Source organism: Pedobacter zeae (assembly GCF_014196715.1).
Lineage (GTDB): Bacteria > Bacteroidota > Bacteroidia > Sphingobacteriales > Sphingobacteriaceae > Pedobacter > Pedobacter zeae.
On sequence record NZ_JACIEF010000001.1, the window covers coordinates 1206956 to 1264626 of the forward strand.

48 protein-coding genes (1 of these 48 cut by a window edge) are annotated in these 57671 nt (G+C 39.1%); 18 read left to right on the forward strand and 30 right to left on the reverse strand.

The window, feature by feature from the left end; all coding sequences use genetic code 11:
* The first annotated feature begins 11 nt into the window (after window positions 1-11).
* Together GGQ60_RS05075 and GGQ60_RS05080 are read left to right on the forward strand one after the other, a co-directional pair.
* A complete protein-coding gene (locus tag GGQ60_RS05075) occupies window positions 12-635 on the forward strand; it encodes a 7-carboxy-7-deazaguanine synthase QueE (RefSeq protein ID WP_183760491.1) in 624 nt (207 codons plus the stop codon).
* Between the two features lie 37 nt (window positions 636-672).
* Window positions 673-2559: an OmpA family protein gene (locus tag GGQ60_RS05080; RefSeq protein WP_183760493.1), complete on the forward strand. Its 1887-nt coding sequence runs from the start codon at window positions 673-675 to the stop codon at window positions 2557-2559.
* 131 nt (window positions 2560-2690) lie between these two features.
* Here GGQ60_RS05080 and kdsA read toward each other — a convergent pair whose 3' ends face one another.
* Window positions 2691-3503 carry a 3-deoxy-8-phosphooctulonate synthase gene (kdsA, locus tag GGQ60_RS05085; protein WP_183760495.1) on the reverse strand — a complete coding sequence of 271 codons (813 nt, stop codon included), beginning with the start codon at window positions 3501-3503 and terminating at the stop codon, window positions 2691-2693.
* A 75-nt stretch (window positions 3504-3578) separates the two neighbouring features.
* Window positions 3579-5768 (reverse strand): DNA helicase RecQ, encoded by a 2190-nt coding sequence (gene recQ / locus GGQ60_RS05090; RefSeq protein ID WP_183761295.1) that lies wholly within the window; start codon window positions 5766-5768, stop codon window positions 3579-3581.
* Between the two features lie 91 nt (window positions 5769-5859).
* On the opposite strand from recQ, the gene GGQ60_RS05095 reads away from it, so the two are divergent.
* Together GGQ60_RS05095 and GGQ60_RS05100 are read left to right on the forward strand one after the other, a co-directional pair.
* Window positions 5860-6828, forward strand: coding sequence for a KpsF/GutQ family sugar-phosphate isomerase (locus tag GGQ60_RS05095; protein WP_183760497.1), 969 nt, complete (start codon window positions 5860-5862; stop codon window positions 6826-6828).
* A 15-nt stretch (window positions 6829-6843) separates the two neighbouring features.
* Complete coding sequence (locus GGQ60_RS05100; protein WP_183760499.1) at window positions 6844-7935, forward strand: mannose-1-phosphate guanylyltransferase; 1092 nt, start codon at window positions 6844-6846, stop codon at window positions 7933-7935.
* A gap of 85 nt (window positions 7936-8020) precedes the next feature.
* Here GGQ60_RS05100 and rlmB read toward each other — a convergent pair whose 3' ends face one another.
* Window positions 8021-8785, reverse strand: a complete 765-nt coding sequence (gene rlmB, locus GGQ60_RS05105) for a 23S rRNA (guanosine(2251)-2'-O)-methyltransferase RlmB (protein WP_183760501.1) — start codon at window positions 8783-8785, stop codon at window positions 8021-8023.
* 201 nt (window positions 8786-8986) lie between these two features.
* Here rlmB and dnaB point away from each other — a divergent pair, with 201 nt between their 5' ends.
* Window positions 8987-10549, forward strand: coding sequence for a replicative DNA helicase (gene dnaB / locus GGQ60_RS05110; RefSeq protein ID WP_183760503.1), 1563 nt, complete (start codon window positions 8987-8989; stop codon window positions 10547-10549).
* A gap of 54 nt (window positions 10550-10603) precedes the next feature.
* Here the strand turns inward: dnaB and GGQ60_RS05115 are convergent, their stop codons facing one another.
* The 3 genes from GGQ60_RS05115 to GGQ60_RS05125 all read right to left on the reverse strand — a co-directional run bounded on the left by GGQ60_RS05115 (window position 10604) and on the right by GGQ60_RS05125 (window position 12899).
* A complete protein-coding gene (locus tag GGQ60_RS05115) occupies window positions 10604-11221 on the reverse strand; it encodes a porin family protein (protein ID WP_183760505.1) in 618 nt (205 codons plus the stop codon).
* Window positions 11222-11294: 73 nt separating this feature from the next.
* On the reverse strand, window positions 11295-12512 hold the full coding sequence (chrA, locus tag GGQ60_RS05120) for a chromate efflux transporter (protein WP_183760507.1): 1218 nt from the start codon (window positions 12510-12512) through the stop codon (window positions 11295-11297).
* 51 nt (window positions 12513-12563) lie between these two features.
* The gene (locus GGQ60_RS05125; protein WP_183760509.1) at window positions 12564-12899 is read right to left on the reverse strand and encodes a tetratricopeptide repeat protein; all 336 of its coding nucleotides are present in this window, start codon (window positions 12897-12899) and stop codon (window positions 12564-12566) included.
* Between the two features lie 129 nt (window positions 12900-13028).
* Between GGQ60_RS05125 and GGQ60_RS05130 the strand changes: the two genes are divergently transcribed.
* The 5 genes from GGQ60_RS05130 to GGQ60_RS05150 all read left to right on the forward strand — a co-directional run bounded on the left by GGQ60_RS05130 (window position 13029) and on the right by GGQ60_RS05150 (window position 18244).
* On the forward strand, window positions 13029-13766 hold the full coding sequence (locus GGQ60_RS05130; protein ID WP_183760511.1) for an electron transfer flavoprotein subunit beta/FixA family protein: 738 nt from the start codon (window positions 13029-13031) through the stop codon (window positions 13764-13766).
* Between the two features lie 105 nt (window positions 13767-13871).
* Entirely contained in the window at window positions 13872-14840 is a 969-nt protein-coding gene (locus tag GGQ60_RS05135) for an electron transfer flavoprotein subunit alpha/FixB family protein (protein ID WP_183760513.1), read from the forward strand.
* A gap of 76 nt (window positions 14841-14916) precedes the next feature.
* Window positions 14917-15531 carry a bifunctional nuclease family protein gene (locus GGQ60_RS05140; protein ID WP_183760516.1) on the forward strand — a complete coding sequence of 205 codons (615 nt, stop codon included), beginning with the start codon at window positions 14917-14919 and terminating at the stop codon, window positions 15529-15531.
* 185 nt (window positions 15532-15716) lie between these two features.
* Window positions 15717-17096 (forward strand): nucleoside permease, encoded by a 1380-nt coding sequence (locus GGQ60_RS05145; protein ID WP_183760518.1) that lies wholly within the window; start codon window positions 15717-15719, stop codon window positions 17094-17096.
* Window positions 17097-17113: 17 nt separating this feature from the next.
* Entirely contained in the window at window positions 17114-18244 is a 1131-nt protein-coding gene (locus GGQ60_RS05150) for a DUF3667 domain-containing protein (protein ID WP_183760520.1), read from the forward strand.
* Between the two features lie 178 nt (window positions 18245-18422).
* Here the strand turns inward: GGQ60_RS05150 and GGQ60_RS05155 are convergent, their stop codons facing one another.
* The 12 genes from GGQ60_RS05155 to GGQ60_RS05210 all read right to left on the reverse strand — a co-directional run bounded on the left by GGQ60_RS05155 (window position 18423) and on the right by GGQ60_RS05210 (window position 32258).
* Window positions 18423-19712, reverse strand: coding sequence for a citrate synthase (locus GGQ60_RS05155; RefSeq protein WP_183760522.1), 1290 nt, complete (start codon window positions 19710-19712; stop codon window positions 18423-18425).
* A 133-nt stretch (window positions 19713-19845) separates the two neighbouring features.
* Window positions 19846-20376, reverse strand: a complete 531-nt coding sequence (locus GGQ60_RS05160) for a DUF3347 domain-containing protein (RefSeq protein ID WP_183760524.1) — start codon at window positions 20374-20376, stop codon at window positions 19846-19848.
* A gap of 96 nt (window positions 20377-20472) precedes the next feature.
* Window positions 20473-21024, reverse strand: a complete 552-nt coding sequence (locus GGQ60_RS05165; protein WP_183760526.1) for a hypothetical protein — start codon at window positions 21022-21024, stop codon at window positions 20473-20475.
* A 152-nt stretch (window positions 21025-21176) separates the two neighbouring features.
* Window positions 21177-21695: an outer membrane beta-barrel protein gene (locus GGQ60_RS05170; RefSeq protein WP_183760528.1), complete on the reverse strand. Its 519-nt coding sequence runs from the start codon at window positions 21693-21695 to the stop codon at window positions 21177-21179.
* Between the two features lie 123 nt (window positions 21696-21818).
* A complete protein-coding gene (gene miaA / locus GGQ60_RS05175; RefSeq protein WP_183760530.1) occupies window positions 21819-22742 on the reverse strand; it encodes a tRNA (adenosine(37)-N6)-dimethylallyltransferase MiaA in 924 nt (307 codons plus the stop codon).
* Window positions 22742-23380 carry a hypothetical protein gene (locus GGQ60_RS05180; RefSeq protein WP_183760532.1) on the reverse strand — a complete coding sequence of 213 codons (639 nt, stop codon included), beginning with the start codon at window positions 23378-23380 and terminating at the stop codon, window positions 22742-22744. The genes miaA and GGQ60_RS05180 overlap by 1 nt, the downstream gene beginning before the upstream one ends.
* A gap of 198 nt (window positions 23381-23578) precedes the next feature.
* Window positions 23579-23941, reverse strand: a complete 363-nt coding sequence (locus tag GGQ60_RS05185) for a hypothetical protein (protein WP_183760534.1) — start codon at window positions 23939-23941, stop codon at window positions 23579-23581.
* Between the two features lie 51 nt (window positions 23942-23992).
* Window positions 23993-25087, reverse strand: a complete 1095-nt coding sequence (locus GGQ60_RS05190) for an MBL fold metallo-hydrolase (protein WP_183760536.1) — start codon at window positions 25085-25087, stop codon at window positions 23993-23995.
* A gap of 139 nt (window positions 25088-25226) precedes the next feature.
* Window positions 25227-26783, reverse strand: coding sequence for a SusD/RagB family nutrient-binding outer membrane lipoprotein (locus tag GGQ60_RS05195; RefSeq protein ID WP_183760538.1), 1557 nt, complete (start codon window positions 26781-26783; stop codon window positions 25227-25229).
* 27 nt (window positions 26784-26810) lie between these two features.
* On the reverse strand, window positions 26811-30179 hold the full coding sequence (locus tag GGQ60_RS05200; protein ID WP_183760540.1) for a SusC/RagA family TonB-linked outer membrane protein: 3369 nt from the start codon (window positions 30177-30179) through the stop codon (window positions 26811-26813).
* Between the two features lie 201 nt (window positions 30180-30380).
* Window positions 30381-31529, reverse strand: coding sequence for a FecR family protein (locus GGQ60_RS05205; RefSeq protein WP_183760542.1), 1149 nt, complete (start codon window positions 31527-31529; stop codon window positions 30381-30383).
* A gap of 141 nt (window positions 31530-31670) precedes the next feature.
* Entirely contained in the window at window positions 31671-32258 is a 588-nt protein-coding gene (locus GGQ60_RS05210; protein WP_183760544.1) for an RNA polymerase sigma factor, read from the reverse strand.
* Window positions 32259-32919: 661 nt separating this feature from the next.
* Here GGQ60_RS05210 and GGQ60_RS05215 point away from each other — a divergent pair.
* A complete protein-coding gene (locus GGQ60_RS05215) occupies window positions 32920-33936 on the forward strand; it encodes a LacI family DNA-binding transcriptional regulator (protein ID WP_183760546.1) in 1017 nt (338 codons plus the stop codon).
* A gap of 20 nt (window positions 33937-33956) precedes the next feature.
* Here GGQ60_RS05215 and GGQ60_RS05220 read toward each other — a convergent pair whose 3' ends face one another.
* Window positions 33957-34874, reverse strand: a complete 918-nt coding sequence (locus GGQ60_RS05220; protein ID WP_183760548.1) for a helix-turn-helix transcriptional regulator — start codon at window positions 34872-34874, stop codon at window positions 33957-33959.
* A 101-nt stretch (window positions 34875-34975) separates the two neighbouring features.
* Between GGQ60_RS05220 and GGQ60_RS05225 the strand changes: the two genes are divergently transcribed.
* Together GGQ60_RS05225 and GGQ60_RS05230 are read left to right on the forward strand one after the other, a co-directional pair.
* Window positions 34976-37042, forward strand: a complete 2067-nt coding sequence (locus GGQ60_RS05225; RefSeq protein ID WP_183760550.1) for a TonB-dependent receptor plug domain-containing protein — start codon at window positions 34976-34978, stop codon at window positions 37040-37042.
* 27 nt (window positions 37043-37069) lie between these two features.
* The gene (locus tag GGQ60_RS05230; RefSeq protein WP_183760552.1) at window positions 37070-38164 is read left to right on the forward strand and encodes an HmuY family protein; all 1095 of its coding nucleotides are present in this window, start codon (window positions 37070-37072) and stop codon (window positions 38162-38164) included.
* A gap of 208 nt (window positions 38165-38372) precedes the next feature.
* Here GGQ60_RS05230 and GGQ60_RS05235 read toward each other — a convergent pair whose 3' ends face one another.
* From GGQ60_RS05235 to GGQ60_RS05250, 4 genes are all read right to left on the reverse strand, one after another.
* Window positions 38373-38552 (reverse strand): BF3379 family histone-like protein, encoded by a 180-nt coding sequence (locus GGQ60_RS05235; protein ID WP_056096518.1) that lies wholly within the window; start codon window positions 38550-38552, stop codon window positions 38373-38375.
* Between the two features lie 181 nt (window positions 38553-38733).
* Window positions 38734-39318, reverse strand: coding sequence for a biliverdin-producing heme oxygenase (locus GGQ60_RS05240; protein WP_183760554.1), 585 nt, complete (start codon window positions 39316-39318; stop codon window positions 38734-38736).
* Between the two features lie 85 nt (window positions 39319-39403).
* Window positions 39404-39823, reverse strand: a complete 420-nt coding sequence (locus tag GGQ60_RS05245; protein ID WP_183760556.1) for a response regulator — start codon at window positions 39821-39823, stop codon at window positions 39404-39406.
* Window position 39824: 1 nt separating this feature from the next.
* The gene (locus tag GGQ60_RS05250) at window positions 39825-42038 is read right to left on the reverse strand and encodes an ATP-binding protein (RefSeq protein WP_183760558.1); all 2214 of its coding nucleotides are present in this window, start codon (window positions 42036-42038) and stop codon (window positions 39825-39827) included.
* 142 nt (window positions 42039-42180) lie between these two features.
* Here GGQ60_RS05250 and GGQ60_RS05255 point away from each other — a divergent pair, with 142 nt between their 5' ends.
* Complete coding sequence (locus GGQ60_RS05255) at window positions 42181-42549, forward strand: response regulator transcription factor (protein WP_183760560.1); 369 nt, start codon at window positions 42181-42183, stop codon at window positions 42547-42549.
* A 295-nt stretch (window positions 42550-42844) separates the two neighbouring features.
* Here GGQ60_RS05255 and GGQ60_RS05260 read toward each other — a convergent pair whose 3' ends face one another.
* Together GGQ60_RS05260 and GGQ60_RS05265 are read right to left on the reverse strand one after the other, a co-directional pair.
* A complete protein-coding gene (locus GGQ60_RS05260; RefSeq protein WP_183760562.1) occupies window positions 42845-42997 on the reverse strand; it encodes a hypothetical protein in 153 nt (50 codons plus the stop codon).
* An 11-nt stretch (window positions 42998-43008) separates the two neighbouring features.
* On the reverse strand, window positions 43009-43377 hold the full coding sequence (locus GGQ60_RS05265) for a SpoIIAA family protein (RefSeq protein ID WP_183760564.1): 369 nt from the start codon (window positions 43375-43377) through the stop codon (window positions 43009-43011).
* Window positions 43378-43515: 138 nt separating this feature from the next.
* Here GGQ60_RS05265 and GGQ60_RS05270 point away from each other — a divergent pair, with 138 nt between their 5' ends.
* Window positions 43516-44628 carry an alpha/beta hydrolase gene (locus GGQ60_RS05270; protein ID WP_183760566.1) on the forward strand — a complete coding sequence of 371 codons (1113 nt, stop codon included), beginning with the start codon at window positions 43516-43518 and terminating at the stop codon, window positions 44626-44628.
* Window positions 44629-44726: 98 nt separating this feature from the next.
* On the opposite strand, the gene ku is transcribed toward GGQ60_RS05270, so the two are convergent.
* Window positions 44727-45497: a non-homologous end joining protein Ku gene (ku, locus tag GGQ60_RS05275; RefSeq protein ID WP_183760568.1), complete on the reverse strand. Its 771-nt coding sequence runs from the start codon at window positions 45495-45497 to the stop codon at window positions 44727-44729.
* A 209-nt stretch (window positions 45498-45706) separates the two neighbouring features.
* Here ku and GGQ60_RS05280 point away from each other — a divergent pair, with 209 nt between their 5' ends.
* Window positions 45707-47977 (forward strand): glycosyltransferase family 4 protein, encoded by a 2271-nt coding sequence (locus GGQ60_RS05280; RefSeq protein WP_183760570.1) that lies wholly within the window; start codon window positions 45707-45709, stop codon window positions 47975-47977.
* Between the two features lie 258 nt (window positions 47978-48235).
* On the opposite strand, the gene GGQ60_RS05285 is transcribed toward GGQ60_RS05280, so the two are convergent.
* Window positions 48236-49702, reverse strand: a complete 1467-nt coding sequence (locus GGQ60_RS05285) for a glycoside hydrolase family 130 protein (RefSeq protein WP_183760572.1) — start codon at window positions 49700-49702, stop codon at window positions 48236-48238.
* 146 nt (window positions 49703-49848) lie between these two features.
* Between GGQ60_RS05285 and GGQ60_RS05290 the strand changes: the two genes are divergently transcribed.
* A complete protein-coding gene (locus GGQ60_RS05290) occupies window positions 49849-50949 on the forward strand; it encodes a sensor histidine kinase (RefSeq protein WP_183760574.1) in 1101 nt (366 codons plus the stop codon).
* On the opposite strand, the gene GGQ60_RS05295 is transcribed toward GGQ60_RS05290, so the two are convergent.
* Window positions 50935-52038 (reverse strand): metallophosphoesterase, encoded by a 1104-nt coding sequence (locus tag GGQ60_RS05295; protein WP_183760576.1) that lies wholly within the window; start codon window positions 52036-52038, stop codon window positions 50935-50937. The genes GGQ60_RS05290 and GGQ60_RS05295 overlap by 15 nt on opposite strands.
* A 140-nt stretch (window positions 52039-52178) precedes the next feature.
* On the opposite strand from GGQ60_RS05295, the gene GGQ60_RS05300 reads away from it, so the two are divergent.
* Window positions 52179-53381 (forward strand): DUF763 domain-containing protein, encoded by a 1203-nt coding sequence (locus GGQ60_RS05300; protein WP_183760577.1) that lies wholly within the window; start codon window positions 52179-52181, stop codon window positions 53379-53381.
* A 200-nt stretch (window positions 53382-53581) separates the two neighbouring features.
* On the opposite strand, the gene GGQ60_RS05305 is transcribed toward GGQ60_RS05300, so the two are convergent.
* Both GGQ60_RS05305 and gltB read right to left on the reverse strand, forming a co-directional pair.
* Window positions 53582-55048: a glutamate synthase subunit beta gene (locus GGQ60_RS05305; RefSeq protein ID WP_183760579.1), complete on the reverse strand. Its 1467-nt coding sequence runs from the start codon at window positions 55046-55048 to the stop codon at window positions 53582-53584.
* A gap of 3 nt (window positions 55049-55051) precedes the next feature.
* Window positions 55052-57671 carry the 3' portion of a glutamate synthase large subunit gene (gltB, locus tag GGQ60_RS05310; protein ID WP_183760581.1) on the reverse strand. Its footprint extends 1880 nt past the window's final position, so the window shows 2620 of its 4500 coding nt (coding positions 1881-4500); its start codon lies beyond the right edge, outside the window; it ends in the stop codon at window positions 55052-55054.

A 57671-nucleotide genomic window follows, 5' to 3' on the forward strand; every position in this document is an offset into this window, starting at 1 on the left:
CATCCTCAAAAATGAAACAGGACATTCCAGAAGACGGCACATTACTTCCTTTAATGGAAGAATTTTACACTATACAGGGCGAAGGATTTAATACCGGTAAAGCGGCTTATTTTATCCGTTTGGGTGGTTGTGATGTAGGCTGTCACTGGTGCGATGTGAAAGAAAGCTGGGATGCCGAAATGCATCCGCTTACAGCTTCGGATGTAATTGTAGAGAATGCGGATAGATTTCCGGGCAAAGCCGTTGTAATTACAGGAGGCGAGCCTTTAATTTATAACCTCGATTACCTGACCAATAAACTTAAAGAAAGAGGAATCCTCACCTTTATCGAAACATCTGGTGCTTACCCGCTTTCGGGTAACTGGGACTGGATTTGTTTATCACCTAAAAAGTTTAAAGCACCAAGACCAGATATTGCACCCTTTGCCAACGAACTCAAAGTAATTGTATTCAATAAAAGTGATTTTAAGTGGGCAGAAGAATATGCGGCAATGGTATCGCCCGGTTGTAAATTGTATCTTCAGCCTGAGTGGTCTAAATCAAAAGAAATTACACCCCTGATTATTGATTATGTAATGGCAAATCCTAAGTGGGAAATTTCTTTACAAACACACAAATTTTTAAATATTCCTTAAAAACAATACATTAGCTTTATAACCAAATGTTAATGTAATGAAATTTTGCCTGTTCCTCTTCTTTAGCATACTGAGTATTTATTGTTTAGGGCAAAATTCCCCGAATAAAAAAGCACAGGTTTACTTCGAAAAAGCAGGTCCGTTTATTGATAAATTGGACTATGCCGCTGCCGAACAGGTATTAAAAAGTGCGGTTGAGGCAGATCCGTTATTTCAGCATGCCTATATCGTACTTGCAGGCGTTTATAAAGCGCAAAAAAAATATTCCGAATCCAGGGCGGCTTACGAAAAAGCCATATTAATTAATAAAACAGTGGTTCCTGCAGCAATTTATGGTTTGGCTGAAAGCGAATTTGCTATACAGGACTATATCAAGGCAAAACAGCATTTTAATGAATTTCTGGCACTCGAAACCTCTTCAGACCGGGCTAAAAAGGCAAAAAAATACCTTTTGGATTGCGATTTTGCTTCAGCGGCCATAAAAAAACCGGTAAAATATGTGCCCACCAATTTGGGACCTGGTGTTAACACAACAGATGCCGAATATTTTCCTGCTTTAACTGCCGATGGTGAAACCCTGGTTTTTACCCGTCAAATGAATGGAAATGAAGATTTTTGGACTTCACAGCTTAAGAATAACAAATGGAGCACGGCTTCCCCTTTATCGAGCAGAATAAACACTACCCAGTACAATGAGGGGGCGCAAACAATCTCTCCGGATGGTAAATATTTATTTTTTACCGGTTGCAACCGTCCGGATGGGTTAGGACGATGCGATATTTATGTTTCACACCGTGAAGGTAAAGACTGGGGCGAACCTTATAATGTGGGTAAACCTGTTAATTCAGAATATTGGGAATCGCAGCCTGCCATCAGCCCCGATGGAAGGACTTTATATTTTATCAGTAACCGGCCTGGAGGATCGGGTGGCTACGACATTTGGAAGAGTACCATTACTGAGGATGCCAAATGGGGGCCGGCGGTAAACCTCGGGCCTGATATCAATACCATTTACGATGAGAATACTCCTTTCTTGCATGCCGATGGGCGAACATTGTATTTTGCTTCGGATGGATGGCCGGGTTTTGGAAATAAGGATATTTTTTACAGCCGTATGGATAATGATGGTAAATGGCAAAAACCGGTTAATATCGGTTATCCAATTAATTCTTTCGAAGATGAAAGCGGTTTAGTGGTAAGTGCCGATGGAAATTTTGGGTTGTTTTCTTCAAATTTAAAGGATGGGTTTGGCTTGCAGGATATCTATAGCTTTGGCATTCCCGAAACAGCCAGGCCCCTAAAGGTTTCGTATGTAAAGGGGATTGTTAGGGATAAGGATACCAAAAAAACAATTGAAAGCAATGTACAGGTAGTAGACTTAAAAACCAATAAAACTGTTTTTGACGATTATACCGATCCTGAAACGGGCCAGTTTTTAGCCGTAATGCCCGTAGGGAGCGATTACCTGTTTAACGTAAATGCAGAAGGTTATCTATTTTATTCCGAAAATTTTGAGCTTAAAACCGGCGACATCAATAAACCTTATCAAATTGAAGTGTATATTGAAAAAATAAAGCCGGGCGGGAATGTTACGCTTAGAAATATATTTTTCGATACCAATAAATTTAATCTTTTGCCTGCCTCTATCCGCGAGCTCGATCTGCTGATCGATTTTTTACATCAAAATGAAGGTATTCAGATTGAAATTCAGGGGCACACTGATAATATTGGAGATGATAAGTTAAATGAAAAACTTTCATTTAACCGTGCAAATGCCGTTTATGAATACCTGATTAAAAAAAATATCGATGCGAAAAGACTCACTTTTAAAGGTTTTGGGGCAAATAAGCCGATTGCTGATAATAAAACTGAACTTGGCCGTAAAAACAACCGGCGTACTTCATTTGTGATTACGAAGGTTTAATTTTTATAGCTGTCATTCTGAACGCAGTGAAGAATCTTCAGGATGATCATTGTCATTTCAACTGAAGTTAAAGCGAAACGGAGAAATCTATATACAGATCTCTCCGCTACGGTCGAGATGACGATATTCAGTTAGAGTATGGCTTGTCTGATACGGATCAGTTTGGTCAAGGTTTCTTCCAGGAGGTCTAAGTGTAACATGTTGGCTCCATCTGATTTCGCATTTGCAGGATCAGGGTGAGTTTCAATAAATAAACCATCGGCACCTACTGCAATGGCTGCTTTTGCAATCGTTGAGATCAGTTCGGGTTTGCCACCGGTAACTCCGCTGCTTTGGTTAGGTTGCTGTAATGAATGTGTACAATCCATCACCACAGGCACACCAAAACTTTGCATCTCTGGTAAGCCTCGGTAATCAACAATTAAATCCTGGTAACCAAAGGTATTCCCCCTATCGGTTAAGATTACTTTGCTGTTACCTGCTTCTTTAACTTTTTCAACCGCAAATTTCATAGAACCAGCGGAAAGAAATTGCCCTTTTTTAACGTTTACCACTTTTCCCGTTTGTGCAGCAGCAATCAGTAAATCGGTTTGGCGGCATAAAAATGCAGGAATCTGCAGTACATCTACATAAGCAGCAGCCATCGCAGCCTCGTCACTTTCGTGAATATCGGTTACCGTTGGCACGCCAAATTCTCTGCCGATCCTTTCTAAGATCCTTAACGCCTTCTCATCACCAATACCCGTAAAGGAGCTGCCTTTACTTCGGTTCGCTTTCCGGTACGAACCTTTAAAAATGTATGGGATCTGTAATTTATCGGTAATGGTAATAACCTTCTCCGCAATTCTCATGGCAATATCCTCGCCTTCAATAGCGCATGGACCTGCCATTAAAAAGAAATTTCCTGAATCTGTATTTTTAAGTTTATCTAAGTAGTTAAGCATAGTTGAAATATGAGACATGAGACATGAGATTTGAGAACAACTCTCCTAAAATCTCATGTCTCAAATCCAGTTTTTTTAGTTTCCTAGTTCTGACATGAATTTAATCCGCATCAATTGAATTTCTTCCCGGGTATAGTCAGTTTCTCCCAATTCGTTGAGTGCCTCATCAATAGAATCGCTCTCTGCGGCCCTGAAATAATCAAAAACCTCGTCCTGCCTGTCATCATCAATGATCTCATCAATGAAATAGTTTAGGTTTAGCTTGGTACCGGAATTTACGATTGATTCTACTTCTTTCAGAATTTCTTCGTACGTAATGCCTTTTGAATCAGCAATATCTTCTAAACCGATCTGCCTGTCGATATTTTGGATAATCGATACTTTCATCTGCGATTTATTGGCCTGGGTTTTAATAATCAGGTCGATAGGGCGTTCGATATCGTTATCTTCTACGTATTTTTTGATCAATTCGATAAATGGGCTTCCGAATTTCATGGCTTTACCAGAACCCACACCCGAAATCTGGCGAAGTTCTTCCATGGTGATCGGATAATGTGTACACATTTCTTCTAAAGACGGATCCTGGAAAACCACAAAAGGCGGAACGTTTTTCTGCTTGGCAATTTTTTTGCGTAAATCTTTAAGCAGAGATAAAAGATGGGTATCTAATGCCCCGGGGCCTTGTTTTACATCGTCATCATCCTCATCGGCACCGCTTTCTATCGGTTCGTTTAAGATGAACTTAAGGTGGTAAGGGTTTACGATAAAATCTTTTCCCTGCTTGGTCAGTTTTAACAACCCGTAATTGTCGATATCTTTATAGAGGTAGTTGTTGAGTACAGCCTGGCGGATAATTGATTTCCACATCAGCTCGCCTTCTTCCTTTCCAATACCGAACTCTGGCACTTTACTATGCTCATAAGCAATGGTTTGTGCGGTTTCTAAACCTAAGAAAACGTTTAACAAATGAGCGTCATCAAATTTTTCTCCTGATTTTTCTATAAACTTTAGTAAAGTCGATAATTGGTTTTCAGCATCAAACTGTTTTTTAGGTTTCTTGCAATTATCGCACATGCAGTTACAGCCTGTTTCATTAAAGTTTTCGCCAAAGTAATGAAGAATCTGCTTACGGCGGCAAACGCCGGATTCAGCATAATCAATCACTTCTTTTAATATCTGTGTACCAATTTCACGTTCAGAAACCGGTTTGTCTTTCATAAACTTAGCCAGTTTATCTACATCTTTTTGAGAGTAAAAAGCGATACACACTCCTTCTCCGCCATCGCGACCGGCCCTGCCCGTCTCCTGGTAATAGCCTTCCATGCTTTTAGGCACGTCATGGTGGATTACAAAGCGAACATCCGGTTTATCGATCCCCATACCGAAGGCAATGGTGGCTACGATAACCTCTGCATCTTCCATCAAAAATTTATCCTGGGTTTCTGCCCGCACTTTGGGCTCCAAACCTGCATGATAAGGCAAAGCACTGATTCCGTTCAGGTTCAAGGCTTCGGCAACTTCTTCTACCTTTTTACGGCTGAGGCAATAAATAATGCCTGATTTACCCGGATTCGATTTAATATACTTAATGATTTCTTTGGTGATATCGCGTTTAGGACGGATTTCATAAAACAAATTCGGTCTGTTAAAAGACGATTTGAATAATGTTGCCTCGGTCATACCCAGGTTTTTCATAATGTCCTGTTGCACTTTTGGCGTAGCAGTAGCTGTTAAGGCAATAATTGGAATATTGTTTCCTAAACCAGCAATCACCTGCTTAATTTTGCGGTATTCCGGCCTGAAATCATGCCCCCATTCAGAGATGCAATGGGCTTCATCAACCGCTACAAAGGAAATTTTAATCAGATTTAAAAACTCAATATTGTCCTGTTTTGCCAGGGATTCGGGAGCAACATACAATAACTTGGTCTGACCACTTAAAAGATCAGATTTAACCTGGGTGATTTCGGATTTATTTAAGGATGAATTAAGAAAATGTGCAATACTGTCATTTCCACCAAAAGCCCTTAATTGGTCTACCTGGTTTTTCATCAATGCGATTAATGGAGAAATAACAATTGCTGTTCCCTCGCTCATTAAAGCTGGTAACTGATAGCAAATAGACTTCCCTCCACCTGTAGGCATAATAACAAAAGTGTTGTTGCCTTCTAAAATATTTGTAATGATCGACTCCTGATCACCCTTGAAATTATCAAACCCAAAGAAATTTTGCAGGTTATCAAATAACGACTTTTTCACGTCCATTTTGTGTAATAAAATATGCGATGCTATTTTTGTATCCAAAATAACATAATTTTACAAGAATTTCAAGTATTAACCGACAATTATTTTCTCTTTGAAAAGTAAAAAATCAATAATTCAATCGGCTGTAAGCACCTTAGAGCTCGAAGCAGCAGCAATACTAAATGTTGCCAGGAATATCAATAACGATTTTGAAAAAGTCGTATTAAGTATTTTGCAGGCCAAAGGGCGGGTAATTGTAACAGGGATCGGAAAAAGTGCGATCATAGCACAAAAAATTGTGGCAACTTTTAATTCTACTGGTACACCTGCTATTTTTATGCATGCTGCAGATGCCATCCATGGCGACCTGGGCATGATACAGACTGATGATATTGTAATCTGCCTATCCAAAAGTGGCAATACCCCCGAAATTAAGGTGCTGGTGCCTTTGCTAAAAACATCCAACAATCTTTTAATCGGGATGGTAGGCGAATTAAATTCATTTTTGGCCGAGCAGGCTGACCTGATTTTAAATACTTCATTCGAAAAAGAAGCCTGTCCGCATAATTTAGCTCCTACCACCAGCACCACCGCACAGTTGGCAATGGGCGACGCCTTGGCCATTTGCCTGTTGGAATGCAGGGAATTTAACGAAGCAGATTTTGCAAAATATCATCCAGGCGGATCGTTGGGCAAAAAACTTTATTTGAAAGCACGGGATTTGGCTTTATCGAATGAGAAACCATCAATAAGCCCCTCTGCTCCGGTAAAAGATGTACTGATTGAAATTAGTAAAAACCGTTTGGGGGCTGTTGCTGTTGTTGATTCAGCTAACCAGGTATTGGGTGTAATTACTGATGGAGACATCAGAAGAATGCTGGAGAACAATGATTCTGTAGCCGGTTTAAAAGCACAAGACATTATGGGCAGAAGCCCAAAAAGCATACAATTTAATGCATTAGCGGTTGAAGCTTTAGAGATAATTAAACAAAATAACATTACCCAGTTGTTAGTTCTAGAACAAAATACTTACTTTGGAATCATCCATTTGCACGACCTCCTTAACGAAGGCATTGTGTAATTTTTAAAATAAAAAATGAATAAAAATTATTATGCATTAATTATGGCAGGGGGCATCGGAAGTCGCTTTTGGCCAGTAAGCAGAACAGAGTATCCAAAACAATTTATCGATTTTTTCGGTGTAGGCAAAACCCTTATCCAGAGTACATATGACAGGTTTTTAAATATCTGTCCTCCGGAAAATATTTTTATCGTTACGAACGAAATATACTCAGACCTCATTAAAGAACAGTTACCTCAGTTATCGGATAACCAGATTTTGGCAGAGCCCTTAATGAGAAACACGGCACCATGTATCGTTTACGGCAGTTTAAAAATTGCTGAACTAAATCCAAATGCCACGATAGTGGTAGCTCCTTCAGATCATACTATCGCTGACCTAGATGGCTTTGTACAATCTATCGGGCAATCATTGGATGCAGCATCTAAAAACGACTGTTTAATTACTTTGGGTATTAAACCCAACCGCCCTGATACGGGTTATGGTTATATACAGCATACTGATTATGTGCTCAATACCGATACTGATCTGCATAAGGTTAAAACCTTTACTGAAAAGCCAAATCTGGAGTTGGCGAAATCATTTTTACAGAGCGGCGATTTTTTATGGAATGCGGGGATTTTTATCTGGTCGGCAAAAACAATTTTGAGTGCTTTTGAGAAGCACCTGCCTGATATGTATGAAATATTCAATGTAGGCCGATCGGAACTTAATACCGAAAATGAAAAAACATTCATCAATAATGCCTACCTGCAATGCACCAATATTTCGATCGATTTTGGCATTATGGAAAAGGCAGAAAATGTTTATGTGCTCCCATCTGATTTTGGTTGGTCTGACCTGGGTACCTGGGCCTCTATTTACGAAATGGCCGAAAAAGATTACGTTGGCAATGCTGTTATTCCTTCAGAACAGGTAATTATGTTCGATTCATCAAATTGTATGGTAAATGTACCGAAAGATAAATTGGTGATCCTGCAGGGACTACACGATTATATTGTGGTAGAAAACAACAATATGTTGATGATCTGCCCAAGAAACGAAGAACAACGCGTGAAAGAATTTGTTGCGGAGGTTAAATCGCGTTTCGGAAACAAGTTTATTTAGAGATGGATAATATGACATGTAAAATGGACGGTGTCGCTTAGTTGCCCATTATCTATTTTACATGTCCCTTTTCCATCTTACATTTTTACATTCTCTGCCTTACAGCTTCGTATAAGATTACGCCTGCAGCAACAGAGACATTTAATGATTCGATTTTGCCCGTCATTGGTATTTTAGCCAGGTGATCGGCCACACGTAAAAGGTCATTAGAAATACCTTCATCTTCCGATCCCATTACAATTGCAGTAGGTATGGTATAATCCGGTGCATAAATAAAATCGTTGGTTTTTTCAGTACAGGCTACAATTTGCAAACCGCTTTCCTGTAAAAACAGGCAGGTTTTATGCAGATTGCTGTGACGGCAGATCGGAATACTGAACAATGCACCTGCCGAAGTTTTAATGGCATCAGCGTTAATCTGTGCAGCATTTTTTAGGGGCACTACAATGGCATGTACCCCTACACAGGCAGCTGTACGGGCAATTGCACCCATATTACGTACATCAGTTACGCTATCCAAAACCAATATCAGCGGCACCTCTCCTTTTTCAAAAACCGCCGGAACAATGTCTTCAATATTCTGATAAGTGATTGGCGAGATAACCGCAATTATACCCTGATGGTTTTTCTGCGACATCCGGTTCAGTTTTTCTACCGGAACCTGGTTTAACGGGATCAGTGTATCTTTTAAAAGTGCTTTTAGTTCTAAGAATAATTCGCCGCCCAAACCACGCTGCTGGTAAATGGTCTCAATGTCTCTTCCGGCTTTAATGGCTTCTATTACAGCCCTGATACCAAATATAAACTCATTATTCTCTTTTGCGCGTTGCGGTCTTCTAAAATTATCCATGTTTTGAAATTGTTAGGCAAAAGTATTCAAATAAATGTTTTAGCCCTAATCTATTGTCTTCCTTATTAACATTTAATTGTTCAAAAATTTCTGGAGCTTCATAAAACCTTCGAAAATTTAATCTGATTATACTTCAACTTGTTAACAAACAACTAGTAACTAATTCAAACAACCCCGTCAAAATTTGATTACTTTTGTTGAATGAGTATCGATAATGAACAAGGCGGAAAGAATAGCATTACGGCTAGAAAAAGCAGGTTAAGTAATACCATTAGTTCACAAGGGAAAATCCCTCCACAGGCACTGGATCTGGAAGAAGCCGTTTTAGGTGCATTGATGCTCGAAAAAGATGCTTTATCAGCGGTAATCGACGTTTTAAAGCCGGAAGTTTTTTATAATATCGCCCATCAGAAAATTTTCGAAGCCATCCATATTTTATTCCAGAAATCGAAACCTGTTGATATTTTAACGGTCACTTCGGAGCTGCGTACTTTGGGTGCTTTAGAAATGGTTGGTGGTGCGTATTATATTACCCATTTAACCAATCGTGTTGCTTCGGCGGCCAATATTGAATTTCACGCGAGGATTATATCCCAAAAGTATATTCAGCGCGAACTGATCAGGATCTCGACCGAAATCATTACGAATGCTTACGAAGATACGACTGATATTTTCGATTTATTGGATCATGCTGAAAAAGGCCTTTTCGAAATCGCCCAAAATAACCTGCGTAGGGATACCCAGAAAATGGACGATATCATTAAGCAATCGTTAGCTACACTTGAAGAACTCCGTACCAAAACCGATGGTTTAACCGGTGTACCAACGGGTTTTACCGGCTTAGACCGGATTACCGGGGGATGGCAAAAGCAGGATCTGGTAATTATTGCTGCCCGTCCGGCGATGGGAAAAACCGCATTCGTATTAACATGTGCCCGTAATGCTACCGTTGATTTTCAGAGGCCCTGTGTGGTATTCTCACTCGAGATGTCGTCGGTTCAGCTGGTTAACCGTTTAATTTCTGGAGAGGCAGAAATTGAGCAGGAAAAAATCAGAAAAGGAAATTTACAGGAATGGGAATGGCAACAGCTACACAGCAAAATTGGCCGTTTAACCGAAGCCCCACTCTTAATTGATGATACCCCGGCACTCAATATATTTGAGTTCAGGGCAAAATGCCGAAGATTAAAATCCCAGTACGATATACAGCTGGTCATAGTCGATTACCTGCAGTTAATGCATGGTAAAGGCGAAGGAAAAGGTGGTGGTAACCGTGAGCAGGAAATCGGTAGTATTTCGAGGGCATTAAAATCGGTTGCTAAAGAGCTCGATGTTCCTGTACTGGCCCTTTCCCAGTTAAGTCGTGCGGTAGAAAGCCGGCCTGGTTTACAGGGAAAAAGGCCAATGTTATCCGATTTGCGTGAATCGGGCTCAATTGAGCAGGATGCGGATATGGTATTATTCCTGTACCGTCCTGAATATTATGGCATTACCGAGGATGAGCAAGGCAGATCGCAGGCAGGTATTGGTGAGGTAATTATCGCCAAACACCGTAACGGTGAAACCGGAATTGTTCCACTTAAATTCGTAGGTAAGTTTGTTAAGTTCCAGGATCTGGAAGATGACTTTAATGCACCGCCAAGCTCATTCGCTGCTGATCCATCGGCGGGAATGTACCCTTCACAGGACTTTGAAAAGCAGAGCAATGTAATTATACGTCCTTCGAAAATGGATGATTATAACGATGATGATCCACCTTTTTAATAAATACACAAGAAAAATGTCCCAAATTTTTTGGGACATTTTTTTTAAATTATTTTACAGGCTGAAAAGCAACCCTGCATTGAAACTTGATCGCACGGTTCTGATGCGGTAACCCTGGTTCTGTTTAAACAGATCGGTAATACCCGATTGTCCGTCGGCTTCCAGCAGTACTTTTACCTTATTTGCAACCGGTAATTTCACGCCAATACCCAAATCGATACCAATATCGCGGTTGTGCACAAAATCTGTTAAATCGGTATTGAATTTTGACTCTTTCGCGTCTAACAGGATACCAAAATAAGGGCCAAAGTTTAAGTACCAGTTTCTCTTCTTTCCAAAATGCCAATTGGCCATCACGGGGATAGTTAAGTAATTGATCTCGTAGTTGGTTATAAAACTCTGTCCATTATCCAGGTTGGTTAAATAACCATTGTCCCACCCTTTTTGATCATAGCCAATTTTAGCTTTAATGCTCCAGCGGTCTGAAAAAAAATAATCCCCTACAGCAGTAATATTGAAGCCATTTCTGAAATCGCTATTGGTTTGGGTACTTGTAGATACGGTAGCAGCATTGAAGCCAACGTGCAGCCCTAATTCAAAACTGTTTTTTTCCTGAGCCCGGGTAGTCGAGCCTAGCCCAATTAATAATAAAAGCGTTAATAGTTTCCTCATAATTGATCTGATTTTAAAATTTGCCGAAGATAGAATTAAATCTTTTGGATTAAAAAATCAAGATCAGGAAAGCTTAAAAAAGGTATCCCACCAGGATTCCGGCGAGTACAATTAATGGAGGGCTGATCTTTGTAAAATTGAGCAGCAGAAAAGTGGCGAGCATAATTCCTAAAAACAACCAGTTTAATCCCATCGGGATTAACAATAATACAAATGCGGCAATAATGAAGCCTACACTCACTGCGTTAATTCCAGATAAACTATGCCGGATCCTCGAAATCTTTTTCAGGTCGTCCCAAAACGGTACAATAAACAAAACCAAGATCAGTCCGGGTAAGTTGATGCCGATTACACCAATTAATCCACCTAAAATCTGCCCCCACATGCCGTAACCAAAATTTTTCATGCTCAGGGCGCCAAGATAGCTCGTAAACGAAAAAGTAGGACCAGGTAAGGCTTGCTGTAGTGCAAAGCCCGATAGAAATCCGGATGAAGGCAGGTAATGTTTCATCTCCACAAACTCAGTAAACATTAAAGGCACAAGCACCTGTCCGCCTCCGAATACCAGTATTCCGTTGCGGTAAAAATTTTCGAGTAAGCGGATGGGTAAACTAAAAGGCGATGTTCTATTGATAATGGCACCAACCAAGGCGAATAATAATAACGCACCTAAAAAATAGATCAGTTTTTTAGGATTGATGTTCGAAAAAAGTTTCACCCGTAATTCTGTCTCTTCCTTTGGTGTTTCAATCGCTGAAGAAATCATTCCGCCGATTAAGATAGAAAGTGGAAATACGTAAGCATTCCTCAAAACCAGTGTGGCAATTACCGAAGCAATGGCTAAAAAGATAGAAACCTGCGAAGACAGTACTTTTTTCCCGAGTTTCCAGGCCCCGTAGGCTACAATCCCCAAAGCAATTGGCTGTATGTATTCCAAAATGGCATTAAATTTCTGTTTCTGGTCCAGCAGGGCATAACTAATGGCTGCAAAAGTCATGATTGCCGCCGTTGGCAAAATCCAGATTAAGAAGGTAAGAATAGCCAGTTTTAGCCTACCAACCTTCCAGGCAATCCCAACCAGCGTTTGAGTGGATGCCGGGCCGGGTAAAACCTGTGCCAGTGCATTCAGTTCTAAAAGTTCTTCTTCAGAAATAAACTTTGCACTTTGAACAAAATACTTTAATAACAATGCCAGGTGTGCCTGTGCACCGCCAAAAGAAGTGAATGTAAAAAAGATTACGTTTCTAATAAACAGCCACTGCCTTTTAGCAGCGATGGGTTTGTTTTGCATTAGTTCAAAGCTAATAACGGTACATTAAAAATTGACAACTGATAAAATGACTTAATCATCTTCATAGTCTAATCCTGCGGCAGAATTGTAAGCACCCTGCAATTCTGAAAAAGCATGCATATCGCGTTTATTCCGCGCTACCTGCATTCCTTTCTGATAGGTTTCGATTGCTTTCTCTTTTTCTCCGTCTTTTTCCAGCAATTTTCCCAAATGGTAGTAAGTACCAACATAATCGGGATGTTTATCGGTTAACTGAAGGTAAAAAGAATAAGCTTTTTCCTTATCATTTAGGTTGTTATACTCTGTGGCTAAGGCATATAGTATAAACGGATCGTTGGGATCGCTTTCCAAAAACTCCAATAACTTGCTTAAACGGGTAGATGACATTTTATTTCCTTGCTTTTTTAATTAAATTTGCAGAAAGACCTTATATAATAATGATATCATAGATGAATGGATTAACGGAGAACAATTGTCGTTGTTAATCGTTCATTAAACAAAAACCACTATTAACATATGAAAATATTAGTTTGTATCAGTAACGTGCCAGACACGACGACAAAAATAACTTTTACTAACGATAATACCGAATTCAATACATCAGGAGTACAATATATTGTTAATCCTTATGACGAAATTGCTTTATCGAGAGCGATCGAGCTAACTGAGGGCGGTAAGGGCACGGTAACAGTAATTAATGTAGGTGAAGTAGCCAACGATCCAACCATCAGAAAAGCGCTGGCAATTGGTGCAGATGATGCAGTTAGGGTAAACGCTGCACCCAGAGATGCTTATTTTGTGGCTAAACAGATTGCTGAATATGCCAAAGACAAAGATTTTAATGTGATTTTAACGGGTCGCGAATCGATCGATTATAATGGTAACCAGGTTGCTGCTATGGTTGGCGAGTTTTTAGATATCCCATCAGTATCCATTATCAAAAAATTAACTTTCGAAGGCGATACTGCAACTATCGAAAGAGAAATTGAAGGTGGTAAAGAAGTATTAACGGTTTCCGGTAAATTTGTAGCCAGCTGTGCTGAAGGCGTTGCAGAGCCAAAAATACCGAATATGCGTGGTATTATGAGCGCCAGAACTAAACCTTTAACTGTTGTAGATGCAGTGGCTATAGAAGAAGTTAGCAAAATAACAAAATACGAAACCCCTGCCCCACGCGGTACGGTAAAGTTAATTCCTGCCGATCAAACAGAACAGTTGATCAGCTTGTTACACAGCGAAGCTAAGGTGATCTAGTTGGCAGTCGGGAATTTTTAGTTGCCAAATAAATAAAGAGATAATTAATCGAATTAATTTAATATAAAATTTAATTTCCATATAAGGGAATTCAGGGATAAATATATGTCAGTATTAGTATATGTAGAACAGGCTGAAGGTAAATTCAAGAAATCTGTTTTTGAAGCAGTTTCTTATGCCAAAGCTATTGCCGATCAGCAATCAACCAACTTAACCGCTATTTCTATTGGGGATGTTGCAGAGAGTGAGTTAAAAGAATTAGGTAAGTATGGTGCATCTAAAATATTAAATGTAAGTGTCGATCAGCTAAAAACCTTTGTAAACCAGGCTTATGCAAGTGTTATTGCAGCAGCAGCTGAAAAAGAAGGTGCTGATATCGTTGTTTTATCTAACTCCTTCTCCGGAAAAGGATTAGCGCCGCGTATTGCAGTAAAGCTTAAAGCAGGCCTGGCCGACGGTGCGGTTGAATTACCGGGTACCGATGGAAAATTTGCCGTAAAGAAAACTGCTTTTTCAGGTAAAGCATTTGCCATTACTGAATTAACTTCTGCAAATAAAGTAATTGCTTTAAATCCAAATGCTTTTGGTGTTAAAGAAAATGCAACGGATGCTGTTATAGAAAACTTTGCTGCTGATATCAAACCATCAGATTTGGGCACTGTTATTAAAGATATTGTAAGGGCTACTGATAAAGTTTCGTTACCTGATGCCGAATTGGTGGTATCGGCAGGCAGAGGATTAAAAGGACCGGAAAACTGGGGAATGATCGAGGAACTTGCTGATTTATTGGGTGCTGCTACCGCATGTTCTAAACCTGTTTCGGATGCAGACTGGAGACCGCACTCAGAGCACGTTGGCCAAACTGGTATTGCCATCAGTCCAAACCTCTACATTGCCATTGGTATTTCGGGAGCCATCCAGCATTTAGCCGGCGTAAGCTCATCAAAAGTTATTGTGGTAATCAATAAAGATCCTGAAGCACCTTTCTTTAAAGTGGCTGATTACGGGATTGTTGGTGATGCTTTTGAAGTGGTACCAAAATTAATTGAAGCATTAAAAGCACATAAGGGATAATTCATTCTTGTCATCCTGAGCCTGCCGAAGGATCTAATTAAGGTGTTTCGGCAAGCTCAACATGACATCCACAAATATGAAAAAAGTTAAATTAGATATTGTAGGTTTATCTTACAGCCAGACTCAATCTGGTGCTTATGCCCTTGTTTTAGGAGAAGTAAATGGTCGCCGTCGTTTGCCGATAATTATTGGTGCTTTTGAGGCTCAGGCCATTGCAATAGAAATTGAGAAGATGACTCCTAGTAGGCCATTAACACACGATCTGTTTAAATCGATGGCTGATACTTTTCATATCAATATTCAGGAAGTAATTATTTATAACCTGGTTGATGGTGTTTTTTACGCAAAGCTAATGTGCAGTGATGGTAAAAATACCCACGAGGTTGATGCGCGTACCTCAGATGCAATTGCTTTGGCTGTTAGGTTTAATGCCATGATTTATACCTACGAATTTATACTCGCCTCTGCAGGAATTGTTATTGAAGGAAATGATTTTCTTTTCCTCGAGAATATGGATTCCCTAACAAAAGAATCTGAAGCAGATAGCCTGCCAAGTGCCAGTAAACAACAGGGCTTTGGGGACCTTAGCTTAGAAGAACTTCAGCAAAAATTGAAAGAAGCCATAGCAGAAGAAGCCTATGAAAAGGCGGCAAGGCTGCGTGATGAACTTAATAAACGCGGAATATCCTGATTTTCCGGAAAATCATCCGTAAGATTAAAAAAAAAACTGTAGATTTCCCAAAAAATCAATAAATAAAAGCTAAATACCAAAATGAGCTCCCGATTTTTCAAAATAATTTTAGCTCATTTTGGATTATGACTTAAAATAATTCTATATTCAGCTTTTACTTTCAATAATCAAACTAAACAACTATTATGAACGTTAAGTTTCGCTTAACTATAATGAGTTTCATGCAATTTTTTGTATGGGCTGCCTGGTTAATTACGATTGCAAATTACTGGTTTGGAACCAAACAATGGGACGGTGCTGATTTTGGTGTCATTTTTTCTACAATGGGTATTTCATCCCTCTTTATGCCTACCATAACCGGCATCATAGCCGATAAATGGATCAATGCAGAAAAACTTTATGCCATTTTGCATATTCTTTATGCAGCCACCATGTTTTATCTGCCACAGGTAGATAATCCACACACCTTTTTTTGGGTAATATTGGTGGCCATGTGTTTTTATATGCCAACCATTGCCTTAAGTAATTCGATCAGTTATACTACATTAAAAAACGGTAATTTTGATGTGGTAAAGAACTTTCCACCTATCCGGGTTTGGGGTACGGTAGGTTTTATAGCAGCCATGTGGATTACCAATTTAACAGGAAGCAAAGCAAGTGCAAATCAATTTTACATTGCAGGGGTTAGCGCTTTGTTCCTGGGCATATATTCATTTACACTTCCGGCCTGTAAACCTCAAAATTTAATCAGCGAGAAGAAAACATTTGCCCAAAAATTGGGACTGGAATCGTTTAAGTTGTTTGCCGATTATAAGATGGCGCTATTTTTTATATTCTCCATGTTTTTAGGAGCGGCCTTGCAATTAACCAATGCCTATGGTGATGTTTTTTTAGATGAATTTAAACTGTTTCCTGTTTTTGCAGAATCTTTTGTAATCAAATATTCTACCATTATTTTATCAATTTCGCAGATATCTGAAACGCTTTTTATTCTTGCCATTCCATTCTTTTTGAAGCGGTTTGGTATCAAATGGGTAATTGCTATTGCCATGTTTGCCTGGGTACTCCGTTTTGGTTTATTCGCTTTTGGCGATCCCTCAGCAAATTTATGGATGATTATTACCTCGTGCATTGTTTATGGAATGGCTTTCGATTTCTTCAATATATCCGGTTCGCTATTTGTCGAAACTTCAACCACGCCAAAAATACGTTCCTCTGCCCAGGGCCTGTTTATGATGATGACCAATGGTTTCGGTGCAGTATTCGGAAGCCTGATATCGGGATGGATGATTAGTAAATATTTCACTACCTATTATACCAATATCGGCTCGTTATCAAAATATGTTAATAGCGAGGCTGATAACGCACATTTGTTGAATTTTTTAAAAAATAAAGGAATTACTGTTCTGCAAAATGGTGATTTAAGCCGCGCTCTGGATGTAAAAGACTGGCACAATATCTGGCTGGCCTTTACCATTTATGTTTTAGTAATCGCTATTGTTTTTGTGGTTATTTTTAAACACAAACATACCCGTGCAGAAGTAGAAGCCATTAACCATTTATAATTTCTGATTAACCTCTTATGTCAGCTGGTAAGTATAGAAAAGAACATAACTGTTTAAACTGCGGTTTTCACGTTGAGAAACATTATTGCAGCAATTGCGGTCAGCCCAACTTAGAATTGAAAGAAAGTTTCTGGACTTTTATCAGTCACAGTATTGCGCACTATTTTCATTTCGACAATAAATTTTTTCAAACCCTCACTCCCCTTTTAACAAAACCTGGTCAGGTTACACTTGATTATTTAGCAGGTAAAAGGGCCCGTTATATCAACCCGGTGAGCATGTACATCTTTGTTTCCATTGTTTACTTTTTGGTGGTGTATTCTCCAAAAAAGCACACCAAACAAAAGGAAGATCATGATGTGGTTACCATAGAGAATTATAAAAAAGAAGAAAAGGTAAGCGATACTGTAAAAAATGCACTGAAGGAGGCTGGCGTACCTCACAATGCCATTATAGATAAAGCTGTTAAATCTATTGATAAAGACCTTGACCTTAAGAATTTTAAAAAACTGAGTTTTACCGATCAGGAACAAGAACTGAACAGGTTAAAAACAGAAAATGCTACACTCAAATCAGATTCGTTAAGCGATGTTATAGAAGATTTTGAAGACATTCATATCCAAAGAAATGACAGTACTTATTCGGCATACCTGGCCCGGCAGAAAAAGCTACCACCAGCCGAACAAGATAGTTGGTACCAGAAACTGATTAAAAAGAGAGCAATTACTATCGGTGAGAAATCTGAAGTGATCCAGGAAACCCTTGAACATAACCGCCCTAAGCAGTATTTTCTGTTAATGCCTTTGCTGGCCTGGTTCATTATGCTCAATTTCAGGAAAAACCATATCTATTATTTGGATCATCTAATTTTTACGATCCATGGCATGATGGCTTATTTTATTGTAGAGATTTTCACTGAGCCCATTATGAAATATGTTTTTGGCGAACATTCATGGGTAAGCAATATTTTGGAGTTTGTTGTGACCATTTATCTGGCCTGGTATATGTTCATGGCACTTACTGTTTTTTACAAACGCAAAACTTGGAGCACCATTTTTAAAATGTTATGGATTGTGATTTTGTATTCGGTTGCATTTAAGATTTCTGAATTGGTCATGATCAACCTGATTTATTATGTAGCTACGTAATATTCACATCATCTCAACTGGAACGCCCTGTAATGCCTGGGGCTGTACAAAAGTGGAGAGATCTATCTTTACATATCTCCCAATTACGTTATACTTTGTTCTAGATGGCAGTTGATGGATAAAATAAATCCCATAAAAAAACACCCGAAATTTTCGGGTGTTTTTTTTATTTATTATCTTATTTTCTGTCTTTCAGCTCAACAAATTCCCTATCTGTCTCGCCAACATAAATTTGGCGCGGACGACCAATTGGCTCTTTGTTTTCGTGCATTTCTTTCCACTGAGCAATCCATCCCGGTAAACGACCTAAGGCAAAAAGAACCGTAAACATTTCTGAAGGGAAACCTAAAGCACGGTAAATAATACCTGAATAGAAATCTACATTTGGGTATAGTTTACGCTCAATAAAGTATTGATCGGTTAATGCTGCCTCTTCCAGTTTTTTAGCAATATCCAGGATAGGATCATCGATACCTAAATTTTCTAAAATATCATCACATGCTTTTTTAATGATCTTAGCCCTTGGATCGAAGTTTTTGTACACCCTGTGCCCGAAGCCCATCATACGGAAAGGATCATTTTTGTCTTTGGCTTTGTTAATCCATTTCTCCGTATCACCGCCATCTGCTTTAATAAGTTCCAGCATATCGATAACAGCCTGGTTGGCACCACCATGTAACGGTCCCCAAAGCGCTGCAATACCTGCGGCAACAGAAGCATACAGGTTACAGTCAGACGAACCAACAATACGTACTGTAGATGCCGAACAATTTTGCTCATGATCTGCATGCAGAATCAACAATTTGTTCATCGCATTTACCACGATCGGGTTTACATCATAATCTTCGGTACGTTGCCCGAATGTCATCCAAAGGAAATTGGTTACATAGTCATATTTGTTTTTTGGATAGATAAGCGGATGACCCAATGATTTTTTATATACAAAAGAAACAATGGTTGGGAATTTGGCCAATAATTTAATGATGGTTAAATTCTGTTCTTCTGCTGTTTGATTTGGCTTTAAACATTCTGGATAAAATGTAGAAAGCGAGAAAATCAATGAACCCAGTTGCCCCATCGGATGCGATCTTGAAGGATAACCATCGAAGAATTTCTTCATGTCTTCATGAATCAGCGTGTGTTTGCTGATTTCAGCCTGCAGGTCTTCCAATTGTTTCTGCGTTGGAAGGTCGCCGTAAATAATCAGATAAATAACTTCTAAAAAACTTGATTTTGCTGCAAGTTCTTCAATAGAATAACCCCTGTATTTTAAAATGCCTTTTTCACCATCTAAAAAAGTGATTTTACTTTTTGTAGAACCAGTATTTTTAAAACCAGTATCTAAAGTTACGAAGCCGGTAAGATCTCTTAATTTCGAAATATCAATGGCCTTCTCCTCTTCTGTTCCTGTTATTACTGGCAATTCTATTGTCTTACCATCAACTTTAATCTCTGCAATATCTGACATATTATTGTATTGTGTTTATAGCTTTCTAAATTATATAAAATTAATATACATGCATAACAAATCTGTTAAATTAATATGAATAATTGGTCAAAATGACGTAACAATCATGCTTAATTAAACATCTTTTGCAATCTTATTTGGCCTTAATTTCCTCAGTTACTCTTCCACACTCCAGCATCTCTTTTCCATAATAAGGGTTTTTGATTTCCTTTTCGGTTGATAACCAGTCTCCTCCATCCCCTTTGTTGGCCATTGGGCAATGTTGAACATAAATTACACCCTTTTCAATTTCGGCACCTTTTAACAAAGCAATCAAATCTGCACTTAAAACGGTAAAATCTTTTCTTTGCGAAACAAGATCTTTGCTTGCTGAAATCTTACCCGCTACAGCTGCAGTAGGTTCGCAGCCTTTATAAGTTGCTAAACTGGTTTGTAATTGTGCAGCCGATTTTTGTGCAGTTGCCGAATCTGATTTTACCAAAGCATCTTTTAAAACCACGTATTGGTTAAAAATTTCCGATTTCTGTTTGTCTTTTATCGCAACCTCAGACTTAACAGTACTGGAATCGACCTTTGTTGAATCTTTGCTTTCCGTTGAATTTTTATTTGCCTGGTTGCAGGCCATTAGAGCAGTAAGTATGGCTATTCCGAATATTCTTTTCATTGTATTTGGTTTTCGGCTCAAAATAGCAATTAAAATATTAAATCAATAAAAAAGTCCCGATTTTCATCGGGACTTTGGAAATATATGATGTTTTGATTATAATTTGAAATTATATCCCAATCGAAGGTTAAACTGACCGGTTTTCATGAAATAAAGATCCGAAGCGCTGTTGTTTACATAGCCTTCATATTTAATGCCGAGGTCGAGGCCATTTTTCCATTCATACCCTAAACCGCCGGTATAAATGAAGTTCATATTTGCTCCTTCTTTAATGGCTAAACCAGAACCAAGCTCGGTGGCCAGGTACATTCTTTCGATCGGAAACACCCTAACCCCGCCCATTACCGGGATGAATTCGAATTTTAACGGGCTGCCTTTCCATTTTAAACGGGTATAGCCGCCTGAAGCTGTAAGGGCAACATAAGGGCTTAAATCATACTGAAGCCTTAGATCTGCACCATAACCATAATCCATTTCCGAACGGTCGGGGAACAATCCGCCGTTTACGCCAACACCAATTTTGAAAGCCATACCACTTCCGGCCGTCATCGGTTCTGTTGAACCCGTTGTTTGTGCTTTTAAGTTTGAAGTGGTTAAAATTGCCAGTGCAGTTAAGCCTGTTGCCAAAAGTTTAGTAATTGTTTTCATTGTTAGATATTTTAAGTTATCAATTAAGGGTTTGATGTATATACGTTAAAATATCTAAGGTGGATTTTTACATTTTCATTTTTTTCAGAATGTTATGAAATAAAAAAAGCTTCCTTTTATTGGAAGCTTTTCTATGATGTTGGAAGGGCTGCTTATAAGCTGAAACCGTAGGCTAAACGCAGACCGAAAAACCCGGTGCTTGTTCCGTTTTGTGCTAAACCTTCATATTTAACACCTAAATCTAAACCGTTACTCCATGCATAGCCAACAGCTGGTGAATATACAAATGAAGTACCGCTACCCGATTTAGTACCAAAGCCGGCGCCTAATTCAGCTAAGCCATAAATACCAGAACCAGAATCGTTAAAGAAATACTTAACACCAGCTTTTACAGGGATATAACCATAACTTGGATAATCTACACCGGTATTACCGATTTCTTTACCGCTCAGGTGGGTATAACCTGCTGTAATTGGAATAGATAATTGTTTATCGATATCAAATTGATAGCGTAAATCAGCACCTAACGCCACACCATAAGCGTCGCTGGTTGGGATACCTGCGGTTACACCTATTCCTAATTTTTGAGTAGATTGGGCGTTGGCATTTGTGGTAAAGAATAAAGCCACAACAGCTGCTGATGTAGCAATAAATTTTGTAATTGTTTTCATGTTTAAGATATTATTTTTGAGTTAAACTGTATGCCCTAAGTGAAACAAAGGTTGTGCCAAAAGGGCGTTTTTGATGTCGTTTTGGCCTTAATTAAACGTTTTGATGACGAATAAAAGCTAATTTTAGCCCAGTAAAACTTTTTCAGTTATTAATTGTTTTAAGCCACTTGCAGGCGCAGATGCATCAAGCCAAATGATCTCAACATTGTCTTTTTCCATTTTCCTGAAAAACGTATTTTGCCTTTTTGCATACTGGCAAATGGCAGTGCCGAGTCTTAGCTTTAATTCTTCAAAAGTTAATAACCCATCCAGGTAATGAACAATGAATTTATATTCCAATCCGTAAAAGACTAACATTTCTTTACGAATTCCTTCCTTAATTAACTGCGCCACCTCTTCAATCAAGCCGGCTTGAAATCTTTCTTCCAGTCTGGCAAGGATTTTAGCCCGGGTTATTGACACTTCATTCTTTAATCCAAAAATGATGGGTTTAATTTCAGGCCTTTCAACTGTTTCCAATTCATGGTCTTTTAAATAATCGGCTATTTCTAACGCCCTGATCAACCTTTTTTTTGAAGATAGATCAATAGCATCCCTATTCTGATTTTTTTCAAGCTGTATTTTCAATATCAACTCTTCTTTGGATAATACATCTAACCGGTTTCTTAATTCCTGGTTAACCGGTATTGCTGTAAAGGTTTGGTTTTGAAGTAGGCTATGGATGTACATTCCCGTACCGCCACAAAGGATTGGCAGTTTTTGTTTTGCGGTAATACTTTCAAAAGCCTTGTAAAAATCATTTTTAAAAGCATCAACGTGATAACGTTCGCCCGGTTCCAAAATATCGATCAAATGGTGGGGAATGATTTTTCCATTTATTTCATATTCGTGCAGATCTTTACCTGTACCAATATCCATGCGTTTAAAAACCTGGCGGCTATCAGCACTGATAATCTCTCCATTTAAAGCATCTGCTACGCTAACCGCCAGTTTAGTTTTGCCAGAGGCCGTTGCCCCTAAAATAATGATGAGGTTGTGCTGAGCCATTAAAATTGGAGAATAAATTTTAAACTTCCTGTATTGAACACTTCTGTAGCTGAAAGCTGATTATCTTTTTTAAGACTACGGTTTAAATTTTTATCAAGTAAATAGATTTGGGGTTCCAAAATGCCAGTGAGCATAAATCCTAATGCACTGTAGGCCTCTCCTGCCGACCAATCGCGGTCTGCATAGGTCATCACATCATTTGGCCTGTGGTTTTCTGCAAAATAAGCTATTAATTTACTCAATCCACCGGTAACGGAATATCCTGCTTTAACAGAAAACCTGATCAGTTCTGCAGATTTATAATTTTCGCTATGGTTCATTTTACGTAATGCCGAAAAAGTAGCAACGGCAACCAGCTCATCTTTTTCGAACAGCCCTATTTTATAACGGCTGCTTACCGTTCCTTGCAGGTGATTTTCGTTCAGGAAGGTATCGGCAACAGGTTTTGCTATTTTAATTACTTTTGTTTTACGGCCATGTATCCGGGTATTCTGTCCCAGCAATGATTTTATCCTGGCCAATACCTGCCCTGGCTTCGAGCGCCAAATATCTTCCCAAAGGTGAACAAGCTTGATGTTTCTTTGACCATAATTTTCCTGAAGTTTGATTAAATCACCTGGGGTAAACTGATTCTTCAAGCTTACCAGGTTTATAATTAGGTTTTGACCAAGGCTTAAAAGTTCAAATTCATCTTCCAAAAAAAAATGGCATTCAATTTTGTGGCTAGCTAAGGCTAAACTTAATTGATGATGCCAGTTATAATCGGGGTTTAAAATGTTCAATCAGCAGTTGGTTATTCAGAAAAATTATCTGCTGCAAATTTAGCTATCAAATTTTTAAATCCATTCTTTTTCTTTAAAGTGGGTATGGATAATTTCGATCAGGGTTTCCACTTCCTTTAGTTTAGCATCATCCAGCTGCACAACTCTTAATCCGGCTGTGTTTTCTCCAAAAGCAATAAGTTGTTGGTTTTTTGTGGAAAATTCGTCTGTATTTACCTTAACTTCTACCTCATTGCCGTTAATATAAACACCGGTAAAAAAACGTTCAGTAACCTTTTCTCCATTTTGTTTTATGTTTTTCTCGCTGTATAAATCGTAACCTGTTTCAGAATTTTCGTGTACAGTATAACCCATGGTTGCGTAAGGTTGTATTCCCGCTCTAATGGTCTGAAAGATTTCTACAAGATCAGTTTTCATAATTGTATTTGATTTTAGGATTAAACACCACAGTACAATTATTGTTTAAATTTATTCTTTAAGCCACCAATTTTCTGTTGGCAAATATTCATTTATAATTATGGTTTCACCCAATTTCGGGGTAACTAAAGGAAGCTGCTTTGCCGCTGCAGCTAAAACCACTCTTTTAACGGGCTCGTTCCAGGGGTGCATGGCCAGACTAAACTTGCCCCAATGAACGGGCATTAAAACTTTGGCTTTTAAATCGATAGCAGCCTGCACTGTATCTTCAGGAAACATATGTATATAGGGCCAATAGGCATTATACTGTCCGCATTCGAGCAAAGCAAGATCAAATGGCCCGTATGTTTCGCCAATTTGGGAAAAGTGCTTATCATAGCCGGAGTCGCCCCCTAAAAACAGTTTACAGTTAACGGTTTTTAATACGAAGGCCGACCAAAGTGTTTGATTGCGTTTAAATTTTCTTCCGGTAAAATGCCTGGCCGGAACAGCTGTTAATTCGAGTTTATTGAATAAAGCTGTTGCTTCACCCCAGGCCAATTCGGTAATTTTATCTACGCTAATTCCCCATTTTTCTAAATGTTCGCCTACGCCAAGTGAGGTAACAATTTTTTTCACCCCGGGTGCAATGGTTAATATACTCTGATAATCGAGGTGATCGTAATGGTCGTGCGTAATCACCAACACATCAATGTTTTTAAAATCAGCTGCTTTAACTACATCTGTACCAGGAAAAGCTTTGCTGCCAATAAAAGAGAAAGGCGATGGCGCTTTGCTGAAAACCGGATCAACCAAAACCCGCAATCCATCAACCTTAATTAAATAAGATGAATGTCCAAACCAGATAATTTCTGGCGCATTGCTTTTGGGTTCGCTATCCAGGTCAGGCTGGTTAAAGGGAAGCGGTTTTTCTGGTATTTTACCCGGATGTTTCTCGAAAAAGAAGGCCTTTAATATGGTGAAAAAACTTACGCCTTCGGGTTGCATTGGTGTAACCGAAAGATTTTGCAGGGCACCCTGGCTATAATTGGGTAACTGCCGTGTTTTGGCCAGCCGTAATCCCCTTGGTAAACGGCCAAAAACGGGTAAATTGGTAATGACCACAAATGCAACAACGATAAAAAGTATTATATACAGGACTATCATCTTATTAATTAATGGAAGCAAAATATGAATATGCTTTTATAAAAATAACATGCTTTGCAGATATGACGAATGGATTACTTAAAGCAAAAAAGTTCTCCGGTATTAACGCGGAGAACTTTTGAAATTGGTTAAGAGCGAATTATTTTAAAAGCCACATGGCCTGGTTTACATCATCGCTACCACCATACTGGCTGGCAACCGCAATCGAAAGATTGGCCGAATTGTAACTCAGCTCGTTTGATGGATACAACCACCTTAATGGAAAATTAGTAGATGGCGAATTTAAATTCGTGGTCGAATTCAATTTAAATACCGGATAACCGGTTCTTCTGTTTTCGAACCAAGCCTGGTATTTGTTGCCTTGCAAAAAGCTGGCTAGATATTTTTGCGTAATGACCTGTGCTATTTGCTGCTCAGTTGAACCGGTTAGGGCTACGGTAGCCGGAAAAGCATCGATATAAGCAGCATCCATTTTCATGTTGTGATTATAATCAGCCAGATCTGGTGTGTATTGTGCGATGAATTTCATCGAGTTGGTAATGCCATTGGCATAATAGGTTTGTGCAGGTGTACCGGTTATCCACCCGCGAATGGTAGCTTCGGCCAGAATAAACTGCAAATCCCAATAGTTAAAAACACCAACAGGCTCGGCATTTACCAGATTTACGTAACGGGTATTGATATCGGCATAATCTTTATTTACCCTTCTGGTTTGTAGACTCGAAAAAGAATCGGAAGGCTCTACACCCGGATAAGCTGCAATATCGCTTTGCGAAACACCTGCAGCAATTTTAACCGGCGACGGTTTTGCATAGTAAAAAAGCCTTCTATCGCTGGTTGCCTTTAAGGGATCGAGCAAGACGTTGGTTAACATGGTATAATTCGATTTAACAAATGAGTTGCCTGATCCGGCAGGCACATCGCTCCAGGGATAATTCTGGCCGGCAGTTGCATTATAGGCTAATGCAAAATTATCATTGTAATCGCGCATTAACGGGCGATTGGCTACAATATCCTTAAAACGTTCGATCACTTTTAAATCTGCATCACCTGTTTTTTTATAGAGATTAATTAATACATGCAGCTCAAAACTATTGGTTAATCTTCTCCATTTATCGGTACTACCGGCAAAAATGGGATCACCTTCGAAGGTTGCTCCCGAAGCGAATAAGGTATTGGCTTGATCCAGTTCGCTTAAAATACCCAGAAAAACCGTTTTTTGACTATCGTATTTAGGTTGTAATATCGCATCCGACTCGCCCTTAACTGCGTCGGTGTAAGGAATATCGCCCACCTGCATAGTCGTCATAAAAAACTGCCAGGCTCTGATAAAATGCCCCAGGGCCTGATACGATTTCTTTAATGCGTCGCTGGTGGCATAATTTTCCATTGGCGTAATATTGCGCAGCAGGGTTATCCGGTTAAAATCTGTCCGGCTAATTTTATTGTATTGAAAGTTTTCCTGCCCTTCGCCCCAGGTAAGGTACTTACCTAATAAGAAAGGCTGCATGAAAGATTTGGTGCTGCTGATGTCCCCACGGGTAATGTTTAATATCATACCGGTGGCCAGCATAGCCGAGTTTACCTGCGTTGTTGCATTTGGGTTGGTATTAATATCATCGAACTTGCTGCAACCATTACTTAATAGTGCTAATGCAGGTAGCAATAAGCTATATTTAAAAAATTTACTTTTCATAAAATCTTCTTTAAAAACAATAAATAACTAGAATCCTACCTTCAGGTTAAAACCTACCATTCGCATTGATGGCGAGTTTAAATTCTCGGTATCAACATCGGGATCTGAGTATTTGAAATTGGTCCACATAAACAGGTTCTGCCCGGTTAAAGAAAAAGATGCGCTCTTTAAACCCAGTTTTCCCGCTGTTTTTGATGATAAACGGTAACCCAGTGAAACTTCGCGCAACTTAACAAACGATTCGTTTTGTACCCTTGCATCGCCACCACGGTACCATTGTGCATAATCCTGATAACCAATAGGCACATCATTTACGGCGTACTTACGGGTATCGCTGGTAATCTGGCCATACTTATCGTAAGTAACGCTGCCGGATATTACTTTAACACCCTGGCCCACATAATTATTCTGTCCAAGCACTACCTGGTTGTAACGGTATTGGTTATCTGTTTCCGGAGCAGTACCCGAATCGAACATTTTGTCGTACACGTAATTGTACATTAAGCCACCGATACGGCCATCAATATTAACAGCCAACGACCAGTTTTTATAAGTAAAATTATTGATGAAACCAAAGCTGAAATCAGGGTCGCCATAGCCCAGTTTTTTCACATAATCGCTCCAAACGGGGTAACCACTTTCGTGAATTACATTACCTTCAGGGTCTTTAACCCAGTAATTATCGGTATAGGTATCTAACCGTTCGCCCTTTTTCACCCATAAATTATCGGCAGAGTATACCGGATCGAGATTTACATAATATCGGTGCTGGTTAGACCAGTTGATGGTAGAATACCATTCGAAATCTTTATTTCTGATTACAGAACCGTCTACCGTAATTTCAAGACCTCTTCTTTCGTAGGTTTCCTGGGTATTAACCAAAGTAGTTGAGAAACCCGAAGATGCCGGGATTGAAGTACTTACCTGCTGGTTATAGTAATATTTATTAAAATAAGCGACATCAAAATGCAGGCGTTTCTTAAATAAATAACCTGCAGCTCCAATTTCATAGGTTCTTTGTGCACTTGGCAGCAAACTGTTACCCAATAACGACGATGGATAGCTCGCAGCATTTAAAGTATTCCATGCAGCAGTTGTTGTACCGAATGTTCTGTTAGTGGCGTATACCCCTAAAGCTGTTTTAAATACGGCCCACGAACCGCGGATTTTGAACATATCAATTACCTTAGGCAATTTTACCAGTTCTGAAACTACGATACTTGACCCAATGGATGGGTAAAAATAAGAACGTGATGCTTTAGGTTGGGCCGAGTTCCAGTCGTTTCTTCCCGTAAAGTCGAGGAAGATGGCATCATTATAGCCAACAGAAGCCCTGCTGTACAAACTGTTAATCTGCCTGGTGCTGTATCCCTGCGATACCGTTGGTGGCTCTACAGAACCGGCTAAAGAATAAAAAGTGGGTGAAATTAAACCATTTTTAGTTGTTCCACTTAACGATTCGTCAATGAAATAATAAACGGTTCCACCGGCCAAAGCATCGATGGTAAACTTATTCAGTTTCTTTTTATAGCTCAAGATTACGTCATCATTGGTACTGAAACCTTTGGCATCCTGAATAGAATACATCCCTTTTGCATTCCATCCGCTACCATTGACCGCGCCACCACGGGTAGAATAGATATTAGCTGTTGGATTGCGGAAAGTAGTTTTATTATTATAGTTATCGTAGCCTAATCGCACCAACAAATTAAAATCCTGGTTAATCTGATAATTTGCGGTAACATTAGCATTTACCGTGTTGGTTTGGATACCATTTAACTTCTCATAGGCAATTAAATATGGATTGTCGTACCAGTTGGTATACATCCAGTTTTGTGTTTTATAAGGTACTTTCCAGTAATCTTTGTAATCACGGATATCGTATTCGGTACCTGTCCACATAATTAACTGGTACAAATAACCCTGGTTGTTATAACCACCACCCCAAACCTGATCGGCCCAGCGGCGGCTAACGCCCATATGGCCTTCCAGCTTAAATTTATCGCTTAGCTTCATCTCTCCTGCCATGGTTAAATTTACCATATTGAGATTTTGATTTGGGAACTGTCCTTTGTTATAGATATCATTTAAGCCGATCCTGAAGCTGCCTTTATCGCCGGTTTGAGCAATGCTAATGTTGTTGTTTAAGATAATACCGGTAGACATAAAGTTCTTCAGGTTATCTTTCCCTTTCGATACCAGTGGCATGTTGTCTTCAAATTGCTTGGTTACCGGGTTCCAATCTCTTGCAGTTTTACCGATATCCAGCTTAGGTCCCCAAACATAATCGTTATCAATTACACCATTTTGTCCGCGGCCATAAGAGCTTTGCACCTCGGGTATAGCCAGAAAACCTAACGAAGCCATGGTATTGCTATTCACATCGATTGAAAAACCTTTATCGGATGCACCTTTTTTGGTGGTAATTAACATTACACCACCAGCTGCGCGCGAACCATACAATGCTGAAGCAGTAGGGCCTTTAAGTATATCTACGCTTTCAATATCATCAGTCGGTACATCCCTTAATGACATGTTACCGTAAGGCACACCATCAATAACCAGCAAGGCACTTTCGCCCCGGAGCTCGATGGTAGGTCTGGCATTAAATTCGGTTGAGTTTTTGATCACCAAACCAGAAACCCTTCCGGTTAGTGAAGTAGCTACATCAACCCCTTTAACCGTTTGCAGTTCTTTACCGGCTACTTTTTGTACGGCATAACCCAACGATTTTTCTGAGCGTTTAATCCCCAGGGCGGTAACAACCACATCTGTTAATTCAGTTGTGGTAGCCTGTAAAGAAATACTGTAATCGCGCTTACTGTCTATTGTAATTTCCCTCGTGGTGTAGCCGATAAAAGAGACGATGAGCGTTGTACCAACATTGGCGTTAATAGAAAAATAACCATTGGCATCTGTTCTGGTTACGGATTTTGTTTCCTTAACCATTATACTTGCCCCAACAATCGGCAGGCCGTTTTCATCCAGTACTTTGCCGGTAATGATTTCGAAAAAGGGATTGGATATGAGCTCGCTTTTTTTTCTGAGTACAATTGTTTTATCGAATATTTTATAGCTCAGGAGTTGATTTTTAAAACATAAATTCAGCACCTGCTCCAGGGGTGCGTTTTTAACATCAATACTTACATTGTGGGCATTTTGCAATTCGAGGTTGTCGTAAAGAAAAACATATTCGGTTTGTTTCTCTATCGACTTAAATATCACTTCTATCGAAACATTTTTCTGTTTCAAAGTGATGTTCTGACTATAAACACTTGCACTTACCTGGCACAGACATGCGAATAAAAATAGTGCGGTTAGCTTCATCACCAATATTAATTGTGTGGGCTTACGCCGGATTAATGATCCTGGCGCAAAAAAAATACTGAAATTCATGATTGAATTTGGGTTTAAACATAATTGCTTAGATAACTTATTGTATTCCTGCCGCAGATTGCTGGCCTACAGGAATTAATCCGCCCAAGGCAAATTAAGTGGTACGAACACTTTGCATTGCTTCTTTAGCAGACTGAAATCGAATGTCAGGAGTATTATATCTTCATATGCTGCGTTTTATAGTTTGATTTGGTTTGGTTATTATTTAGGATTTACTGTAATCTGGTTGTTTTCTATTTTGCAATGAATGCCGCTGTAAGCCAGCATTTCGACTAATTTTACGACACTTACATTTCTCGGTATTTTTCCGGAGTATTGCTTCGCCGGGATTTTTCCGTTGTAGATTACTTCAGCATCATACCAGCGAGAAACCTGGCGCATTACTGAGGGAAGATCTGATCTGTCGAATTGGAAATAACCATTTTTCCAGGCAACTACCGCCTCCAGGTCTGCAATCTCATTTACTTTAATACCAGCAGTTTTAAGATTTAAACTGGCCTGCTGACCGGGTTTTAAAAGCGCTTTTTTATTTCCCTGCTTAATTTCTATGCTCCCCTCAAGCAAGGTGGTGCGCTGATATTCTTCATCTGCATAGGCGTTTACATTGAAATGTGTTCCAAGCACCTGGATATCAGATTGATTGGTGTGTACAATAAAAGGTTTGGTTTTATTTTTAGCCACCTCGAAATATGCCTCTCCGGTAACTTCTACTTTACGTTCTTTCCCCACAAAGGCAGTAGGGAATCTAACCGAGGAGCTTGCATTTAGCCAAACTTCAGTGCCATCAACCAAAATTAAATGGTATTGACCTCCCCTTGGTGTACTTACTGTGTTTATAGCTGCTGCCTCTGCTGTTGAATTACCTGTGAACCGGTAAAGCAACTCGCCACTTTTTGTTTTAATTACCTCGACACCAGATTGGTTGGCCACCTGCCCGTCTGAAGTTTTGTTAAGAATGATTTGTGAACCATCTGCCAGTAACAATACCGCATTATTTCCACCCGGAACAATTGGCTTTTTATTAATTTTTGCAATTGTGGATGAAACTTGCGGGCGGCTGTTTTGCTTAAAATAAATATAAGTACCTGCCATGAAGGCCACCAAAATAACTGCAGCTTTAAATGGCCATACATCATTTAACCTAACCCGTTTAGGTTTAGCACTTTTTTGTATACGGGAAGTTACCCGGCTTAAAATTTGTTCTTTAACCTCTATATCCTCTGACTGATTTAGGGTCAATTCAGCACCATCTATACGCTCGTACCATTCCTCTACCAGCTTTTTTTCTTCGGTAGTAGCAGTTTGGCTATTGTACTTTTCGATTAAATCTTTGATTTCGGTCGTATTCAAAATAGTGGCTTTTAAAGGTATATACGGTTACCCGGCATAAAGTACCATGGCATTTTTATTTTTTTTAGAAAAATGGTTAAACCTGCACTAAAGGCAAACAAAACCTTTATTTATAACATCTTGTGGTGATCAGAGAAAAAATTATAAGTGTTTGGCTATAAAGATTGCCAATAGTGCAAGTGACGAATCGTAATCTTTTACCCGTGCACGTAAGCGCTGATAGGCCATTTGAAGCTGATTTTTTACCGTTTGTTCAGATAACGAAAGATCCTGTGCAATTTGTTTGATAGAAAGGTCGTCTTCGCGTTTAAGCAGATAAATTTCTTTCATGCGCATTGGCATACGCTCAACTTCGGCATCAATGATGGTTTTCAGTTCCTTTTCTAAGATTGTATTTTGCGAATACACATCTGCAGGAGCTACATTAGTCGTTACACTTACGGCATACTTTAAACGTACGCTATCTTTTTCGTAAAGTTTTAAGATTTTATTACGGAGTATCGCAAACAAATAAGCCAGTACACTACTTTCAGCATCTAATAATTCGATCTTATCCCACAAACTTACAAATACATCCTGAACCAGATCCTGGGCTAAATCGGTGCAGTGTACCTTTTTATAAGCCTGTTTGTAGAGCGCACTCCAATAAGCATCGAACACCAGGTTAAATGCTTTATTCTTGTCTAATTTGACCAGAAGAAAAAAGTTACTTTCTAATTCTTTGTACATAAACAATTGGAGATGACGATTGAGGTTTTTAAGGTGCGCCAAAGAAATAACATCATTATTAACCTAATGTTAAATTTATTAAATTATTTAATACAGTGCAGTTAAATTAAAAAAATGCAATTACAAAAAAGGATAATTTGCTGATAACGGGTTGCGGCTTTTCTGTGCAAAGAGGGCTTCTATTTATCCTTCTGGTTTATGGGTGATCTGTTTGGTTAAATATTTTGCGATGCAAGGTAGTATTCTTACATCAAATTATCCTGTAAAAAAATGCTTAAAATTTATACCTTTGAAAAGGGTTAAACATATAGCTTAGATAACTTTTGTACCTGCATGCAGGAATAACCCAATTTGGCGGGGAGTGGTACGAACACTTCTCGTCTTTTTGTTTAAATACCCCTCTAAATTGAGGGGTACTTTTGTTAATCATTGGGTTATGTTTTAAGATTATTTATCAATTTTGGTTTTTTTAAGGACTAAAATTGCTTTCCATTTATAATTTTTATATAATTATTTTTTAGAACGTGGTACCTTTAGTTTTTCCGAAAATATTGATATTTATATAACCGGGAAAAGAAATGAGGAAAAAAAACAACGCAAACGTTTGATTAATTTTGTAATATTAAATATTGGAGAAATTTAATGTAGTTTAGCACTTACAATGCAATCGAAACCAACCACCATCAAAGAAATAGCCAGGATTTTAAATATTTCACCTTCTAGTGTTTCAAGAGGATTACATGATCATCCCAGCATTGGAGCCGTAACGAGGGAGAAAATCAAACAACTGGCCAAGTCTCTAAATTATGAGCCCAACAATGCTGCAATACTTTTTCAAAAAGGTAAAACCTATACCATTGGTGTAATTTTGCCTGAACTCTCCGAGCATTTTTTTTCTATTGCCATATCGGCAATTGAAGATGAAGCAATCAAAAAAAACTACACGGTTATTTTTGCTCAATCGCACGATAATTATGAACAAGAGGTAAAGCTCGTTGAAAAAATGAAAAACCAGCGGGTTGATGGTTTATTAGTATCCATCAGTAAAGACACTTCAAAATTTGATCATTTCGAAAAACTGAATTCTTTTAATATCCCGGTTGTATTTTTCGACCGCATCCCTCCTTTTAAAAACGTACATTATGTTGCCTGCAGTTTGGAAAGTGCTACCATAAAGGCAGTTAACTACCTTCTTAAGAAAGGCCACAGGAGCATTGGCATGATCAATGGTCCAAATACATTGTATGCCAGTGAGGAACGTAAAGAGGGTTATATGCAAGCCATTAACTTTAACCGTTTAAAATTCGACCCTACGCTGGTTTTGAATTGTGATTTAACCGAACAAGGCACTATTGAGGCTGCTGAGCAGTTTTTAAACCATAAAAGAAAACCGACAGCCATTGTAGCTTTTAATGATTATGTGGCTCTTTTTCTGATCAAATACTTCAAGAAGCTGAATGTAATCCATGATTTTGATATTGTAAGTTATGCCAACCTGCCCATTATCAGTTACCTCGATAACTCGCCTGTAGCCTCGGTAGAACAATATCCATATTTACAGGGACAAAAAGCAGCGAACATCTTGCTTGATCTGATCCATAGCCCAAATTCGGAGAAACAGGCCTATTACAATACCATAGTAGAATCAGATCTGATCGTAAACGAAGTAAAGGAATAGGCAAACGTTTGCGCTGTGTTTTAGTTTTTATTTAAACTGCCAGGTAAAATGTGGTACTTCCTTTTAAAGGCGGCAATAAAGTGCTGTGCATTTTTATACCCTACTAAAAAGGAAACTTCGTTTACACTCTTTTTTTCTTTCGAGAGAAAATAGTGTGCCTTTTCCATCCTCATCTTATAGAGGTAACCAAATACTGTATAGCCTGTTAATTCTTTAAAGCCTTTTTTGAGTTTATAATCGTTAATACCAACTTTACGCGAAAGTTCGATCAGGGAATTTGGCTTTTGCAGGTTGTGTTCTACCAATTGTTTCGCCAGTATAATCTTATTGATATCATCCTGCTTAAAAGTAACGTTCTGCTTTTCCCTGTGCTGGTTGAGGTATACAATAATGAGCTCAAATATTTTAGCCTCCAAAAACAGGCACTTTGCCCTACCCTCGTGTTTATCGTTAATGATTTGCTGCAATACCTGAAGGGTTTCCGGTTTGATCGATTGTATTGTATAAGGTAGCCTGACGATTCCGGTACCCGCAATCTGGTTAAAATAAGTTTCGCTAAGTTGTACATACAATAACCGAGAAGATTCACTTACCCTGAGTTCCAGTGACTGAACGCTGCCCAAATTAAGATCCTGCTCACTCCTCTGCAGTACGGAATAATCCTGATTTTCATAGCGATATTCGATGGACCCGCTTAAGCAGAATAGAAATCCGGTGTTTGGTTGCGAATACTCCAGTAAAAAGGTTTCCGGGCATACAGGATTAACCTCGATTAACACCATATGAACTCCCTTAAACCATTTTTCTTCCAGCTGTAACCGAACGGTTTCACTTTTCCATTGCATAACTGTTTCATCAACAGCATGATTGCTCTCGATATGATGGGGAAAGGTATTCCGTGAAATCAGCTTTCCACCGGCAGCGCATTTAAATTCCATATTGATTAATCCGTTTCACGGTATTAATTATCCGTTGAACGTTATCTGTTTTTAATGTTTATGCACAAATTTGCATAATTATTTATAATTAGTCTAAATAAATGAAAATATATTTATCAATTGCTTTATCGGTTTGTGGATTGGTTGCTGTGGCTCAGGAAATTAAAATTGACACCATTAAGGCAAATGATTTAAAAGATGTGGTGGTTACGGGTCAGTACGGACCGCAAACGCTAAGAAACTCCGTTTACAACATCAGAACGATTAGTGCTGAACGCATAAAATTAAGGGCGGCCACCAATGTGCAGCAGGTTTTGAATACGGAACTGGGCTTCCGCTTCAGCAACGATTTAACTTTGGGTACCACAGACGTATCCTTAATGGGAATGACGGGCAGAAACATCAAAATTTTGCTTGATGGTGTGCCAATGGTAGACCGTTCGGATGCGAGAGAAAGTTTAAACCAGATCGATATCAATACCATCGACCGGATTGAAATTGTTGAAGGACCCATGTCGGTAGTATATGGTACCGATGCCTTAGCGGGTGTAATCAATATCATTACCAAAAGAGGTAATGGAAAATCGCTGCTAAGCTTATCAGCAAGAGTACAGGAAGAAACGGCGGGTAACGAATACGAAGCGTTATCAGGCAAGGGTAACCATACCCGTAATATCAGTGCCAATTGGAAAAACGACAACTGGACCGTACTTGCCGGTTTTACGCATAATGATTTCGGTGGCTGGAACCTGGCTTCGAAAACAGCTACCCTAGCTGAAGTGAGTGCCGTACCCAACCGCTGGAAACCAAAATCGCAATACCTGGGCAATACTAAAATCGGTTACCACAATGATCATTTCAATATCTGGTACCGTTTGGACGGATTAAAAGAAGATATCGATGTACGGTATGGTTTAAACCCGAATACCTACAAAGGTTTGTTGCAAACCTATACCACCCACCGGTATACACAGCAGCTTCAATCAGAATATAAAATCAGTAACAACCTGCATTTATCGGCCATTGCCGGCTTCACCAATCTAGACCGGGCAACAAAAACAGTAATCCACGATTTCAGCAATAATACCCAAGAATTATCAACCGGCGCCGGCGAACAGGATATCGCGAAGTTCAATTCTGCCATTTTTAGGGCAAATGCAGTTTATACCCTCAATAAATCAGTATCCTTTCAGCCTGGTTTCGAATTTAACCGTGATGCCGCCAGCGGCCAAAGAATAAACGGTTCGCCTGTAATCAACGATTATGCAGCTTTTATCTCATCCGAACTTAAGCTGACTGATGGCATCAATATCCGACCGGGGTTAAGGTTTATCAAAAACTCCATTTATGATGCCCCCCCTGTAATCCCGTCGTTGAATACCAAATTTGTACTGACCAAAAACCTGGATCTGCGTTTGGCTTATGCCAGGGGTTTCCGTTCTCCGGCATTAAGGGAACTGTATTATGATTTTGTAGATGCCAGTCATAATATTTTAGGCAATCCTAATCTAAAAGCAGAAGAATCGAACAGTTTTAATGGCTCATTGGCCTTGGCGGGTGCGCAGGTCAGGGATTTCCGGTTCCGTTCTACCTTATCCGGATTTTACAATGAGTTTAAAAACCGGATCGAATTTGGTTTCGATCCGGCAAACCCAAGCATTACTACGCTGATTAATATCTCCAAATACAAAACAACCGGAGGTACCCTGGAAAATACACTGATTTTTAAAAACCTTCAGGCTACACTTGGGGTATCGTACATTGGGAGATATAACGATTTAAGCGAAAACGAGAACCTGCAAACGCCTGAATTTGCGTGGGCTACTGAGGTAAACTCGAACATCACCTACGCTTTTACCAGGCTTAATGGAAGCATCAGCCTGTTTTATAAATACACCGGCAGTTTACCGAGCTACCAGTTGGCCAGCAACAATACGGCCACATTGGTGAGGGTTGGCGATTTCCATACGGCAGATTTAATGCTGAATAAAAACCTGTTCCGCTATTTAACGATTAATGCAGGAGTTAAAAACCTGTTTAACGTAACACAATTAACCAATAGCTCAACAGCTTCAGGGGGTGCACATAGCACTGGTGGTGCGGCAGTACCTTATAGCTACGGACGCTCTTACGTACTTGGCCTGATTTACAACTGGGATAAACGCTAATATTTAAACAACATAAATACCATAAACATGAACAAATTTAACTCAATGATCGCTATTGCTCTCATAGCAGCAACTTTTACAGCCTGTAAAAAAGATACGGAAGAACCTGTTGTGGTGGTTCCGCCATCAGATGGCAGCACATTAACGCTTAATGGATTAATTGGTGCAGAAACCGGAAGTGCAGCTGGAAACAGTGTTTTTGTTGATTTTAGTACAGATAAACAAACAGCTGTTGCAAGGGCAGCGTGGGATTTAGGCTTTTACTGCGGAGCTGATTTCAGGGTTATTTTGAACAATACCACCAGTGCCGGTGCAAAAGTAATTACTACTGCAAATGCCAGTCTTGCAACGGTTGGCGAAGCAGACACATTAGGATTAACCCTTGCTGTTAGCCAGGCAAATCCATTACCTGCCCATTTTGCTTTCTTTGATGCAATTGATGGTAATCTTTCTAATACTGTAATTCCGGCAGTTTCAGCCACGGCTGCAGAAAATAAAGTAATTATTTTAAACCGTGGTACCGGAGGGGGTATTGCAGCGAAATCGTGGATCAAACTTAAAGTAACCAGAAATGCTTCCGGTGGATATAGTTTGCAATACGGAAAGATCAAAGAAACAACCAATTTTACAACTGTTGATATTCCAAAAGACGGCAACTTTAACTTTAAATTTGTATCCCTTAATAATGGTGCTGTAGTAAATGTGGAACCAGAAAAAGCAAATTGGGATCTGGTATGGACCTATTCTGTTTATCAGACAACTTTTGGCAGCGATCTTGTTCCTTACAATTTTTCTGACCTGGTATTCATTAATAAGCTTGCCGGTGTTAGCGCAGCTGCAGTTTCTACCAGTACAAAATCTTATGCGGCATTCGCTGAAGCAGATCTACCTGCCATTACCTTTTCTTCTGCACGGAATGTAATCGGTTCAAATTGGAGGCTAACACAACCTGTTACCACAAATGGTGTTACTACTCCTATAGGCGTAAAAGCAGATACTTTCTTCCTGATTAAAGATGCATCCGGTAATATCTACAAGCTTAAATTCAACAGCTTCATTTCTAACGATGGCGGTACACGTGGTAAACCGGTTATCGAATATAAATTGGTTAAAAAAGGATAATGTAAGTTAAGCCTTACACCCATTAAAAATATGTTTTGTTAGTTGGATAGATGCTCTCCGCGATGGGGAGCTTTATCTTTTTATAGAGACTTTCTTAAAGACTTAGGTGTTCTGGTTTACCATAACTTTTTAGACCTCGTAAGTCTCCCTTATAATGCAAAAAGGGTTCTGGCATACCAGAACCCTTTTTGTTTCTACTCGCGAAATATTATTTTCCAGAGTTTTTCTTTTCAGTTACTTCTGCACGGATTTCTTGTGCTAAAACTTTAAGATCTTGCATTGCTTTACGCACACGTGTACCAGCAGCTGCATTGCCAGCATTATAAAATTTTTCTACATCTGCTTCAATAGCAGCAACAGCAGCTTTAACTTTTGAGAATTTTTCCATCGCTAATTGATGTTTTTAAGGTTTAAAAAATTATTTTTTCAATAATACATATTTACCTTGAATTAACAACAGAAAGCAAATATTTATTTGAAATAAGTTTTGCACATTTTCACAATCAAAAAAATGCCCTGAAACTATTGCAGGCCCATTTTTTGGATTCGGGAGATCAAAATCAGCAAGACTAAGAGAGTTGCCTTGATAAGTTGATGAGGTTATTGAAGGTTTGATTGGCGCTGTTTATACAGTGCTTGTAATCAGCCTCTTCAACACGTTCGTTCAATATAGAAACAAATTTTTTCCATCTTGTACTCAACTCATCGCCATAAACGCCGTAATAATTTAATCCGCCCTCCTGGTCTTTAAAGTTTGGATTAGCCAAAATATGCTTTTTAATTACATTTCCGCCCAAAGTGGCACCCTCAAGTACGTATAAAGCGCCTAAAACTTCTGCTGTATTTTTTTTGGGGAGATAAAGCTCGAAGTCTAAACCGGGTAAGGTTAAATTATCGATACCCCAATAATTCAAGTCTTTTTCTAATGCAGAAAGCTTTAACCTACGGTTCATCTCCAGGGCTGCTGCAGTATCGGCATCGAGCATGTTGGCTAAAGTATTTTCTAACTTTTGATGGATAATATAATTAACGGTCAACAATTTTTTGTACTGATCGATGCTTAATGAATTGTTCATAATTTCATGTACAAACATCAGCGATTCAAGCGTTTTATGGCGTTCTGCAGTTTCCGTTCTCAATAAATTGGCAATCATATAGTGTGTTATTTTTTTAAACGACCTTAAAAAAGAAAAGATCCGGGTTTAATACCCGAATCTCGCCATAAATGTTTTATAAATCCTAATTTAATCTTAAATGCTGGTTAAACCAAAAATCGTGTACAGAATGTACGCACTTAAGGAGGTTTTCGTAACCATCGGGTTTGGTAAGGTAAGCGTTGGCACCAAACTCTATTGAGGCTTTAACATCTTCAGGATTATCTGATGTTGAGAACAAAATTACCGGTACCGTTTTAAGGTAAGGGATCTCGCGTATAAATTTCAAAAGATCTAATCCTGATAGGCCAGGCAAGTTCAGATCAAGCAATATTAATTTAGGCTTGGTTTTACTTTCTGCAAAATCCAGAAGCTTTTGTAAAGCTTCGGCCCCATCATCCACTATAATTAAATTAAGGTTGTCCTTAACCTCTTGTACGGCGCTTTGCATAAAAAAAGCATAATCTATATCATCTTCAACGTAAAATATATCCGGTGTTTTCATTTTATCTGTTTTTAAAAGCTACAAAAAAAGTTGAACCTACATTTAACTTACTCTCAAACCAAACCCTGCCATTGTGTTTTTCAACAATTCTTTTTACAATAGCCAGCCCCACTCCTGTTCCTTCTATTTCCTTAACATTGTCCATGCGCTTAAAAAGCTCAAAAACCCTGTCATAGTAACGGTTATCTATTCCTATTCCATTATCCTTAACAGTGTAGATAACTTCGCCTCCATCTATATACGAAGTCACCTCTACTTTAGGCTTAGCCACCATGGCAGAATATTTTACTGCATTACCGATTAAGTTAGTGAAAACCTGAGCTATTTGGGTTTTATCTCCCTTGATGCTGAGGAGTTTCCCTAAAACCAATTCAGTTTGATCTGCTTTGAAAGCCGACCACACTTCACCCTTTATTTCTTGTAACAAAGATTCCATATCAACTGTTTCAGAAATTATCTCAGAACGGCCTACTCTTGCTAAATTCAGGATCTCTTTGATTAAGAAATTCATCTTATCGGCTCCAACTAAAATCCTGCTTAACATTTTTTGGCCATTTTCATCAATATTCTTATTTTTAAGCAACAGCTCTGCATAAGTTTTTATTGAGGTTAATGGTGTTCTTAAATCGTGCGAAATGGTATAGCTAAAGGTATCTAATTCTTCGTAGGCCACCTGCAATTTTTCGTTAAGCAGCCTGATTTCGTTGGCTTTCTTATTGATATGGGTAATAATAATTTCGCGTATCCTTAAAACGGAGGTTATTTCTTCAGCCAGCCATTTTTCGGAAGTATTATTCACCACCTGCGACCAGATCTCGAAAGATTTACGTGGAGATAGGTTCAGCAAGCCATTCTCAGCAGAAACCACGGGTTTTTCAGGATTTCCTGCCCAATTTACCGTAGTGATCATTTCGGGTTTAAACCAGATGATCATTTCGCCGATTTCCTTATTTAGCATACAGCAAAGGATTCCGGAGGCGGTTGATTTGTATTTTTTTGCCGGAGAATAGATTTCCGGAAATTGATGTGTATAATATAAAGATTCGCCAGTATTCGTTTTCAACCATTCCGAAAGTTCCCTTATATCTTTTTCTGAGGGTACATTTCCAATAGTTTTGAGCTCATTTTCAAAAATAACGGCTACTCCCGAGGCTTTGGTTGCATCCAATATGGTTCGTTTGTGTGACGTTATGGCCTCAATTAAATACTTATCACGGTTTAAATGCTCTAAAAGAACATTTGCGGTGCTTTTAAATTGTTCAATAACCTTTGAATCCTCTTCTTCCTGGCGGTATTCCAGTGCTGAGGAAAGGATCTGTCCGATCAGCTTAGCACCTTCCCTGGCTTTGTAATCTATAAACTTAGGGCTATAGTTATGACAGGCAATTAAGCCCCATAATTCGCCATGAGAGATTAAGGATATACTAAAACTCGAATACACTCCCATATTTTTAAGGTACTGAATGTGTATAGGTGATACTGCTCGCAAACTACCGTTGGTTAAATCGAGGGCTTCGTTTTCTTTAAGCGTAAGAATGGGCGAATCGGCAATGTTTACATCGGCAATTAATCTGGTTAAATTTAATTTATATAGCGCCCTGGCTTGTTTGGGAATATCGGATGCAGGATAATGTAATCCGAAAAAAGATTCTAAACCTGCTTCTTTTTCTTCTGCTACAACCTCACCATGACCGTCCTCTAAAAATTTATAAACCATGATCCGGTCATACTGGATTAGTTTTTTTATTTCCTGCGCAGCACCTTTTAACAAAGCAGAAACGCTTTTTCCTAGAAGCATGGATGAGGCAGAGCGACCTATAGAACTTTGGATGTCAAATTGCAACGTTACCGGTTCAAATTCCAATAACCAGTCGTTCTTTGATGGGGATATGATCAGATAAAACGGAAGACCATTAATTTCTACAGGATGCGGGCTGATGGCATCAAAACTTTTGCGGATAATACCCAGTTTAAGCAGGTCTTCGATATTAAATGCTACGTCATGTTGTTTAATAAAATGATTTAAGAGCGAAAGTTCTTTGTTTAGTAATTTTTTGGCCTGTTCTGATAAAAAAACACCTGCATTTTCGCTAATATAGGTAATTAACAGACTGTTCTTATCAACCGCCACCAAAAAGCCGTGTGATTGAATTTTACCGGGAATGTGAATGGGTTCTTTATCGCAATTGTTTAGGTCTACAGAAAATTTAGTCATATTGGGGGTGATAGCAACTTATTTAAGCCTACGAATTAACAAATTTTAAGCCTATTTTTTTAGAATGTATCTAATTTAATGAATTCGGATTTGAAAATTGTTTTTTATTATATATTTGCTTCAATTTAAAATCACTGCAACTTTGGCGAAGAAAAATATTTTGGTTATTGAAGATAACCATGCAATCCTAGATGTTATCACCCTTATTTTAGAAAGCGAAGCTTTTAACGTTGATGGACTAAACAAAGGTGCCGATTTTATTAACCATGTTCAGGAATTCAACCCCGACATCATCATTATGGATATTATGCTGCCTGATACCGATGGAAGGGTACTTTTAAAAGAACTTAAAGATACTGCGGCTACACAGCACATTCCTGTTTTAATGATTTCTGCCCGTTATAATGCCCATAACTATGCATTAGATGGTATAGAGGCGGATGATTTTATGTCTAAGCCTTTTAACATCGACGACTTGATGGATAAGATTTATGCATTACTGAGAAAATAGATTTTTTCTTTTACCAGCACCTGTATTTTATTCCTGTCAGTTTTGTTTTTTTTGATCAGCAAGTAAAAAAAAGAAAATCCAGCATAGGTGATTTAATACAAATATTTAAACGGAATGAATCCACTATCTTCTAAAGCATACACACTGCCTCTATCTTTATTCCGGATAAAAAAAACAGGTCTTCATTGATCAAGGCTTATGGAGAAGACTTAGAGTGAATTCATATCGGTCGTGATTAAATTATATTTCAGAAGTTCTCCTGTTACCTAACCATCGCCCTTATCACAGTATGATGTTATGGTTTTTTATGTTTAACCGACGAGGCTTTGCTCACATTTACTTTCTTGGCGTCTTTGGCTGATGTTACTTTCTCATCAGCACCTTTAGCTTTAGCATTTTTCGGTGCAGTAGCCTTGCTACTTTCTTCCGGTGTTTTAGAATTTTTCATCTTCTTTATTGTTAATCTTCAGTATTGAGCCAGGCCTTTGCCTCTTCTATTTCATTGGGCTTAAAACCTTTTGATTTACCAGGTGTAGCTAACGTAAAAACATCAGTAAACCACTCTACTCCCTTTTCAGCACTAACTACTGCAATTTTTTTCCATTTGTTAAAATTTTGTAGGCCCGCTTTAACATCCTGTACCCAGGCGCCGGCCGTGAAATTTTTAACATCGGTTTCTAAAACGAGCAGGTATCTGATTTCGTTAAACCGCTTGGCGGTTCTTTTCAAACCTGTTAATAAAACGCTCTTTATATCGTCACTTGTTACTTCGCCGGTAGCCCTTACACCAAAAATATGGTCCGGTAATCCTGTTATCTCTGTTAGCATAACTATTTTCGTTTAGATAAAAACACATTAATTCGTCAAGAAGTTTGTTATTTAAATAAATTTTGAAAAGTTTATGTACCGAGAAAACACTTGTCTTATTGATCTTGTTATAAACCACAGGTATACAAAAACAATCTCATGAAAAACAATGCGTTAAAATCTACTGCTGCTGTCTCTCTAGTAGCCATTTTGCTTTCAGCCTGTACGGGTGGAATAAAAAACACTGCTGCTACCGATTCGACGACAACTGATTCAATGGTAGTGGCAGGGTTAAAACCTGCGGGACCTGCACCGGAGTGGGGAAAAACAATCAAGCCTGAAATGCAGGTCGTAATAGAAAAATTAAGTAGCTACGAGGATAAACCTTTAGAAACTTTAACTGCCATTGAGGCACGTAAGAATCATACCCCAACAGATGCTGTAAGGGATTTAATCAAACAGAATAACATTGTAGTGCCGGTACCGAAAGTCGATACCGTGGGTAAGGATATTGATGAGGGTAAAATCCATTTGCGTATTTATACCCCCAAAGATGGAAACGGACCTTATCCACTCATTGTGTATTATCATGGTGGCGGTTTTGTTATTGCAAACTTAGATGTTTATAATGCATCTGCACAGGCTTTGGCTGAACAGGTTGGTGCAATCGTGGTCTCTGTAGCGTACCGCTTAGCACCTGAAAACAAATTTCCTACTGCGCATAATGATGCTTTTACGGCGTACGAATGGGCGGTAAAAAATGCTGTAGAGTTAAAGGCAGATCCAGCTAAGATTGCTGTGGTTGGCGAAAGTGCTGGCGGAAATTTAGCTGCAAATGTATCTATTATGGCCAGAAACAAACACATTATGCTCCCTGTTCACGAAGTTTTGATTTATCCTATTGCCCAGGCAGATACGAATACTGAATCTTATAAAAGGTATGAAAATGCCAAACCCTTGAATAAACTAATGATGGGTTGGTTTACAGAACAATACTTAAACACGATGATCGAAGCCCAAGATCCAAAAATATCATTGGTAAACGCCAATTTAAAAGGCCTTCCACCAACAACAATTATTACTGCAGAAATAGATCCACTACACGATGATGGGGTTATGCTCGCTGATAAATTAAAAGCTGCCGGGGTAAAAGTTAACACTAAAAATTACGAAGGTGTAACACATGAATTTTTCGGTATGGCGCTGCTTGTACCCGAAGCGAAAGCTGCCCAGGCCTATGCCGCTGATCAGTTAAAAGCCGCTTTTAAATAGTTTTGCATTGTTTTTGGCGTAAAATGTTAAAAAGATCAATTGCAATTTACCAGGCGGTACACCATACCTTATTTATCAATCCTATGCCCTGATAGCGCTTAGGCTCCTTTCTTGGATCCTAAGCTCTTCATCAATTGATCATACAGATCATCACTTGTGGCTTTTTGTGGTTTCATCTTTTTAACGGTTGCCCGTTTTCCTTTGGCCTTTGCTTTAATAATCTTCAATAATTCGTTACTATAATCATCTTTAAATGCACTCAGGTCGAATTTTGAGCTGTATTGTTTAATCAAAGCCAATCCTACATCCATTTCTTTTTTGGTGATGGTCACATCATTAACCTTTTTGATTTCTGATAAGCTCCTGATCTCCTGTTCAAACCTGATTTTTGTAATTACAATTACATTTTCCATGGGATGAATGACACAAAGGTTCTCCGTATTCCGGAGAACAAACCTGGCCACACCAGCTTTACCCGATTTCTCTAATGCTTTTAATAATAAACAATAGGCTTTTTTGCCCTGCTTTTCTGGCTCTGTATAATAAGAAGTTTCGTAGTAAATAGGATTAATGTCTTTGATATCAACAAAATTCTCCAGTTCAATAATTTTGGTTTTTTCAGGTGCCGCTTCTTCAAAATCGTGCTTGTCTAAAATAACATACCTGTCTTTTAAAAAATATCCCTTAACTATTTTATCATAGGGTACCTCTTTATGCGTATTTTCATTCACCCTCAAAAATTTGATCTTCGCCTGATCGCGTTCATCAAGCATATCCAGATCGAGTGCACTGTTCTGGACACCAGAAAACAGTTTAACCGGGATGTTTACCAAACCGAATCCGATAGAACCCTTCCATATTGACCTCATAGCTAAATATTTACTGGTTAACAAGTGCCTAAATCATATTGTTTTGAGTTTATTGATTGTAATTCTATTAAATAACAAACTATTTAGATTTTACAATGTTATTTAACTATCAATCTGACATAAATACAGGTAAAACGTTTATGATTTTCCAGGGAAAAAGGAAATAAAAGATCATGATTGCTTCATTACCATTGAAAACATTAATAAAGATGAAAATAGCTTACATTTCTACCTACCCTCCCCGCGAATGTGGTTTAGCTACCTTTAATCAAAATTTAGTTAAGGCTTTAAGCTTAAACCCTACTTATGATTCACAGAAAAGTTTTGTGGTTGCGTTAAACGAATCAGATGATGTGAATGAACATCATTACCCTGAGGAAGTAAAATTTGTTATCCGTCAGCAAAATCAACAGGATTACATCGAAGCTGCCGATTTTATTAATAGCAGTGATATCGATACTTGTATTATTGAGCATGAATTTGGCATATATGGCGGTAATAGCGGTGTGTTTTTATTATCGTTAATTAACAGGTTAAAAAAACCTTTTATTACCGTTTTACATACCGTGTTGAAAGAACCCAATTTTATGCAGCAAACCATTATCAAGGAAATTGCATCTAAATCGGCTAAATTGATAGTGATGAGCAAAAAGGCTGTGATGTTTTTAAGCAGCATATATCAAATTCCACAGTCATCTATTAAATTAATAGAGCATGGCGTGCCTGATTTGGAGCCTATAGCAAATAATGAAATTGCAAAGAGTGAATTATTCAGGGGTAAAAAAGTGCTTTTTACATTTGGCCTGATCAGCAGAAACAAAGGTTTAGAGACCGTAATCAAAGCTTTGCCCGGCATTGTAGCCGAACATCCGGATGTTTTATATTTAATTTTAGGTAATACCCATCCTGGCGTGGTAAAACACAATGGTGAAGAATATCGCGACAGCCTGAAAACATTGGCAAAAGATTTAGGTGTAGAAAAAAATATTGCTTTCGTTAACAAATTTGTTTCGGAAGAAGAACTGCACCAATATTTAACGGCCTGTTATCTGTACATTACGCCATATTTAAACGAAGCCCAAATAACCAGTGGTACTTTATCATATGCCATTGGTGCAGGTGCAGCAGTAATTTCTACCCCATATTGGCATGCCCAAGAGCTTTTGGCTGATAACCGCGGTAAATTATTCGATTTCAAAGATGATACTAAACTTGCAGCCATTGTTAATGATCTGTTAACTGATAGCGACAAATATCAGAAGCTGAAGCAAAATGCTTACAAATACGGATTAAACCTTCGCTGGCCTGCTATCGGGAATAACTACCTGAATGTATTAAATGAGGCATTATCAGCCGAAACCAAAGCAGCGAGAACCATCCCGCCGATTATTGATGTAGAAGGAATGCCTGCTTTAAATTTAAGCCACATCGCTTTGCTGACTGACGACACCGGAATTATACAGCATGCCCGTTTTGGTATTCCAAATTTAAAGGAAGGCTACTGCATTGATGATAATGCCAGGGCATTAATAATGGCTATAATGGCTGTTGAACAGGATAAAAACCCAAGGGCTTTAGCTTTTATGCCGGTGTACCTGAGTTTTATCCAGTATATGCAAACAGAAGATGGAAATTTCAGGAATTTCTTGAGTTTTAACCGGCAATATTTGGATGAAGTAGGATCTGAAGACTCATTCGGCAGAACCATCTGGGCATTGGGTTATTTGGTTTGTAGTGCCCCAAATAACTCCTACCGTGAGTTTGGCCGCGAATTGTTTTCACATTCTGTAAAGCATTTCAAAAAGTTAAATTATCTGCGGGGAAAGGCTAATACTATTATCGGCTTGTCGTATTACCTGTGTGCCCATCCCGGAGATGAACTGATCACTAATGAAATCAATATGTTAGCCAATTCACTGGTGGCTTCCTATAAAGAAAATAAAGATGGCGACTGGCATTGGTTCGAAGATATTTTAACCTACGATAATGCAATTCTACCGCTGGCTTTGCTTCATCATTATGATGCTACCGGAAACATGGATTCGTACCGGGTTGCAATGGAAAGTATTCAATTTTTAAGCGGTTTTTCTTTTGAAAACGGATACCTGAATCCTGTTGGAAATGCCGGTTGGATGAAAAAGCATGGTAAAAATCCGATTTATGACCAACAGGCCATAGAAACGATGGCCATGGTTTTACTGTATGCAAAAACTTTTGAGCTTACGAAGAATGATGAATACCTGAATCTGATGCATATAAGCTATAAGTGGTTTTTAGGCGAAAATAGCCTTCACATTCCTTTATACGATTTCGAGACCAATGGCTGTGCAGACGGACTACAGTTTAACAGCGTAAACAGAAACCAAGGTGCAGAAAGCACATTGGCTTATTTTATCTCGCATCTGACTGTTTTGAAAGCTGCTGAGGTAGAATATGAAACCTTGTCTTCTCCCTTAATGGAAGCAGAGAAATCAAGCTAGACCAGATTTAAATTATCTTATCATCAGCAACACTACACATAGAATTGTCAGGGTGAAGGATAATTTAGGCCAACTAAGCCTGCCTGCTATAGGGAGGCTTAGTTGTTCTTTCCTACAATGACCACATTTCCCAGGTACCTGTTAATGGTAGTCTGTAAAAGGACGTGGTATCATGTTTTTATGGCGTCTTGCTGCCGCATCTGTAACATCGATGCTGAAACAGGTTCCGCAGGGCAATCTTCCAATAAAGCTAAACCGCTAGTTATTCTCCAGCAATTTTGTCAGCAGCAATTCTAAATTTACCGTAGCAAACGAGGAGCTGTAATCAGATAAACCATATGGAATAATGAGTTCGCCATTACTAATGATTGATCCGCAGGAATATACTACATTGGGTACATAACCCTCTCGTTCATCGTTATTAGGAATAATTAATGGTTCTTTTAGATGGCCAATTTCTATACTCGGGTTTTCGAGATCCAGTAAACTTACTCCTATGCAGTATCTGCGCATAGGTCCTACGCCATGTGTAATCACAATCCATCCTTTTTCTGTTTCTATTGGAGAACCACAATTGCCGATCTGCACCAGCTCCCAATCATAACGGGGTTGCTTTAAAAGAACAGGATTTTCCCAAACATTAACTTTATCAGAAAACATCAGGTAATTGTTCCAGCCATCTATCCGGCTCATCATTACATATTTCCCTTTAATTTTTCTCGGAAATAAAGCCAGGTTTTTATTTTGGGCGCCGTCACCATAGAGCGGAATTACCTTAAACTCATAAAAATCTTCAGTTTGTACCAGTTTGGGGATAATCAAAGAACCATCGAAAGCGGTATAGGTGGCGTAGTACAGTACTTTTCCATCATCTTTAGTAAATTTTACAAAACGTGCGTCTTCGATCCCCTTACGCTCAAATTCTGAAATCGGAAAAATTACCCTGTCGGAAATGTCAGTATCTTTCGAAAAAGTTATGGTATGGTAAGTGTCTGATAGCCAAAGTATCTTGTCGTACTCGATTAAACGCGATGGATCTTCTTTATGTAAACTTTTGGAGTCTTTAATGATATTGCTTAAACTGGTGTATTCAAATTTATCGTCCAGTTTTGATTCAATTTCTTCCAGAACAGAAGGATCGATCTGTGCATAAGCGGCTTTTTTCAGGAACAGTTTTTTAACGTAAATGGCATTTTTTACAACTTCAGCTTCATCCACATAATTGCCAACCGGTAAAACCTGGATATTATTGTTTTTGTCAATCAAAGCACGCCGGAAAACAATAGAAGAAATATGCCCTTCCCCCACGGCCCTAAAACTGATAATGACCCTTTTTTCGCCTTCAACTAAATCTGTCTGGTCCGGATCATCAACAATACTCGGATTAAAGAAGGCTGCAGATTCTATTGAATATTCGTGTGTAAAGTAAGCACCAATCAGCAACCGGGTGTATTCATCAATGTCTTCAAACTGGGTGCCTAAGGCCACAAATTGTTTTTTTAATTTTTTACAGTGCCGGGTTAATATTTTGGTGATATTACGGTGCCTTTTAGAATATTCCTGTAATATGGGTGATATCAGGGAAAACACTTTGTCATCTGAAAATTCCAAAACTTTCTTAATTACCTGTAATGCTCTTTCCTCGCCGTTAAAAAAAAAGCGTGCAATGACTCTTTTGGTATCCGGGTTAACCTTAACAGGTTTACGTTCAATGTATAATCTCATTCTTAAGCTGTTTTTAATAATAATTTTAACGCTTTCACGCCCTATTCCGTCAACTTTATAGTAACGAAATTTACTTCTTAATTGTTTATAGTATTTGCACATAATTTTTACCTTTAATCATTCATCCTTTATTAACCGTGGCATAAATGCAGTACGAGAAAGCAGAACATGATATTTCTTCAGAAGAAACCTTGCGTTTAGAAAAACTGAGAGATTATGAGATATTAAACACACCGGCTGAAAGTGCTTTTGATCAGATTACACAATTGGCTGCCGAAATATTTCAGGTGCCCTATGCAGGCATTTGTTTCCAGGGCGATGGAGATTTTTTCGTGAAATCGGAGATTGGCGGAGCTGCTTCCGAAATTGTTCAGAATTTAAACAGTGATAGGTTTGTTTTTTTTGCTTCAATGCCATTGGTTTCGCCTGATGGTTACCATATTGGTGTGGTGTATGTTGCAGATACTACCTTTAAATTGGCCAGCGAGCAACAGTTAAGAATGTTGCAGCATTTAGCCTATATGGTAATGGAAAAGTTAGCATTCAGAATGGCAATCCGAAGAACTTTAAGGGCTTACGATGATCGTTTACACGTGCTTGTTCATGATCTGAAAAACCCAATGACCACCATTTCCCTTCAATCTGAACTGTTGGGCAGCATACCTGGAATAAATGATAAGGCTGCTATAATTGCCGGTAAGATTAATGCGCAATCGAAAAAAATGATCGATAAGCTGAATGGGATTTTAAGCGCTGCACGGAAAGAAGCTACTTCATTTAAACCGGATAAAGATAAGGTGGATTTAAAACAGCTACTTGAACAGGTAAAAAAAGGATTTGAGTTATCGCTCGAAGGCAAAAATCAGACTGTTTTAATTAACATTCCGGAAACCATCGAAATTTTTGCTGATCCCGGTAAAATCGCTGTTATTTTTAGTCAGTTAATCGATAACGCGATCAAATTTTCGCCAATGGGAAGTGAGATCATCCTCACCCACCGGGTGGCTGATGATGAGGTAACGATTTTGGTAAAAGACAATGGCGTAGGCTTAACTGAAGAAGATTTAAGCAAGGTTTTTATGAAGTTCGCACAGCTGAGTTCGTTCAGCACAAACCGGGAAAACAGCTACGGATTAGGGCTGATTACTGCAAATGCGCTTGTCGATATCCATAAAGGAAAATTATGGGCAGAAAGCGCCGGAAAAGATTTAGGCACAACGTTTTACGTAACCTTACCCAAAAAATAGGTTTAAATCAGGCAACTCACTGAGTTTCATTTCTTCGAGTAAAACCCTTTCTGGTATGGCGTTTCTATGGTAAGACCATTTGATCAGTCTGATGAAACCATTATCAATTTCGATACCGGTTATATCGCCATCACTAAAACAACAGCATCCGCTATTAAAGTAGCCTGGCTTGTATTTGCCGAAAATTGGTGCTTTATCTCCTGCTTTTATCCGTTTAGTTAACTCTGCATTATAAAAAGCAACATCGTCGGCATTTTTTTCATCTTTGGCTTTATTTAGCTTGATATAAATCCGTTCCAAATGGGTTAAGGATGCAAAAACGGGTTGATGCGTGTGCCCGGTAATTAAAGCGATATTTTTTTGGGTCATTATCCAATCATACATCAGTGCATTGTGGACCGTTTTAAGCTGGTTATCGTATGCTGGTGTATTGGGATTAATTTGGAGGTATGATTGCAATGGTGCCCAGACGGTACTCACAAACCACTTGCTAAACCAGTTTCCATCGCTCTGTAAATCGCCCTGGTGCCCGTGGGTTAAAAAAATATCAAATTTATTCCCTCCCATTGGCATTCTCAAGATTAAGCCTTCGTAAATAGGGATTTTGGTTCCATAAATTCTATTGAGGTTAAAACCGGCTAATGGATCGTTATCCCAATATAAATCATGGTTGCCGAATATCTTTGTGAAATGTTTTTTAGAGATAAAGGCTTTTTCTGCTTCGAATGTCGCTTTATTGTGCTTTATTACCGATTCGAGTAAATTCTCCCAAAGTTCCTCACTATCACCCAAATTTATATAATGAAAATCCTGCAGGTGGTAATATTCGAGTGCCTTTAGGTAATTCTTTTCGGCCAGGGCAAAATCATCGGCATAATCGCGGGCACCCTTGTGCTGATCGGAAAAAATAATGAATTTATCCGTATCGGTCACTTCAAAAATAGGACCGCGTTTTCCCGGGTTTGAACTGATGGTTTTGTAAAGTTTGTTTAAAGCAGCATGGATGCGTTTACGGTTAGGCCTTGAACCAAACTTATTCGACATGCGAATGATCCAGGCACTGAGTAAACGTTGTAAGAATTTTCGCATGTATAAATGGGCGTTCGCTAATATATCGGTTCTCAAATTAACAAAAAATATTATCAATCGTTTGTTACATCCAATGTGTCATTCAGGACAACAAGTTGGCACTTTTGCTTTTTTAAAATATTTTGCTAATTTTGTTAGTATTGAAAAGGTCAGGAAGCGCAGATTTACCCCTACATTACGGCCAGGTACCACCGTGGCTGGCACAGCGTATGGCCACACTTGGCCTGGCTATAACAGAAGCGATACTAATAGAATATGGTAAGGCAGAAATAATACGCCGCTTAAGTAGCCCGTTTTGGTTCCAGAGTTTAGGCGCAGTAATGGGTATGGATTGGCATTCTTCAGGAATTACCACATCTGTAATGGGTGCTTTGAAGAAATCGATTAATCCACTATCAAAAGAGTTGGGCATTTACATCTGTGGTGGCAAAGGGAAGTATAGCAGGGAAACCCCGGATGAACTTTTAAAAATTGCGGATAAAACAGGTTTAAACGGTAAAGAATTGGTTAGGGCCAGTAAACTTAGTGCTAAAGTAGACAATACAGCCATTCAAGATGGATTCCAGTTGTACCTTCATAGCTTTATCTTAAGTAATGAAGGCGATTGGGCTGTGGTACAGCAAGGCATGAGCGATAGCAGTGCAACAGCTAGAAGATATCACTGGCATTCTGAGAACTTAAAATCTTTTGTAGAAGAACCGCATACAGGCATTTGTGGCATTAATCAAGGGCAGATCCTGAACCTGACCGCTAATGATGCAGGCATGACCAGGCAGAGCATGATGAATATTACAGCTGAATCGCCGGTGAGGATGCTCCATGAAATCCAAAAATTGGTACTACCTGACCATCACGATGTAAAATCTAAAGATATAGATTTAAAACGTTTAGGAAGCATATTGTGGCTGGCACAGGAAAAGCAACCGAAAGATTTCGAAGAATTGCTGTTACTGGAGGGCATGGGACCAAGAACCTTACAATCCATGGCTTTAGTAAGTGAGGTGATTTATGGTACGCCTTCCCGGTTTACTGATCCTGCCCGTTATTCTTTTGCACATGGAGGCAAAGATGGCCACCCTTTTCCAGTTCCTGTAACGGTATACGATGAAACCATTAAAGTTTTACAAAAAGCCGTTGAAAAAGCGAAGATTGGAAATACGGATAAGCAACAAGCGATAAAATCATTGCATCAAATTGCCCGGAATGCCGAAAAAGACTTTATTCCGAATATGGATTTTGAGAAAGTAATTCGAAAGGAACGTGCTGAAAGCTGGAAATATGGCGGCAGAACAGTTTTTGGGAAGGAGAAGCCACCACAAAATGATCAGTTAAAATTATTTTAGTTTTTCTGTAAGTAGAGTTCCAAAGGAGGCTACGGATTGCAGAATGAAAAGCGTATGTGGCTTGCTGTTATTTTGAGTTGTAAACTCGATTCTATTTATAAATCCGTAGAGACACTGCGTTTAAGTCTACGCACAGTATATGTCAAACAAAAAAGGTCGTGGTATAAACCACGACCCTAAAAATATAGAATTTAAACCTACTAAGCGTACGCAACGGCATCTTTCGAAGCCAGTTTGGTTGTTCCCATTAAGTATTCATCAACTTTACGTGCAGCTTCCCTGCCTTCCGAAATGGCCCAAACTACTAATGATTGTCCGCGACGGGCATCACCTGCAGCAAAAATCTTTGCAATATTGGTCTGATAAGTTTGTTCTGATGCTTTTACGTTTCCACGGTTATCTAATTCCACACCTAACTTCTCAATTAAACCTTCTTTTTGAGGGTGTAAGAAACCCATGGCTAAAAGTACCAGTTCGCATGGCAGCTCTCTTTCGCTACCCGCTACTTCTTTAAAGGTAACAGGGCGACCGTTTGCATCAATTTCCCATTCCACGTCCACTACCTTTAATGCTTTAAGGTTTCCGTTTTCATCAGCAATAAAATTCTTTGTATTTACCGACCATGCCCTACTGGCTCCCTCTTCATGCGATGAAGTGTTTTTAAGCAACATAGGATAATTTGGCCAAGGCATATGCTCATTACGTGCCTGAGGAGGCATTGGCATGATCTCAAACTGTGTAACCGATTTTGCGCCATGACGGTTTGAGGTTCCGATACAATCTGAACCTGTATCACCACCACCAATTACGATTACATTTTTACCGGTAGCCAGAATATCTTCAGTTTCTACCTTGCGATTGGCTACTCGTTTATTCTGTTGTTTTAAGAAATCCATTGCAAAGTGAACACCTTTAGCAGAACGGCCATCAATTGGCAGATCGCGAGGAATGGTAGAGCCACCAGCTAAAATGATGGCATTAAAATCTCTCAATAAGGTGCCAATTTCAACATTTTCGCCTACGTTGGCATTGCATTTAAAAATAATGCCTTCTTCTTTCATTAAATCGATGCGGCGATCGACAACATTTTTCTGAAGTTTAAAATCAGGAATGCCGTATCTCAATAAACCACCAGGTGCATCATCACGTTCGAAAACAGTCACTTCATGCCCTACTTTATTCAGCTGGGCAGCAGCCGCTAAGCCCGCCGGACCTGAACCAATAACTGCAACTTTTTTACCTGTTCTGATTAACGGAGCCTTTGCTTTGATAAACCCTTTTTCGAAAGCAATTTCGATAATATGCTTCTCAATTTCTTCAATAGAAACCGGTGGGCGGTTAATGCCTAATACACAGGCCGACTCGCAAGGTGCCGGGCAAATCCTGCCGGTAAATTCTGGGAAATTGTTGGTACTTAATAAAATATTGGCGGCCTGTTCCCATTTGCCCTGGTAAACCGCATCGTTAAATTCAGGTATTACGTTACCCAACGGGCATCCCGACTGGCAAAAAGGTACGCCGCAATCCATACAGCGCGCGGCCTGGTTATTTAATTCTTGTGCGGGCAATTCGTTTAAAAATTCCCCATAGTGTTTTACACGCGTTGCAGCCTCTTCTCTAGTGGGCGCAACTCTATCGTATTCTTGAAATCCTGTTACTTTTCCCATGGCTTAGTGTGTTTTTACTTGTTGGTTACGTTTTGCTAAAACTGCTTTGTATTCTTTAGGGAATACTTTTACAAAATGTGCTGATTGTGCTTTCCAATCACTTAAGATGAACTCGGCTACTTTGCTGTCTGTTAATCGGATATGCGATTTAAGTAAAGCTAAAATACGCTCTTCATCTTCAGCTTGTAATGGATCTAAATCAACCATTTCTTTATTGCATTTACGTGCAAAAGTTCCGTTTGCATCATAAATCCAAGCTACGCCACCACTCATACCAGCAGCAAAATTGCTTCCGGTATCACCAAGAATTAATACCTCGCCACCGGTCATGTATTCGCAACCGTGATCGCCAACTCCTTCTACCACCGCTGTGGCGCCGGAGTTACGCACCGCGAAACGTTCACCAGCTTTACCACGTGCGAACAACTCACCCGAAGTAGCACCATAAAGTGCAACATTACCGATAATGATATTTTGCTCTGGTACAAATGTTGAATTTGCAAACGGATAAACGGCTAATCTTGCACCCGACAATCCTTTACCTACGTAATCATTGGCCTCACCTTCAAGCGATAAAGTAACCCCACGGGTACTGAATGCACCAAAGCTCTGTCCGGCAGAACCTACAAATTTAAAATTAATGGTATCTGGCGGTAAACCAGCACTTAAATGCACTTTCGAAATTTCGTTAGATAACATTGTACCTAATGAACGGTCGGTATTTTTAATTTCGAAGCTTGCAAAAACCGGTTCATTATTGGCAATAGCAGGTTGTGCCGCTTCAATTAATTGATGATCTAAAACGTTGTCCAACCCATGGTCTTGCTCTTCAGTATTGAATAGCGGCAAACCGTTTTCTTCTGCTTTAAATAAGATAGGTGATAAATCAAGATGCTTTAACTTCCAGTCGGTTGCCGGTAACTCACGTACTTTTAAAACGTCAGCCTGACCAATCATTTCGTTAATGGTTCTGAAACCTAATTCAGCCATGATTTCACGTAACTCTTCAGCAAGAAAATAAAACAGGTTTACGACATGGTCCGCATCACCGGTAAATAATTTTCTTAACTCCGGATCTTGTGTAGCCACACCAACCGGACAAGTATTTAAATGGCACTTACGCATCATGATACAGCCCGAAGTTACCAGGGCAGCAGTAGCAACCCCCCATTCTTCGGCACCCAATAACGCTGCAATAGCGATATCTCTACCTGTTTTTAACTGACCATCTGTTTGTAACACTATACGGTTACGCAGTTTGTTTTTTACCAGGGTCTGGTGTGCCTCTGCTAAGCCCAATTCCCAAGGTAAGCCGGCATGCTGGATCGAGGTTAAAGGAGATGCCCCTGTTCCACCGTCAAAACCCGATATCAGGATAACATCGGCATGTGCTTTGGCAACACCCGCTGCAATAGTGCCCACCCCGGCTTTTGAAACCAATTTTACATTGATCCTGGCAGCTCGGTTAGCATTTTTTAAATCAAAAATCAGCTGTGCCAAATCTTCGATCGAATAAATATCGTGGTGTGGTGGAGGTGAAATTAACCCAACGCCCGGTGTAGAGTGACGAACTTTTGCAATCCAATCATCCACCTTGTGTCCCGGTAATTGACCGCCTTCGCCTGGTTTAGCACCCTGCGCCATTTTAATCTGTAACTCATCAGCATTGGTTAAATAATAACTTGTTACACCAAAACGTGCAGAAGCAACCTGCTTAATGGCCGAACGCATGCTATCGCCATTTGGCAATTTGGTATAACGCATTTCATCTTCACCACCTTCTCCGGTATTGCTCTTGCCGCCAATGCGGTTCATGGCGATTGCCAAAGTAGAGTGTGCTTCATGAGAAATTGAACCGAATGACATTGCTCCTGTCGCAAATCTTTTTAAGATTTCGGCAACAGGTTCTACCTCATTTAAAGGTACCGATGGGCGGTTATAGTTAAATTCAAACAATCCACGGATGGTATAAGCCTGTTGGGTCTGCTCATTAACCAGTTTAGAGTATTGTTTGAAAATATTGTAATCGTTTTTACGCGTTGCATTTTGCAACAGGTGAATGGTTTGCGGATTAAACAAATGCGCTTCACCTTTACGACGGAATTTATAAGTTCCTCCTGCTGGCAACAGGTTTTCTGTCTCTGTTAGCGGACCAAAACTGCGGTGATGTTTAATTAACGTTTCTTTCGCAATTTCATCCAGTCCTAAACCTCCAATACGCGAAACCGCGCCGGTGAAGTACGTATTCACCACCTGCTTGTTCAGGCCTAAAATCTCAAAAATTTGTGCACCCTGGTACGATTGCAGGGTTGATATGCCCATTTTAGAGAAAATTTTAAGTAAACCACTGTTTACTGCGTAGATATAGTTTTTAGTAAGCTGTTCTGTTGATAAACCAGATTCTTCTTTAAATTCATTAATGGTCTCTAAAGCCAGGTAAGGGTTGATTGCGGTAACGCCAAAGCCCAATAAAGTGGCAAAATGGTGCACTTCCCAAATGTCACCGGCTTCGATCACTATACCCACTGCGCCACGGTAACCTTTACGGATGAGGTGATGGTGCACAGCAGAAACGGCTAATAAAGAAGGCATTGCAGCGTGTTCAGAATCAATAGCCCTGTCA

Bases quoted from the DNA above. Each gene is read 5' to 3' on its own strand.
- GGQ60_RS05075 (WP_183760491.1), top strand. From the start codon at position 12: ATGAAACAGGACATTCCAGAAGACGGCACATTACTTCCTTTAATGGAA.
- GGQ60_RS05080 (WP_183760493.1), top strand. From the start codon at position 673: ATGAAATTTTGCCTGTTCCTCTTCTTTAGCATACTGAGTATTTATTGT.
- kdsA (WP_183760495.1), bottom strand. From the start codon at position 3,503: ATGCTTAACTACTTAGATAAACTTAAAAATACAGATTCAGGAAATTTC.
- recQ (WP_183761295.1), bottom strand. From the start codon at position 5,768: ATGGACGTGAAAAAGTCGTTATTTGATAACCTGCAAAATTTCTTTGGG.
- GGQ60_RS05100 (WP_183760499.1), top strand. From the start codon at position 6,844: ATGAATAAAAATTATTATGCATTAATTATGGCAGGGGGCATCGGAAGT.
- rlmB (WP_183760501.1), bottom strand. From the start codon at position 8,785: ATGGATAATTTTAGAAGACCGCAACGCGCAAAAGAGAATAATGAGTTT.
- dnaB (WP_183760503.1), top strand. From the start codon at position 8,987: ATGAGTATCGATAATGAACAAGGCGGAAAGAATAGCATTACGGCTAGA.
- GGQ60_RS05115 (WP_183760505.1), bottom strand. From the start codon at position 11,221: ATGAGGAAACTATTAACGCTTTTATTATTAATTGGGCTAGGCTCGACT.
- chrA (WP_183760507.1), bottom strand. From the start codon at position 12,512: ATGCAAAACAAACCCATCGCTGCTAAAAGGCAGTGGCTGTTTATTAGA.
- GGQ60_RS05125 (WP_183760509.1), bottom strand. From the start codon at position 12,899: ATGTCATCTACCCGTTTAAGCAAGTTATTGGAGTTTTTGGAAAGCGAT.
- GGQ60_RS05130 (WP_183760511.1), top strand. From the start codon at position 13,029: ATGAAAATATTAGTTTGTATCAGTAACGTGCCAGACACGACGACAAAA.
- GGQ60_RS05135 (WP_183760513.1), top strand. From the start codon at position 13,872: ATGTCAGTATTAGTATATGTAGAACAGGCTGAAGGTAAATTCAAGAAA.
- GGQ60_RS05140 (WP_183760516.1), top strand. From the start codon at position 14,917: ATGAAAAAAGTTAAATTAGATATTGTAGGTTTATCTTACAGCCAGACT.
- GGQ60_RS05145 (WP_183760518.1), top strand. From the start codon at position 15,717: ATGAACGTTAAGTTTCGCTTAACTATAATGAGTTTCATGCAATTTTTT.
- GGQ60_RS05150 (WP_183760520.1), top strand. From the start codon at position 17,114: ATGTCAGCTGGTAAGTATAGAAAAGAACATAACTGTTTAAACTGCGGT.
- GGQ60_RS05155 (WP_183760522.1), bottom strand. From the start codon at position 19,712: ATGTCAGATATTGCAGAGATTAAAGTTGATGGTAAGACAATAGAATTG.
- GGQ60_RS05160 (WP_183760524.1), bottom strand. From the start codon at position 20,376: ATGAAAAGAATATTCGGAATAGCCATACTTACTGCTCTAATGGCCTGC.
- GGQ60_RS05165 (WP_183760526.1), bottom strand. From the start codon at position 21,024: ATGAAAACAATTACTAAACTTTTGGCAACAGGCTTAACTGCACTGGCA.
- GGQ60_RS05170 (WP_183760528.1), bottom strand. From the start codon at position 21,695: ATGAAAACAATTACAAAATTTATTGCTACATCAGCAGCTGTTGTGGCT.
- miaA (WP_183760530.1), bottom strand. From the start codon at position 22,742: ATGGCTCAGCACAACCTCATCATTATTTTAGGGGCAACGGCCTCTGGC.
- GGQ60_RS05185 (WP_183760534.1), bottom strand. From the start codon at position 23,941: ATGAAAACTGATCTTGTAGAAATCTTTCAGACCATTAGAGCGGGAATA.
- GGQ60_RS05190 (WP_183760536.1), bottom strand. From the start codon at position 25,087: ATGATAGTCCTGTATATAATACTTTTTATCGTTGTTGCATTTGTGGTC.
- GGQ60_RS05195 (WP_183760538.1), bottom strand. From the start codon at position 26,783: ATGAAAAGTAAATTTTTTAAATATAGCTTATTGCTACCTGCATTAGCA.
- GGQ60_RS05200 (WP_183760540.1), bottom strand. From the start codon at position 30,179: ATGAATTTCAGTATTTTTTTTGCGCCAGGATCATTAATCCGGCGTAAG.
- GGQ60_RS05210 (WP_183760544.1), bottom strand. From the start codon at position 32,258: ATGTACAAAGAATTAGAAAGTAACTTTTTTCTTCTGGTCAAATTAGAC.
- GGQ60_RS05215 (WP_183760546.1), top strand. From the start codon at position 32,920: ATGCAATCGAAACCAACCACCATCAAAGAAATAGCCAGGATTTTAAAT.
- GGQ60_RS05220 (WP_183760548.1), bottom strand. From the start codon at position 34,874: ATGGAATTTAAATGCGCTGCCGGTGGAAAGCTGATTTCACGGAATACC.
- GGQ60_RS05225 (WP_183760550.1), top strand. From the start codon at position 34,976: ATGAAAATATATTTATCAATTGCTTTATCGGTTTGTGGATTGGTTGCT.
- GGQ60_RS05230 (WP_183760552.1), top strand. From the start codon at position 37,070: ATGAACAAATTTAACTCAATGATCGCTATTGCTCTCATAGCAGCAACT.
- GGQ60_RS05235 (WP_056096518.1), bottom strand. From the start codon at position 38,552: ATGGAAAAATTCTCAAAAGTTAAAGCTGCTGTTGCTGCTATTGAAGCA.
- GGQ60_RS05240 (WP_183760554.1), bottom strand. From the start codon at position 39,318: ATGATTGCCAATTTATTGAGAACGGAAACTGCAGAACGCCATAAAACG.
- GGQ60_RS05245 (WP_183760556.1), bottom strand. From the start codon at position 39,823: ATGAAAACACCGGATATATTTTACGTTGAAGATGATATAGATTATGCT.
- GGQ60_RS05250 (WP_183760558.1), bottom strand. From the start codon at position 42,038: ATGACTAAATTTTCTGTAGACCTAAACAATTGCGATAAAGAACCCATT.
- GGQ60_RS05260 (WP_183760562.1), bottom strand. From the start codon at position 42,997: ATGAAAAATTCTAAAACACCGGAAGAAAGTAGCAAGGCTACTGCACCG.
- GGQ60_RS05265 (WP_183760564.1), bottom strand. From the start codon at position 43,377: ATGCTAACAGAGATAACAGGATTACCGGACCATATTTTTGGTGTAAGG.
- GGQ60_RS05270 (WP_183760566.1), top strand. From the start codon at position 43,516: ATGAAAAACAATGCGTTAAAATCTACTGCTGCTGTCTCTCTAGTAGCC.
- ku (WP_183760568.1), bottom strand. From the start codon at position 45,497: ATGAGGTCAATATGGAAGGGTTCTATCGGATTCGGTTTGGTAAACATC.
- GGQ60_RS05280 (WP_183760570.1), top strand. From the start codon at position 45,707: ATGAAAATAGCTTACATTTCTACCTACCCTCCCCGCGAATGTGGTTTA.
- GGQ60_RS05285 (WP_183760572.1), bottom strand. From the start codon at position 49,702: ATGAGATTATACATTGAACGTAAACCTGTTAAGGTTAACCCGGATACC.
- GGQ60_RS05290 (WP_183760574.1), top strand. From the start codon at position 49,849: ATGCAGTACGAGAAAGCAGAACATGATATTTCTTCAGAAGAAACCTTG.
- GGQ60_RS05295 (WP_183760576.1), bottom strand. From the start codon at position 52,038: ATGCGAAAATTCTTACAACGTTTACTCAGTGCCTGGATCATTCGCATG.
- GGQ60_RS05305 (WP_183760579.1), bottom strand. From the start codon at position 55,048: ATGGGAAAAGTAACAGGATTTCAAGAATACGATAGAGTTGCGCCCACT.